Here is a 56,629-nt window from a genome sequence, read left to right as displayed (position 1 = left end):
AGACAAGAGGGTTCTGCTCGAAGTCTCCGATGCAGCGCGCAGCTGGCTGGCGGAAGGCGGATACGACGCGCAGATGGGCGCTCGTCCGATGGCGCGTCTGATCCAGGATAAGATCAAGCGTCCACTGGCCGAGGAGATTCTCTTTGGTGATCTCTCCGAACATGGCGGTGTGGTTCACATCGGCCTGAAGGATGGCGAGATCACGTTCGACTACGAGACCACGGCTGAGATGGCCTGACGTTTCGTTGCAGCACAGCAGAAAGGCGCCGATGCGGGCGCCTTTTTGCTGTCTGCGAAATACATGGTCTCTGTAGGAGCGCGCTTGCCCGCGCTCGCGTCGCGTCAGCCAGTTGATGTGGTTCGGCCAAGCGCTATCACGGGTAAGCGCGCTCTTGCAGCGGACAAATCTTGCGCCAACAAAAACGCCCGGTATGAACCGGGCGTTTCTGTTAAGACCTGTTAGCGGGCGCGGTAGGTGATGCGTCCTTTGCTCAAGTCGTAGGGCGTCAGCTCAACGCGGACCTTATCGCCGGTAAGAATACGAATGTAGTTCTTGCGCATCTTGCCGGAGATGTGCGCGGTTACGACGTGCCCATTTTCCAACTCCACACGGAACATGGTGTTGGGCAGGGTGTCGACGACAGTGCCTTCCATTTCGAAGCTGTCTTCTTTCGACATGCAGTAAAGCCCTCGGTATCCAATGAATGGCCCGGTGCAAACGGCAGCCAGGCAAAAGCGGGCTGCATTGTGCCCGAAAAGTGGGGTTCAAGCCAAGGAATTCAGTAAAGAGTGACCCATCTTTGATTGGTCAGCAGTTCGATGGGGCGATATTGGGTCTTGTAGTTCATCTTTTTGCAGTTCTTGATCCAGTAGCCGAGATACACCGCATGCAACTGCAGACGAGCGGCTTCGGCGATTTGCCAGAGGATGGCATAGCGTCCCAGGCTGCGACGCTCCTCAGCCGGCTCATAAAATGTGTACACAGCCGACAGCCCGTTTGGCAACAGGTCGGTCACCGCAACGGCCAGCAGGCGCCCGTCGAGACGGAACTCATAGAAACGGGAAAATGGCAGGTCGCGGACCAGGAACGTCGAAAACTGATCACGACTGGGCGGGTACATGTCGCCGTCGGCGTGACGCTGTTCGATGTATCGCTGATACAGGTCGAAATATTCTTCGCTGAAATGCGGCTTGGTACCGGTGACCTCGATGTCGGCGTTTTTCTTGAAAATACGTTTCTGCTGACGATCGGGTACGAAAAGTCCCACCGGAATACGGGCAGGTACGCAAGCACTGCAGTTCTGGCAGTGCGGACGGTAGAGATGATCGCCACTGCGGCGAAACCCCATGTCGGAAAGGTCAGCATAGACCTGAACATCCATCGGCTGGCTGGGATCGAGGAACAGCGTGGTGGCTTGCTCTTCGGGCAGGTAGCTGCAGGAGTGGGGTTGAGTGGCATAAAACTTAAGCCGCGCCAGCTCGGTCATGATCAACCCTCGAGAAAAACTATAGGTAAGAGTGTATGCCAGGCGAATCAAACTCGCCTAGGTAACCAGTCGGCGGAATTTGTCAGATCCAGGTGTTTGTGCAGGTAGTCGGCGAAGGTTTGTCGGGGGATCGAACGAGCGCCAAGGCTTTGCAGGTGTTGTGTCGGCATCTGGCAATCGATCAGAACGAAGCCCCACGCCTTGAGATGTTCGACCAGCGTTGCAAAACCGACCTTGGAGGCATTGTCGGCCCGGCTGAACATCGACTCGCCAAAAAACAGCTGTCCCATGGCCAGGCCGTACAGGCCGCCCACCAGTTCGCCATCTTCCCGGACCTCGACGCTGTGGGCATGTCCACGCGCGTGCAGCTCGATATACGCCGCCTGCATGGAGCCGGTGATCCAGGTGCCTTCGGCGTAAGCACGAGGCTCGGCGCAGGCTCGGATCACGGCCGGGAAATCCTGATCGAAGGTCACCTCATAACGCTGTTGGCGCAGGACCTTGGCCAAGCTGCGGGAAACGTGCAGCTCCTCAGGAAACAGCACCGTGCGCGGGTCTGGAGACCACCAGAGAATCGGCTGGCCCTGTTGATACCACGGAAAACAGCCATGCCGGTAAGCCTGGATCAGTCGATCGGCAGACAGATCGCCGCCGCCCGCCAGCAATCCATTGGGTTCACGCATGGCTTTTTCCAGCGGCGGAAAATCGAGGGTGTCGCGTTGTAACCAGGTCAGCATGGCGTTCCGACTTTGCGAGAGGGGAGGGGAGTGCAGCCCGGATTGCAACTACGGCCCGCGAATGCGGTCACAGGCGGTTGACCGTTACTGCAACGGGGAGTGCGGGGCAGATTTGTACGTATAACTTGGATCATGGCCATTGGACAGTTCGGCAGTGCGGTAAAAAGTGCGGCAAAAACAGGCCATAAGCCTTTGTCAGCAAAGAAAATGCATGATCAAATCGCTCGTTGTCATCGATGCTTGAAGATCTGCAAGGTCCGCGCCAGACTATCATGGCGCGCAGCGTGCAAATCCGTACAATGCCCGATGTTGTTTAACCTCATTTCAAGTCACCTGTCGAGCGTGCGTGCAACCTTGTTGGCGTCTGGCGATGGTCAGGAATCGGTCGGCACTATTTCGTTGATGCAGTCGTACATAGTCAACCACCAGTAGATGTTCGCGCTAGCGCGCAGGAATTGAAGCGTTTTGAAGAAATCCACCGCAGCACCCAGCTCCGTACCGCTCTGGCGGCAGCATTTGCACTACCGACTCAAGGAAGGTGCGCTGATCGCATTCGGCTTTTTGTGCCTGTACCTGATGATGTCCTTGTTGACCTACGATCAGGCCGATCCGGGCTGGAGCCACACCAGCAGCTCTGTGCAGGTACAGAACGCCGCAGGCCGCGCCGGTGCGTTCTCCGCCGACATCCTGTTCATGGTATTGGGCTATTTCGCTTACATTTTCCCGATCTTGCTGGGCGTCAAGGCCTATCAGGTGTTCCGTCAGCGGCACGAGCCGTGGCAGTGGAGCGGCTGGCTGTTTTCCTGGCGGATGATCGGCCTGGTGTTCCTGATTCTCGCCGGTGCCGCGCTGGCGCATATCCACTTTCACTCCACCGCAGGCCTGCCGGGCTCGGCCGGTGGCGTACTGGGTGAGGTGCTGGGCGATCTGGCCAAGCGTGCGCTGAACGTTCAGGGCAGCACTTTACTGTTCATCGCCTTGTTCCTGTTCGGCCTGACCGTGTTCACCGATCTCTCGTGGTTCAAGGTCATGGACACCACCGGCAAGATCACGCTGGATCTGTTCGAGCTGTTCCAGGGCGCGATCAACCGCTGGTGGACCGAGCGCAACGAGCGCAAGCAGATGGTTGCCCAGTTGCGCGAAGTCGATATGCGCGTCGATGAAGTCGTTGCCCCTGTGGTGCCCGATCGTCGTGAGCAGGCCAAGGCCAAGGAGCGTCTGATCGAACGCGAGCAGGCCCTGAGTGAGCACATGACCGCCCGTGAGAAGCACATTCCAGCTGTGATCGCGCCCGCTCCGGCCAAACCGCCCGAGCCGAGCAAGCGCGTGCAGAAAGAAAAACAGGTGCCATTGTTCGTCGACAGCGCCGTCGAAGGTACCTTGCCGCCGATCTCCATTCTCGACCCGGCGGAAAAGAAACAGCTCAACTATTCGCCCGAATCTCTGGCCGCGGTGGGGCATCTGCTGGAAATCAAGCTCAAGGAGTTCGGCGTCGAAGTCTCGGTGGACTCGATCCATCCGGGCCCGGTGATCACGCGCTACGAGATCCAACCGGCCGCTGGTGTGAAGGTCAGCCGCATCGCCAACCTGGCCAAGGACCTTGCACGTTCTCTGGCAGTGACCAGCGTGCGGGTGGTCGAGGTGATCCCTGGCAAGACCACGGTGGGTATCGAAATTCCCAACGAAGACCGGCAGATCGTGCGCTTCTCCGAGGTTTTGTCGACGCCGGAATACGACGACGCCAAATCCCCGGTTACCCTGGCCCTGGGCCACGACATCGGCGGCAAGCCGGTGATCACGGACCTGGCCAAGATGCCGCACTTGCTGGTGGCCGGTACTACCGGTTCCGGTAAGTCGGTGGGTGTGAACGCGATGATCCTGTCGATCCTGTTCAAGTCCGGGCCGGATGACGCCAAGCTGATCATGATCGACCCGAAAATGCTCGAGCTGTCGATCTATGAAGGCATTCCGCACCTGCTGTGCCCAGTTGTGACCGACATGAAGGATGCCGCCAACGCCCTGCGCTGGTCGGTGGCCGAGATGGAGCGGCGTTACAAATTGATGGCCAAGATGGGCGTGCGTAACCTCTCGGGCTTCAACCACAAGGTCAAAGAGGCCGAAGACGCCGGCACGCCGCTGTCCGATCCGCTTTACCACCGCGAAAGCATTCACGACGAAGCGCCGCTGCTGACCAAGCTGCCGACCATCGTCGTGGTGGTCGACGAGTTCGCCGACATGATGATGATCGTCGGCAAGAAGGTCGAAGAACTCATCGCGCGGATCGCCCAGAAGGCCCGTGCGGCGGGGATCCACCTGATTCTCGCGACCCAGCGTCCGTCGGTCGACGTGATCACCGGTCTGATCAAGGCCAACATTCCGACGCGCATGGCGTTCCAGGTGTCGAGCAAGATCGACTCACGGACCATCATTGACCAGGGTGGCGCCGAACAATTGCTTGGCCACGGCGACATGCTCTACATGCCGCCGGGCACCAGTCTGCCGATCCGGGTTCATGGCGCGTTCGTCTCCGACGATGAGGTTCACCGCGTAGTCGAGGCCTGGAAGCTGCGCGGCACGCCTAACTACAATGACGACATTCTCGCGGGCGTCGAAGAGGCCGGTAGCGGCTTTGAAGGCGGTGGCGGCGGTGGCGACGGCGAGGACAGCGAAAGCGATGCGTTGTACGACGAAGCGGTCAAGTTCGTGCTGGAAAGCCGCCGCGCCTCGATCTCTGCGGTGCAGCGCAAGCTCAAGATTGGCTACAACCGCGCAGCGCGCATGATCGAAGCCATGGAAATGGCCGGCGTGGTGACTGCAATGAACACCAACGGCTCGCGGGAAGTGATTGCACCGGCCCCCATGCGTGACTGACACTTCATCTATACGAACCAGAGCGTGTAATAACGTCACGAGCGACGGCGAGGCAAGGCAAAAACAGACGGAAAAGCGGAGTCCAGGTGTTCTAAATGAGCATTTTCCGCCTGTTTTTAAAGCAGTATCGCCGAGCATAGTCGTTGCACGCGTTCTGGGGCCGGATGGCGCCTGACAGGCGCCATCCGGCCTTAACCGAACTCATAAGAGGAATCCCATGCGTCTTATCCGCATGTTGTTGGTATCTGCACTGGCTTTTTCCGCTCTCCCGGCCCACGCCGACAGCAAGGACGTTGCGCGCTTGACCCAACTGCTGGAAAGCTCCAAAACCCTGAGTGGCCGGTTTTCCCAGCTGACCCTGGACGGCGGTGGCACACAGCTTCAGGAAACCGCAGGTGACATGGTCCTGCAGCGGCCGGGGCAGTTCTACTGGCACACCGATGCGCCGCAGGAGCAGCTGATGGTGTCCGACGGCAAGAAAGTCTCGCTGTGGGACCCGGACCTGGAGCAGGTCACCATCAAGACCCTCGATCAGCGCCTGACCCAGACACCAGCCCTGCTGCTGTCCGGTGACGTGTCGAAGATCAGCGAAAGCTTCGACATCAGCGCCAAGGAAGCGGGCGGCGTGATCGACTTCGTGCTCAAGCCCAAATCCAAGGACACCCTGTTCGACAATCTGCGCCTGTCTTTCCGCAACGGCATGATCAACGACATGCAGTTGATCGACAGCGTCGGCCAGCGCACCAATATCCTGTTCACCGGCGTCAAGGCCAACGAGCCTGTCGCGGCGAGCAAATTCCAGTTTCAGATCCCGAAAGGCGCTGACGTCATTCAGGAGTAAGAGGTTCGAGAGTCCAGCATGGACCTGTTCAGCAGTGAGCCGATTGCCCAGCCCCTGGCCGCCCGACTGCGCGCGACCAATCTGGATGAGTACGTTGGCCAACAGCACCTGCTCGCCCACGGCAAGCCCTTGCGTGAAGCGCTGGAGCAGGGAGCTCTGCACTCGATGATTTTCTGGGGCCCGCCCGGGGTGGGCAAGACCACGCTGGCGCGGCTGCTGGCGAAGGTCTCGGACGCGCACTTCGAGACCGTTTCGGCGGTACTGGCGGGGGTCAAGGAAATCCGTCAGGCGGTCGAGATCGCCAAACAGCAGGCGGGTCAGTACGGCCGCCGCACCATCCTGTTCGTCGATGAGGTGCATCGTTTCAACAAGTCGCAGCAGGATGCGTTTCTGCCTTACGTCGAGGACGGCACGCTGATCTTTATCGGCGCGACCACCGAAAACCCTTCCTTCGAACTCAACAACGCGCTGCTGTCCCGCGCCCGGGTGTACGTGCTCAAAAGCCTGGATGAGGCGGCACTGCGTCGGTTGGTCGACCGTGCGTTGACAGAAGAACGGGGCCTGGGCAACCGTCATCTGACCTTGGGCGATGAAGCCTTCAAGACTCTGCTGGCCGCAGCCGATGGCGATGGTCGGCGGATGCTCAATCTGCTGGAAAATGCGTCGGATCTGGCCGAGGACGGCAGCGAGATCGAGCCTGAACTGCTGCAGAGCCTTTTAGGTGACAGCCGTCGTCGTTTCGACAAGGGCGGCGAGGCGTTCTACGACCAGATTTCGGCCCTGCACAAATCCATTCGCGGATCGAACCCCGACGCGGCGCTGTACTGGTTCGCGCGCATGATCGATGGCGGCTGCGACCCGCTGTATCTGGCGCGCCGCGTGGTGCGCATGGCCAGTGAGGACATCGGCAACGCTGACCCCCGCGCGCTCCCGTTGTGCATGTCCGCCTGGGATGTGCAGGAACGACTGGGCAGCCCGGAAGGTGAGCTGGCCGTGGCTCAGGCCATCGTCTACCTGGCCTGCGCGCCAAAAAGCAACGCGGTGTACATGGGCTTCAAGATGGCCATGCGCGAAGCGACCGAACACGGCTCGCTTGAGGTGCCCCTGCACCTGCGCAATGCCCCGACCAAACTGATGAAGCAGCTGGGTTACGGCGAAGAATATCGCTACGCCCACGACGAGCCTGACGCATACGCCGCCGGTGAAGACTATTTCCCCGACGAACTCGAACCGCGTCAGTATTACCAGCCGGTTCCTCGCGGGCTTGAGCTGAAGATCGGTGAGAAACTCAAACACTTGGCCGCGCTCGACCGCGCCAGTCCTCGTCAGCGGAGAAAATAGTGATTCAGACGATTCTTGCGGTGTCGATTGCGGGCATCGCTGGTACATTATTGCGTTTTGCGGCAGGCACTTGGGTGTCGGCCAATTGGCCCAGGCATTTCTACACGGCGACGCTGGCCGTCAACCTGGTTGGCTGCCTGATCATCGGACTGCTGTACGGCTGGTTTCTGTTGCGCCCGGAAGTGCCGATCGAAATCCGTGCCGGTCTGATCGTCGGTTTTGTCGGCGGCCTGACGACCTTTTCGTCGTTTTCTCTGGATACGCTGCGCTTGCTTGAAAGCGGGCAGGCGCCCCTGGCCATCGGCTATGCGGCCATCAGTGTGATTGGCGGTCTGCTTGCGACCTGGGCCGGTTTGTCTTTGACCCGAATTTAATAAACCCGATTCAATAACGAGGCAACGATATGCTCGACTCCAAACTGTTACGTACCCAGCTTCAGGACGTAGCGGATCGCCTGGCTTCCCGTGGTTTCACGCTGGACGTGGCCCGCATCGAAGCGCTGGAAAACCAGCGCAAGACTGTGCAGACCCGCACTGAGCAGCTTCAGGCCGAGCGTAACGCCCGTTCCAAATCCATCGGCCAGGCCAAGCAGCGCGGTGAAGACATCGCGCCGTTGATGGCTGATATCGATCGCATGGCCGAAGAGCTGAGCACTGGCAAGAAAGAGTTGGACGGCATTCAGTCCGAGCTCGACGCCATGCTGCTGAGCATGCCGAACCTGCCGCACGAATCGGTGCCGGTCGGCGCAGACGAGGAAGATAACGTTGAAGTGCGTAAATGGGGCACGCCTGCTTCGTTCGGCTTCGAGGTCAAGGACCACGTTGCGCTGGGCGAGAAGTTCGGCTGGCTGGATTTCGAAACCGCCGCCAAGCTTTCCGGCGCCCGTTTTGCGCTGCTGCGTGGCCCGATCGCGCGTCTGCACCGCGCACTGGCGCAGTTCATGATCACCCTGCACATCAACGAACACGGCTACGAAGAGGCCTACACGCCTTATCTGGTCCAGGCGCCTGCGTTGCAAGGCACTGGCCAACTGCCGAAGTTCGAAGAAGATCTGTTCAAGATCGCTCGCGAAGGCGAGGCGGATCTGTACCTGATCCCGACCGCCGAGGTATCGCTGACCAACATCGTCGCCGGCGAAATTCTCGATGCCAAACAGCTGCCGTTGAAGTTCGTCGCTCACACCCCTTGCTTCCGCAGCGAGGCTGGCGCTTCGGGTCGCGATACCCGCGGCATGATCCGTCAGCACCAGTTCGACAAGGTCGAGATGGTACAGATCGTCGAACCGGAAAAATCCCTCGAAGCGCTGGAAAGGCTGACCGGCAATGCCGAACGCGTCCTGCAACTGCTGGAACTGCCGTACCGGGTATTGTCGTTGTGCACAGGCGACATGGGTTTCAGCGCCGTGAAAACCTACGACCTGGAAGTGTGGATTCCAAGCCAGGACAAATACCGCGAGATTTCCTCGTGCTCCAATTGTGGCGACTTCCAGGCGCGCCGCATGCAGGCGCGTTGGCGCAACCCGGAAACCGGCAAGCCTGAGCTGGTTCACACCCTCAACGGTTCTGGCCTGGCAGTCGGTCGTACCCTGGTCGCCGTGCTGGAAAACTACCAGCAGGCCGACGGTTCGATCCGTGTGCCGGAAGTGCTCAAGCCGTGGATGGGTGGCATCGAGGTCATTGGCTAAATGGAATTTTTGCCACTGTTCCACAACCTGCGGGGCGCTCGCGTACTGGTAGTGGGCGGCGGCGAGATTGCCTTGCGCAAATCTCGTCTGCTGGCCGATGCCGGCGCGGTCCTGCGGGTGGTTGCGCCCCAGATCGGAACAGAGCTGCGCGAGCTGATCGACAGCAGCGGTGGCGAACAGATTTTGCGTGGCTACAGCGAAGCGGATTTGAACGGTTGCATGCTGATCATTGCCGCCACCGACGACGAAACGCTGAATGCTCAGGTCTCCGCTGATGCCCGTCAGCGCGGCGTGCCGGTCAATGTGGTGGACGCGCCAGCCTTGTGCAGCGTGATCTTCCCAGCCATTGTCGATCGCTCGCCGTTGGTGATTGCGGTTTCCAGTGGCGGCGACGCGCCGGTGCTGGCGCGGTTGATCCGGGCCAAGCTGGAAAGCTGGATTCCGCCGACTTATGGCCATCTGGCGGGTCTGGCGGCGCGCTTTCGCCATCAGGTGAAGCAGCTGTTTCCCAATGTCCAGCAGCGCCGGGCGTTCTGGGAGGACGTGTTTCAGGGGCCGATCGCCGATCGGCAACTGGCCGGGCAGGGCGCTGAAGCCGAGCGTCTGTTGCAGGCGAAAATCGATGGCGATGCGCCGAACGCGGCGGGTGAGGTGTATCTCGTTGGTGCCGGGCCAGGGGATCCGGACCTGCTGACCTTCAAGGCATTGCGCCTGATGCAGCAAGCCGATGTGGTGCTGTATGACCGCCTGGTTGCACCTGCAATTCTGGAGTTGTGCCGTCGCGACGCTGATCGGATCTACGTCGGTAAGCAACGCGCCGATCATGCGTTGCCGCAGGATCAGATCAACCAGCAACTGGTTGCCCTGGCCAGGCAGGGCAAGCGCGTGGTGCGGCTCAAGGGTGGCGATCCGTTCATCTTCGGCCGCGGCGGCGAAGAGATCGAAGAACTGGCCGCCCACGGGATTCCTTTTCAGGTGGTACCGGGCATCACCGCGGCCAGTGGCTGCGCGGCGTATGCCGGGATTCCCCTGACCCATCGCGATTACGCGCAGTCTGTGCGTTTCGTCACCGGTCATTTGAAGGATGGCACCACCGACCTGCCCTGGAAGGACCTGGTTTCCCCGGCGCAGACTCTAGTGTTCTACATGGGCCTGATTGGCTTGCCGATCATCTGCAGCGAACTGATCAAGCACGGTCGTTCTGCCGATACCCCGGCGGCGCTGATTCAGCAGGGCACCACTTCCCAGCAGCGGGTCTTCACCGGCACCCTGGCGGATCTTCCGCAACTGGTGGCAGAGCATGAAGTGCACGCGCCAACGCTGGTGATCGTGGGGGAAGTCGTGATGCTGCGCGACAAGCTGGCGTGGTTCGAAGGGGCTCAGGCGAGCGTTTGAGGTTTTGCCCCTCTCCCGTGGTAGGCCGCTTGTCGTCCGGCCGCCTCGCTGACGTGCAGCTAGCGCTATACCCTGTGGGGGTGAGCTTGCGCACGAAAAGGGTCTGGCCATCACATCTATAGTGACTGATCGGACACCTTCGTGAGCAAGCTCACCCCCACCGTTGATCGGTGTCCTCACCCGTTCTGCAGAATGCCTTGCCCGTTCAATCGCCCGCGATCGTGCGCGCCACTGAAATCCTGCGCTGGACCTTTGGGCACTACGCCTGTTGGGTTGATGGTGGCGTGACTGGCGTAGTAGTGATGCTTGATGTGCACGAAGTCGACGGTCTCGGCCACACCCGGTAGTTGATACACCTCACGCAGCCAGTTGCTCAGATTCGGGTAGTCCGCGATACGGCGTAGGTTGCACTTGAAGTGACCGTGGTAAACGGCATCGAAGCGTATCAGCGTGGTGAACAGCCGCACATCGGCTTCGGTCAGGTATTCACCCGCCAGGTAGCGGTTCTCACCCAACAGTTTTTCGAGTATGTCCAACTCGCCAAACACATCATCGAAGGCTGCCTCGTACGCACCTTGCGACGTCGCGAAGCCTGCGCGATAGACGCCGTTATTGACCGCAGGGTAAATCGCGTCATTCAGCCGGTTGATCTCGGGACGTAACGCTTCGGGGTACAGATCCAGACGATTGTCGGTCAGTTCGTCGAACGCCGAGTTGAACATGCGGATGATTTCCGAAGACTCGTTGCTGACGATGCGTTGCAGCTTCTTGTCCCACAGCACCGGCACGGTCACACGGCCCGTGTAGTCGGGGGTATCCGCCAGATAACGCTGGTACATAAAGGTGTGTCCGTCCAGCGGATCGCCAGTCGAACCGGTCTGTTTGTCGAACGTCCAGCCGTTCTCGCGCATCAGCCAGCTCACTACCGAGACATCGACCAGATTTTCCAGGCCCTTGAGTTTGCGCACGATCAGCGTGCGATGCGCCCACGGGCAGGCCAGCGAGACGTAGAGGTGATAGCGACCGGCCTCTGCCTTGAAGCCACCTTCGCCGGAAGGACCAGGGCGACCATCGGCGGTCACCCAATTGCGGCGTTGCGCCTGTTCGCGCTGAAAGGCCCCGTCTTTGCTGCTTTCATACCACTGGTCCTGCCAGCGTCCTTCGACCAGAAGGCCCATGTCTGACTCCAAAAGTGTGTACGTTCGTACGTTGGAGATCAGTCTAAAGACAATCGTTCGAACATATAGCGCAAAGACTCGGGGGTAATGATCGACTAGATCGATTTGTCTCGATTGGCCCAGTACTCTTCGGCCCGCTCGAAGGCCTCAGTACGGGGCATTCCCAGGCCGCGCAAGGCCAGCGCGATGGTGGCGATCAATGCCAGTTGCGGGTAACTGTCCTCAATTTCGCCTTTCCAGATGGCGACAAGCTGCTGAGGATCGAGGCTTGTCGGCTTGACGTGGCGGCGCTCGGAGAGGGCCGGCCATTCTTCATCCCAGGGCTGACCATCGGTGGTGCCATACAAATGGCTGATGGTGTCAGGGTTGATCTCCACTTCACCGCCATCGCCCTTGATCACGATGGCGTGGTCGCCCAGCAGACCGCTTGCATCGCGATGCACCGACTGATAACCGGGGTGAAAGATGCTCTGTAAACCGCATCGCGCGTCCAGCGGATTGAGAATTCGCGCCAGTGAGTGAATCGGCGAACGCAAACCCAAGGTGTTGCGCAGGTCGATCATGCGTTGCAGCTGCGGCGCCCAATCCCCCAGCGGAATAAAAGCGATGTTGTGCTGTTCCAGCGCGTCGCCCACCGCCTGCCAGTTGCGGCACAGCGCAATACCCAGTAGCTCAAGCAACTGCTCGCTGTAAAGCCGGCCTGCGGTGTGAGCGCCGCCACCGTGCATCAATATCCGCACGCCATTCTGTGCAAGGCATTTGGCCGCCAGCAGATACCACGGCAAATGGCGTTTTTTCCCGGCATACGTCGGCCAGTCGATATCGACCGCCAGGGGCGGGGCAGTCAGGCGCTCACGCACCGCTTCGGTGAAGCCTGCCAGTTCTTCCGGGCTTTCTTCCTTGTGACGCAGCAGCATCAGGAACGCGCCAAGCTGGGTGTCCTCGACTTTCTCATCGAGCACCATCCCCATGGCTTCGCGGGCTTCTTCGCGGGTCATGTTGCGTGCGCCGCGCTTGCCCTTGCCGAGGATGCGTACGAACTGCGCGAACGGATGCTCGGCAGGAGTTTCGGTAACGAGAGCGGCAAATTCGGTCATAAGCAATTGGTCGGCTTTGGCAGGCCCGCCAGCTTGGCGGCAAGTTTGGCGGGAGTGCCGTTGAACAGGCGATTCAGATGCAGGCTGTTGCCCTTATCGGCGCCCAGCTTCAATGCGGTGTATTTCACCAGCGGGCGGGTTGCGGGAGAGAGCTGGTATTCGGCATAGAACGCCCGAAGCAGTTCGAGAATTTCCCAGTGGTCGGGGGTCAGCGCGATGTCTTCTTCAAGTGCCAGGGCCTGGGCGACCTCGTTGGACCAGTCGTGCAGGTCTTCGAGGTAACCGTCCTTGTCCAGCGCAATGGTGCGCCCGTCGACGATGAGCTGTTTCATAGCCAGGTGTTGACCTTGTCGAACTGCACCGACAGCTCGACGAAACCGGGGTAATCGACGCTGCGGACCCAGTCGGGCGGCGTCAGGTTTCGCGCCTTGACGTCTTCGTCGAGGATGAACAATTGAAGACTGTCGGCTTTAGCGTCCAGGGTCTGGCGTGCTGCCGTGGCGGGCGTCAGCGCATAGACAGCATCGCCGCAGAGCAGGATCGCATCTTCGTGACCCAGCACGCGCAGGCAGCTGCTCAAGCGTGAGTCGGCGAAAGGCGAATGAGATAACACGTGCAGGGTCGACATCAGATCGTGATCACTTGGTCATAACGGTCAATGAGCTCGGCGATTTCATGATCGCGCAGAACCTGTATCGGCTCGACGCTCAGTTCATTGGGCGACATGCCACGCTCGACGAGGCTGGTGTGGCAGGCAAACAGGTCTTCAACGCCAAACATCGACAGCGCCTGCAGGTTGGCCGTGAGGTCTTTCTGCTGCAACTGGGCAGCGCTCTGTAAAGGCAGCAGCTGCAACACACCGTCATCCAGAAACAGCATCCCCAGCGGCAAATCGAACGCGCCCCCGGCCAGGGCGATATCCAGCGCCTCGCGTGCGTTTGGGCCGGACCAAGGCGGCTGGCGGCTGATAATCAGCAGCGAATGCGGCATATCAAGGCCCTCCGAAGCAGATCAAACGGTCTGCCGCTTGCACTGCGTCGTGCAGTTGCCCAAGTCCTGACAGATCCCACGGCGCTGAGAGATTGGCCGAAGGACGTGAGTAGCGCTCGGCTTCCTGTTCGTTCAGTACCCCACGGCGCAGGGCGGCGGCGATGCACACCACGCCGTCGAGTCGATGTGTGTTCACGAAATCCCGCCATTGCGCGGGAATGTCCAGTTCGTCCTGCGCGGTGACGACATTGGCCGAGGCGCTGTGCACTCCATCCTGATAGAAGAACAACCGTACGATTTCATGCCTTGCGGCCAGTACTGCCTGCGCGAACAACAAAGCGCGGCGCGAGGAGGGCGCATGGGCAGGTGAATACAGGGCGATGGCGAACTTCATGGGCGGCTCGTTCAGCGGGATGGCAGGGTGAATGGGGCCAATGATAAAGAATTCAAAGAGCCTACACATTAAGCAGGCGGCAAAAAGCCCGCCGAAGCGGGCTTTTTGTCAAAGCTGCGACCGTTGATCAGTCGTCGCGACCCATGATGCCGAAGATCTGCAACAGGCTGATGAACAGATTGTAGATCGATACATACAGGCTGATGGTTGCCATGATGTAGTTACGCTCGCCGCCTTGGATGATGGCACTGGTCTGGAACAGGATGCACACCGAGGAGAACAGGACGAAGCCCGCGCTGATCGCCAGTTGTAGACCGCTGATCTGGAAGAACATGCTCGCCAGCACCGCCGCCAGCAGGACAAAGAAGCCTGCAGTGATGAAGCCGCCGAGAAAGCTCATGTCCTTGCGGGTGATCAGAACGTAAGCCGACAGACCTCCGAACACCAGCGCTGTCATGGCGAACGCCGAAGAAACGATCTCAGCGCCACCCTGCATGCCCAGATAACGGTTGAGGATCGGACCGAGGATAAAGCCCATGAAACCGGTCAGCGCAAATGCCGAAACCAGGCCCCATGCCGAGTCGCGCAGCTTGTTGGTGAGGAAGAACAGACCGTAGAAACCGATCAGCACCACGAACACGTTCGGATAGCGCACATGCATCTGCTGCGCGACGAACGCCATGATGCCGCTGAAAGCGAGGGTCAGGGCCAGAAGGCCGTAAGTGTTGCGCAGGACGCGGCTAACCTCTAGCTGCTCGACCTGCACGCGGTTGTTGACTGCGTAATCCTGTTCGCGCATGGCGCTACTCCTGATGACTGGAATTGGGGGTTTGAAATCTCAAGTTGCAAAGATCATAACAGAGCGGTGGCAACACGCGAGGGAGAGAGTTTGACAGCTTGTTTCATTACGGTATTATGGCGCCCGCAACGCGATGGGAGGCCGAGTGGTTTGAGGCGGCAGACTTGAAACTGCCGCTCCTGACTGTACAAACACACCTTCACATCAGATGCATCGGGAAATTGGCAGAGTGGTTGAATGCACCGGTCTTGAAAACCGGCGAACGTTAATAGCGTTCCCAGGGTTCGAATCCCTGGTTTCCCGCCAATATATTCGACAAGGCCCTGAGTTCTCAGGGCTTTTTCGTTTCTGGCGTTTAGATTGCTCGATAGTCTAAGAGCTGATGATTTCCGCGTCATTTCAAACGTTTTCCGCAACTCGGCCATATTTCCGGTCAGCGTGTCGGCTTCACAATCTCTCCCACACGACGATAAACCGTCTCCGTGATGCGCTTGTCGGAGTGCCCCAGCAGGCGGCTTGCATCGCTTAAGTCGAGGATCTCGCTTGCCGCCTTGGGGCGAATCTCGCGGAACTGGAATTTGCGAATGCTCACAGCAAGAGTCTCGTCAGGGCGCTCCCGAGCGATACTAATTGCTTTGACTCGAGCATCGTCGAACCGCAGTCGTAGCATCGGCTTGGTCACCTATTTGAAGGATGTTCTCACGCGCCTGCCGACGCAGCGAGCGAGTGAAATCGAGCAACTGCTTCCGCATAACTGGCATCAGGCTTAATCGCGCAAGGTCAACAACGGATGCTTGGTGTAGGCCGTCCATACCAGTGCACCTGAACTTAACACCGATGACGGTATTCACGCGGCGTTATGCCGGTATGACGTCTGAACAATTGAGCGAAATAACTCGGGCTGGCATAGCCAACCTCAAGGGCGACGTTCAGGATGCTGAGGTCGGATTCCAGAAGCAGCTCCCGCGCCGTTTCCATCCGCAGATGAATAAAGTACTGGGATGGGCTCCGCCCAGTTGCTTTCTTGAACAGGCGACTGAAGTGCGAAACGCTCATGCCCGCTTCGGATGCCATTCTGTCCAGGCTGAATGCACTGCCCATCCCTGTTAGCAGGGTCGCAATGGCCTTATGGAGTTTGTAGGCCGGCAAGGCGTTCATACGTTTGGACGGTTCGCTGTCGTCGCCATAGCGTCGGGCCAAATGCACAGCAAGCGCTTGGCCTACGCCTTGTAGGTACAGAGAGCTGGCTTGCGAGTTTGAAGTCACTTCGTGATAAAGGGATCTCATCAGCCCCGTAACTTCGGGATCTCGTTCGCCGGATACCTCTCGTAGCCGCTGGACTCCGTCGGGACACGAAACAATATCCCGCGCGGCAAGATCCAGCAGATGCTGGCTGAGATAGACATGCATCACTTCAAAGCCCCCATCGCTTTCTGTTTACCATCGCATTTCATAAGGGAGGGGCGACGTTGTCAGAAAAAAGTCGCCACCAGCGACAGGGGTGGCCGTCCACTCTTCGTTCCTCATGCGCTCTTCTATGACGGCAGCACCTGAAACGATCAGAACAAGCAGAGGTTCTGCGACAGCAGGAATCATCAGACTCTGCTGGGTGGTTCGATGCCTGAATATCTGTACCTGCACCTGCGAGTTCAAACTTTGGCCAAAAGGCTGATGGGCCGTAGCGGGTAGGTAGTCCGGCATTTTATGGGCGGGAATCCGCTCATGATGATCTGAACGGGATGGTTGGCCAAGCGTTGCCATGGCATGTGTTTCGCGAGTGATGGGTCGACAGAGTAGCGAGTCCAGGCGACTAAAAGCAAAATCCCGACAGCCCGGCAAAAATGCGGCAGATCCGCGCGAAAGAATGGGAGAACGTGTCGTCGTCTACAGCAGCAGTTGTTGCGGCTGGATGCCTTCTCTGGAGAGAACGATGACGGTTGATACGCGTGGTGAATTCGAAGGTCGGGTGGTTCTGGTGACCGGTGCAGCGAGTGGGATTGGCCGGGCTGTCGCCCTGATGCTGCATGAGCGCGGGGCTCAAGTGGTAGCTGAAGACAAAAGCCCGACAGTCGAGCAACTCGCCCGGCCCGGCCTAGTTCCACTGATTGCGGATATCACTGAAGATGGCGCTGCCGAAACAGCAGTGGCGACAGCGATAGCACACTTTGGCCGTCTGGATATATTGATCAATAACGCCGGGATCATCATAAACAAATTGGTCGTGGACATGACTCGCGATGATTGGGAGCGTATCCAGGCCGTCAATGTCACGGCGGCATTTTTACATGCTCGGGAAGCTATAAAGGCGATGATCCCGAATCGAATGGGTGCGATTGTCAACATCGCGTCCTATGCGGCTTACCAGGCGTTCCCTACGATTGCGGCTTATACCGCTTCAAAAGGTGCGCTGGCCCAGCTGACTCGCACGTTGGCCCTGGAGGTCATTGACTACGGTATACGCGTCAATGCAGTCGGCTCCGGAGATGTTGTGACTAATATCCTCAACGATGTTGTTGAAGACGGCCCTAGGTTCCTTGCCCAGCATGGTGAAAAGACGCCGATCAAACGTGCCGCTCAGCCCGAAGAGATCGCTGAGGTCGTCGCGTTTCTAGCCTCAGAGCGGGCATCTTATATTTTGGGCGCCGTCGTCATGGCGGATGGAGGAATGAGTGTCCCCGCTGGCGCCTGATAGGGCCTAATTCTACCACTTACACCGTGTTGACCGACTGGGCCTGCGATCCTGTTCATGTGATTGGTTGATCTGGTCGCATCAACGACAAAAGGGGCCTTGCTCGACGGTTACTGTGCTGGCGCATCATTTCTTCCCGCGTCGGGATGCCCGGCCAGTTCTCGGCGTCGTAATCGATGGTCATGGGTGAGTCTCAATACTGTTTGGATTTGCAGTAATCGAGGCGTAGAGAAAAAATGCCAGCCGGGCTGACGAGTTGCAGTCGGGGGATGGTGTGGCGATCGGCAGAACGCCGGAGAAGGGATTGTGCGAAAGCTGGCTAATAATTGCTGCGGCTATCTTGATCTCACTACCGCAAAGCCTCCCTTTCTCGAGGTTTCTTTTTAGACAGCAAAACCGCACAGGGTTTTTAATCTGCATGCGGGCTGGTTCATACACTACCGCTGCGGTAGAGAGGAATCTATACATTGCCCATAAGGTAGGGCGATATTTCCGCGGGCGGGGAGAACGACACCGAGCGTTATATCAGTCGTTGACTGGCCACACGGTCAGGACGCCCGCCCGCTGGAATTAGCTGTGTGGACGCGAGTCTTTGGTAACTAAGTTTTCAGTAGAGCGTGCATTTAGGGCTTTTGAAGAGTTTGAGGTGTCATCTTGGCGAGGCTTGTTAATTGCTCTGATAACAATGCCTAGTCGTGCGCTAATTCCATCAACGGAAAAGTGACGACAAACTGGCTGCCCCTACCTTCACCTTCACTAGCGGCAATGACCGTACCGTCATGTGCTTCAACTAAGTCCCGAACGACAGTTAGCCCTATCCCCAGGCCCTTGCGGTTAAGCTCCACCGCTCGAGGATCCCGCACGAACAAATTAAAGATGAAAGGAATGGCAGTTGGGGATATGCCGATACCTTCATCCGAAATGCAGATGTTGAGGTTACTGCCGTCAACAGTGGCCGCTAATGTGACCCTGCTTTCCGGGTGACTGTATTTAGTAGCATTGGTCAGCAGGTTATTCAAAATCTGGAAAATGCGCACAGCATCGCCGTTCACCCACAAAGGGCCAGGAGGAACATGGGCTGCGAAGCTGAGATTTTTCTCGGACATGAGTGGGATGCATGCCTCGGCCGATCTGTTGATGACCTCCACGACATCGGTTGTCACTTGGTTGATTCGTAGTTTTCCGGTGCTAGAGATGTCTACCAGATCCTCGATCAGACGGGACATTTGCTGCACCTGCCCTTTGATTAGGTCGCATACACGGGGCAGCTCTTCAGGCGGCATATCCGCCAGCTGCTCTACCAGCATGCCGATGGGGGTCAACGGGTCGCGCAACTCGTGAGCTGCGGTGGCCAGGGTACTTTTTTGTCGTATTAACGCTTCCTCAGCCAAGTCCTGAAGGTCCTGTGCATGGAGTGCGGATATGACCAGTTGTTCGTTCGCTGCCCGCATCTTCTGATTGGTGTTGACCAATTCGGCCAGATCAGCGTTTTCAGTACTGCCCTGTTTCGACAGCAAGGTCAATAAAAGACGCTGGTTCGCCTCTACCAGTCGAGATGCCTGCAGGCTATCGCCCATCGCGAGGAGCTCGCGCTGCAGGAACGCCAAGTGGGTTAGCGCCTGTTGTTTTTCCTGACCGAGCAGAAGCCGCCGTTGCTCGTTCATGTCATCAGACCTACTCACTAAACCCACTCACTGGATGTCTCCTCCTGAAGTGTCGATTTCAGGTGGCCGCCTGGAGGGATGACCGCTTAGCAGCCCTTCGCGGTCATGGATCATTCCGCCGATCTGCAAGCCATCCTTATCGATCTGGTAAGAACGCAACTCGTCCGAATGATCACTTGCCCGAACCTTGACGACCGCTAGAATACGCTGGATGCGGCTGTTCATTTCGACGTAGCGCTGAACGATGATGGCATCCGTCAGAAACGCCGTGCCGTACGGACTGAAGCGTAGATCCGTGTACCGGTCCTCCAGCTCGGAGGTCATCAATACCGTGACGCCGGTGCTGGTGAGGGCGTTTACCATCCGCGACAGCGATTCACGGAAATCCTCGCGAAAGGCTGGCGCTACGGCCAGCTCGAAGCCGGAAAGCGAGTCGATGACCACTCGAGTCGCCTTGAGCCGGTGGATCTCGCTAAGCAACTGCTGGACGATTTCGTCCAATGAGAGATCAGCAGCGCGTCGATCCACCACGCCGATCCGATCACTTTTGATCAATTCAGTGAGCTTGGAGCTGCGCAGGTGACTGGTGCGCTGTTCAAATACCGCGATGACGCCGGTTTCTCCATTACGCGCACCTTCCTCAAGAAAGCTCGCTGCGAGGATGCTTTTCCCCGAACCGGATGGCCCCGCTACGAGTAGAGAGTAGCCCATGGGCAGACCACCACCGAGCATTTCGTCCAGATCGGGCACACCCATTTTAAGACGCACTTGCGAGAGGCCGTCCAGCGGCTCGAGATGAGTATGGGACGTCGCTGCGGCAGGCGGAAAGATGGTTACCCCTGATGAGGCAATCCGAAATGTATGAAGACCTGGCAGCGTAGGCTGGCCGCGCATCTTCATGATTTCCATCTTGCGTACCATTGAGTTTCTTTGCACGCTCTGGCGCAACCAGATCAGCCCGTCTGCGACCGTGAACACCGGATTGCTGTCCAGTTCGTTAAAGTATTCGCCCAGTAGAAAAGTAGTCGCATGCCACGTCGTCATCAGCATGCCCAGTTGCTGGACGAATTGAGGAAGATCGTTATTTGGATTGCCCTGAGTCTGACTTGCGAGCACGACCGACCGGAATGAATCCACGAATACCAGCGCCGGGGAGTGGGTTTCTACCTCGAGGACGATCCGCCGTAAAACCTCCTCCAGATCCCCGGCGAGCGTATCGTCCGCCAGATTGACGTAGCGAATCGAGCGATTAACCGCTTCGTCATCAAAAAAATCGAATTGCTGCTGATAACGCAGCATTTTTAGGGGAGGCTCGCCGAGCACGGTGAAGAAAATGGCTGGACGCTCGGGCGTGGCAAGGGCGAACATCATCTGATGGGCCAGCGTGGTTTTTCCGCAACCAGGAGGACCAGCGATCAGATTGAATGAAAATTCTGGTAAGCCTCCGCCCAGTATCTCGTCCAGACCGGGTACGCCTGTGGCCAGGCGATTGATTTTTACCTTGGTACTCATCTTGAAATTTCCTGCGGATTAGCGCCGCTCAAAGAATTTGCCCAAACGTCAAGCAGCAGCCGTGCGGCAAGCGACCGGCCGATTAGTGTCGCAAGTAACTCATAAAACGATTTTAAATATTCTTCGCCAAAAAAAACGGCATCTTCTTTAGTTTGGTTGGCCAGCAAGCCTCTGAGTTCTACCAGATTCATGGCCACCCCTAGGCTTTCGTAGGTGGTGGCGAACTGCGGGTGTTTCGCGGTGCACAGAAAATAGCTGCGACGGTATAGCGCGGCGACGCCTTTGGGCCCGAGGATCGGTACGAGTGACGCTTGCGCATCTTCGAACAAGGAGGCAATCGCATTGGCGACTTTCGAAAGGTCAAAGACTCCTTCAATCCGCTGCGCTAGCGACGCTACGATCCTGCGGTCCGCTTCGTTTTCAGCATGCATGGCTATCATTTTCTGGGACAAAACGGATGGATAGTACACATTTGCAAATTTAGCGGACGATCTTTCTTAAAGAAGCCGATAGGCGAGCACCCCAGCTACAAGCGGCCTGTAAGTTGGGTGCCAGCTCCATATCAGTCTGGCTGGGTTGCAGATCGACTCGGGACAATAAACATTGTAGGTGCGTGCCTTATCATTCTGGGCATGGTGGTTACCGAATATGATACTGACGCGGTGGCAACGAAACGCTCAGCCGCCACCGACGCGTAGTGGTTCATACCGTTAATTCCCCGTGAAAATGGAAGTGCGCCACCGGTTAGCCGCGCGACCGTTGCGCTTTCCGCCAGAACTGGTCATTGGGGGGAACCTCTCAACACGCCTGGCGGTCACCTGCATGTCGCCGACAACCCGAGAAGGAGCCCATCTATGCGTTTTTTGCATTACACCAGCCTGACCTGCGGCGCTCTGCTTTTGACGGCGTGCTCCGCACAGCCACCGGTCATGTGGGGGGCCAATGATGCGGCTGTCCGCCAGGCATTGCCACCTGACCAAGCCTACCCGGAGCTCTTCGAAGCCGTGCAGCGCGACCAGGTGTTCACCGATCAGAAGCACTTCGTGGATGCCTTGCCCAAACGCGCTCCGGCGCAAATTCGCGCCGATTATCTGGCCCAAAGCAAAGGCTCGGGCTTCGACCTCAAGAACTTTGTCAGCGACAACTTCATCGAGTCAGGCGAGGCCGAAAGTCCGGCACCTAAACCCGGGGCTCCGATCAAAGAGCATATTGAAAAGTTGTGGCCGGTACTCAGCCGCAGCTACAGCGAAGTCCCCCAGTACAGCAGCCTGCTGCCCCTGCCACAGCCTTACGTGGTGCCGGGCGGGCGTTTTCGCGAGATGTACTATTGGGATTCGTATTTCACCATGCTTGGCTTGGAGCAGAGCGGCGACAAGGCGCAGGTACGGCAGATGGTCGACAACTTCGCTTACATGATCGATATCTACGGCCACATCCCCAACGGCAACCGGACCTACTACCTCACGCGTTCGCAGCCGCCGTTCTTTGCTTATATGGTGGACCTTGAAGCGCGCATCGAAGGGGATCAGGCGTACGGCCGCTATCTGCCGCAATTGCAAAAGGAATATGCCTATTGGATGGAAGGTTCGCAGACTCTCAAACCCGGAGAAGCGGCCCAGCACGTGGTCAAACTGGCCGATGGCAGTCTGTTCAACCGATATTGGGATGCAAGCGCCACGCCGCGTCAGGAGTCCTGGCTGCAGGATGTAAAAACTGCCGAACAGGTTCCGGAACGCCCGAAAGAGCAGGTGTGGCGTGACTTGCGCGCTGGCGCCGAAAGCGGATGGGACTTCAGTTCGCGGTGGCTGGGCGACGGCAAAAACCTGACCACCATCCGTACCACCTCGATCGTCCCGGTGGACCTCAACAGCCTGATGTATCACTTGGAAAAAACCATCGTCAAGGCCTGCCAAACCACGGCCAATACCGCCTGTATCCAGGCGTACGACAAACGCGCCCAACAGCGTCAGGTAGCGATCGAGACCCATTTGTGGAATAGCGCGGGCGGCCATTACGTGGACTACGACTGGCAACTGAATCAGCAGCGCCCGGCGCTGTCCGCCGCAGCGGTGTTTCCTCTGTACACGGGCCTGGCCTCTACGGCTCACGCCAAGGCCACAGCGCACGCCCTGCAGAACGGTCTACTGCGCGCCGGCGGCCTGGCCACTACTCAGATCAGCAATGGTCAGCAATGGGACGAACCTAATGGCTGGGCGCCGCTGCAATGGGTGGCCGTGGTGGGTCTGAGCCGCTATCAGGAAAACGGGCTGGCAGCACAGATAGGCACGCGTTTCCTGCATCAGGTGCAGGATCTTTATGGCGCACAGGACAAGTTGGTCGAGAAATATGACCTGTCGGGCCTGGGGCAGGGAGGTGGCGGCGGGGAGTATGAATTACAGGATGGGTTTGGCTGGACCAACGGGGTGACGCTCAAATTGCTGCAAAAGTACGATACTTCCTACGTGACTGGGCAATAGGCGGAAGGCTGTGGTACCGAGCTTTGCTTGGTACCTGCCACAAGTCAGGCGGGGGGCCCAGAGAAGAGGGTCTGCGTCTCTAAAAGCGCAACAAGATTCTTCATAGGGTCCGGCCGCGCGCCTGAACAACCTTATATCTGCGTTTAAAGGATACGGAGTCATTCATGACAATACGTTCGCTGCATACTGGCCTGGGATTGGTCCTGATGATGTCTAGCGTCACGGCCATCGCTGCCGGCCTTACCCATCAGAAGAGCCCCTTCGGCGCCCTTGCCGACGGCACGCCCATCGAGAAGTACACACTGAGCAACAGTCACGGCATGCAAGTCAGCGTGATCACCTATGGAGCGGTGCTGCAATCGGTAATCGTTCCCGATAAAAACGGTAAAAGAGACGACGTATTGCTCGGGTTCGACGACCCGCAGAGTTATCAGAAAAATGCCGATCCGCATTTCGGCGCGACCATCGGACGCTACGGTAACCGCATCGCCGACGGCACGTTCGAGCTGAACGACACCCGCTACAAGATTCCGTTGAACGCAGGACCAAACGCCATGCACGGGGGGCCAAAAGGCTTCGACACCCATGTCTGGAAGGCTGTCCCGATCAAGCAGAAGGACTCGGTAGGCGTCACGCTCAGCTATACCAGCCCGGATGGCGAAATGGGCTTCCCCGGTGCGCTGGACACCCAGGTGACCTACAGCCTGAACGAGCGTAACGAGTTGCAGATCCAGTTCCACGCCACGACCAGCAAACCCACGGTCGTGAACCTCACCAATCATGGCTACTACAACCTGGCGGGGGCGGGCAACGGCACCATCCTCGATCAGGTCGCCACCCTTCACGCCAGCCACTACACACCGGTGTCGGCCAAGCTGATCCCGACCGGTGAGATTGCCCCGGTAGCGGGCACGCCTATGGACTTCCTCAAGCCCACCGCATTTGGGACACACATTAAAGATGATCACCCGCAGCTCAGGTTTGCCGAGCCCGCGCAGGGTGGCTTCGACTTCAATTACGTTCTGGACACCCACGGTGACGTGAGCAAGCCAGCTGCTGAAATCAGCGACCCTCAATCAGGCCGTCGCTTGCAATTGTTCACCACTCAACCGGCGTTGCAGCTCTACACGTCGAATTCGCTTGATGGGACGATTACTGGCAAGGCCGGGAAGGTCTATCAGCACTGGGGCGCTTTTGCCCTTGAGGCCGAGCATTACCCCGACTCACCCAATCAGCCAGCATTTCCCAGTACCCGCCTGAATCCCGGGCAGGTGTATTCACAAACAACAGTGCTCAAGTTCACTCACGACTGACAGCGCAGCGGTGCAAATGGAGAGGGTTTTGGTTATTAGAGGAACACGAATCCAGGAGATCCATAGGCTACTAACTCTTATGCCGGAGGTCGGCCTGAGCGACGCCGGTTTACACGCTACAGCCGAAGAGCTGTGCACGCTGATCGACTGCAATACGAACTTCATAGTGGGTGCGAATCCCTGCCAACGACTTTGTAAGACGACAGCTTCGCGTTTTGGCTTCCCTGCTGATGATAAAGCGCGATTAGAGCTGATCCGACGGTTTGACATTGATATCCCGCCGTCGTCCGCGTCACTTCCCAGGCTGCCTGTGCCTCACGTACATCACCGCCGTGCCCCCCGAAGTGTTTCTGGCCTGGAGTTCGAAGGCTTGCGGATAGCCCTTGATGAGGTCGCTCAGTTTCTTGTAGCCGTGGGTACGGGGATCGAACTCCGGTCGCAGCTTGGTGATGTTCGTCCCTAAAGCACCAAGCTGTACCCAACCATCCTCGTCGGCGATGTCGTCCAGGATTTTCGCAATGAATCCGATGGGAGCCTTTGGTCTTTTGGGTGGTTCGGCAGCTGTGGGTTTCGCCATGTCCGCAGGTACGGCCGGGTCGGCAGCTGGCTCTCCGGCGGCCACCGGTATGGCGTCTTCGCGCAGCAGTTCGATGTAGATGAATTTGTCGCAGGCGGCCACAAACGGTTTGGGCGTTTTTTCCTCGCCAAAGCCGTACACCGTCAGACCTTCTTCGCGCAGTCGGGATGCCAGGCGCGTGAAGTCGCTGTCGCTGGACACCAGACAAAATCCGTCGAAGCGTCGTGTATACAGCAAGTCCATCGCGTCGATGATGAGCGAGCTGTCCGTGGCATTCTTGCCCTTGGTGTAGGCGAATTGCTGGATGGGCTGGATGGAGTGGTCGAGCAGGACTTTCTTCCAGCCGCCCAGTTGCGGGCCAGTCCAGTCGCCATAAATGCGCTTTACGCTGGCGACGCCGTACTTGGCGATCTCTTCGAATAGACCTTCCACGATGGCGGCAGGGGCGTTGTCGGCGTCGATCAGTACCGCGAGGTGCTTTTGCGCATGGTTGGAGGTGTGAGTGGCCATGAGTCGTCCTTGGTCAAAGCATCACCATACCTGCAAATGGGCTGGCGTGGGTTTGATGGCAACAACCCGCTCAGGCGGGTTGTTCATGCCGTCCTGCACTCGGTTTCGGGAGCACGATTAGCACTTGAAGCGTCCGACCAGCCCTCTGAGTTGACCAGAGATGTCCGTCAGGCGTCCTGAGCCGGACTGTGCCGAATGGGCGAACTCTTCCACCAGTTGGGCATCGGCATGGATCTGCGCAATGTGCCGATTGATCTCTTCGGCCACCTGATGTTGTTCTTCGGCTGCCGTTGCGATCTGCGTGTTCTGGTCGCGGATCGAATCCACGGAAGTCCGGATTTTGTCAAAGCTGTCGCGTGCTTGCTGAATGCGTTCGACGCTGTTCTGCGAGACCTGCAAGCTCCCCTGCATCTGCTGCGTGACCTCTTGGGTGCGCCGCGCAAGGTTGCCCAACAGACCATCGATTTCTCCGGTGGAGTCGGCGGTACGCCGCGCCAGTGCCCGTACTTCATCGGCGACAACGGCGAATCCCCGGCCCTGGTCACCGGCGCGAGCCGCTTCAATGGCTGCGTTGAGGGCCAGCAAGTTGGTTTGTTCGGCGATCGATCGAATGGTATCGAGGATGCTGTTGATGTTCTTGCTGTCCTGTTCGAGCATCTGCATGGTTTCGGTCGACTGCTGCAGGTCCTTGCTCAGTTTCGATACGCTGCCAGTGGCTTCGCTGATGTGCTGCTGTCCGTCATGCACATCGCGGTAACCGTTATCCGCGCTGGTCGCAGCCTGGCTGCAGGAGCGCGCCACCTCGTTGGCTGTCGCCACCATTTCATTGAACGCAGTGCTGACCAGTTCGACTGCTTCGCGCTGACGTCCGGCAACCTCATCCATGTTTCTGGCTACCTCGCTGGTGTCAGCAGCCGCGACTTGCAGGTCGGAAGACGCGGTGCCGATACGCTGCACCAATTGGGAGATCATACCGAGGAACTGGTTGAACCATCCCGCCAGGGTCGCCGTTTCGTCCTTGCCTTGCACGTTGAGCTGACGCGTCAGATCGCCTTCGCCCTCGGCAATCTCCTGCAAACCGTCGGCAACCCCTCGAATCGGCCGCACGATTACCCGGGCGAAGCTCGCTCCGACGATGGCGAAAATCACCGCGAGTGCAGCGGCAATGGCTGCTATCAGCCAGGTCAGACTCGACGCCTTGGCCATCACTTCTTCGCGCTCGATCAGGCCAATGAATCGCCATCCCAGACCTTGGGAGCTGATGATATTGACCATGTAGACCTTGCCGTCGATCTCGACCTGGGTCGGGCCATCTGCGCGCTTGGCAAGCTCCGCATAGTTGGCGCCCAGGTCTGCCAACGGCTTGAAGTTATGGTTGGCATCGCTGGGATCCACGAGCACGTTGCCGTTGGCTTCGACCAGCATCAGGTAGCCACTGTTGCCAAGTTTGATGTTCTTGACGAGCTCGGTCAGTTGTTTGAGCGATACGTCCAGACCGACCACACCCACCAGCTTGCCAGCCGCGTCGGTTACGGTGTGTACCGTACCGATCAACGAGACGTCATCCGGTGCCCAGTAGTAAGCGCCTGTGCGGACCGTGGTGCCCGGAGCGGCGATCGCGGCCTTATACCAGGGCCGCTGGCGCGGATCGTAATTGACGATCTTTGGATCGTCCGGCCAGCTTGCGTAACCACCGTCGCTCAGGCCAATGGACAGGTAAGCCGTGCTCGGGTGGCTTTTGGCGAAGCCTTCGAATAGCTCAAGGAATTTATGGTTGTTTTCCGTCAGCGGAATCTGCGGAGCGTCGGCTCCCGAGTAATTCTTCAGATCCTTGGCGGCGACGCTTCGAGGGTCTTTGGCCAAATACTCGACGTTCTGGCTGATGCCATCGAAAAACTGCTTCATCCCGTTATCGATCTGGCGGATCTCACGGCCACTGCTGTCAACGAAATCGTCTTTCGCTGCCTCTCGTACGTTGAACACGACGAGCACCGCGACCACAATTACCGGAAGGCATGCGATGGCTGCAAACGCCCAGGTCAGCTTCTGTTTGATGTTCATGATGATTCCGCAGGTTTTATAAGTGTTGGTCGGCAGAAAGAAAACGGTGTGGTTGTGGCATTTACAGGAGGCGTTTTTCGCATTCTTTTCAAGCTATCGGCTACGAGCAGATGAACCTTAGGTACAGTCGCTAGTTGCAGACGGCCGGTGGTGTGCGTTGGGGAGGGGAGACGGCCGGACGCATCGCGGGTCAGGCGCAACGCCCTTTTGAATCGCTAAACCAGGAGTGCGGGCGATGAAAGCCACGCAACAGTGCATGCCAGCTGCGAGCTTCGGCTTTACGACCGGCGGCATCATAGGCAGTATTCGGCGCTTTGGATGGTTTCAGGAGACCGTTGTGATGTCCGAGATCAGCATCGATCGTTACGCGCCAGGTGACGAGAAAGGTATTGTGGAACTGATCGTGCCCATTCAGCGCGAGGAGTTCGGGATTGCCATCGCGGCCGAAGACCAGCCCGACCTGGTGCAAATCCAGTCCTTCTACCAGACCGGCACCGGTGATTTCTGGGTGGCGCGAAAGGATGACGTTGTCATCGGCACGATCGGCCTCAAGGACATCGGCAACGGCCAAGCGGCGCTGCGCAAGATGTTCGTGGCGGCTGCCTGGCGCGGCCGGGAATTCGGCGTGGCGAGGAAACTGCTTGAGTGTCTGATCGAGGCTTCGAAAGCTCGCGGCTTGCGCAGGATTTACTTGGGGACCACCGCGAAGTTTCTCGCTGCACACCGTTTCTACGAAAAGCATGGCTTCGAGCTGATCGATCAGCAGGATCTGCCAGCCAGCTTTCCTCTGATGGCGGTCGACACCCGGTTTTATGCCTTGGCCTTGTGAAAGCGTGGATGCTTGATTGGGGTGAATCCCCTCTTGAGCGGGTAGTCTCTAGCTTAGGGCGCTCATCAATTCCTCCGTTCGACCGCCCTCGGAGGAGACCATGCTCAGCTATCTGTTCATCGGCGCGAATGATATCGCCGCCTCAGCGCGTTTCTATGATGCGATCCTGCTGCCCCTGGGTTACGAGAAAGAATCGGCCGAGGATCAGCACAGCTACTCCCTGCCAGGGACCGAAGACAAGTCCAACGGACCGGGCACGGTTCATGTCGCCAAGCCCTTCGATGGGCAACGCGCCACTGTCGGAAACGGAATGATGCCAGCGTTCCGCGCCGACTCCAGAGCCCAGGTCGATCAGGTGCATGCAGCCGGTGTAGCCAATGGCGGGGCGGATGAGGGCAGTCCAGGCACACGCGCCGCGTACACGGCAGGATTTTATGTTGCCTACCTGCGTGACCCGATCGGAAACAAAGTGGCCATTTTCTTCAACAGTTGATGGAGGCGATGCGCGCCAAAGAACACCTGCGTCCACAGGGTATAGAGTGCGATCGGCCGCCCGAGGAGTGGATGCTCATCACGCGGACGAGTCGCTGCAGGTTTCAGCCACGCACATTTATATAGACGCTGTAGTCGATCTGCCGCCCGTGGGCATGGGAACTGAACTGTGACGCGGCATCGCGGCCTTATCCTTACATCCCGCACTGGAGCGACCCTGATGAACAACGATCAATTCAATCAGTACGATGCGCAGCGCCTCCATCAGCGAGTTGCGCAGGAGCTGGGGATTACCGCCGACGAGTTGCAAACCTGGATGGTCAACGACATCGAGCGGGTTACCGAGGGCGGCAAGGAGGTGGGCCACATGGTGGTCTTTCGCGAATCGACGCCGCCGGAAATCCTCGACAAGCTGCAGCACCGGCAAAGCCAGTTCACCGCGATGACCGGTGTGATCGATCACGAATGACCGCGTTCGCGGTTGCCTCGCCCGGCAGCTTCTATGATTGTCCTGGCGCTATGCCGCGGGTTCGATAGTGGGCCGCTTTCCGATGGGCAGTTTTGCCATCATGATCAGCACCTGCTCTCCGACATGCTCGACGGTCCAGGGCTTGTCCAGGCACATGACATTGCTCTCGACGAGACCGTCGTAATGATCGGCAACCACAATAGGAAGAGTGGGGTAGGCCCGCGACAGTGTGGTTGTCAGGTCAGCGGCGTTCAACACGCCGGGAAGGGTGCCGCTGGCGACTACGATGCTGATCGAGGTTTCGGGATGCTGGACGTAGGCCATGGCTTCGTCGACGTCAACGAATCCCACGGCGTCCAATCCCAGGTCACGAACGGCTCGCATCAGTTGGTGCAGCATGCTGGAGTCAAACACGATCACAGCCATGCCTGCAGCTTCGGAACTATCGGATGACCGTGCCATATCGCTTCCTGCCAGTGCATAACTGTGTTGAGCATGGCACGGATTGGCAAAGCAGCCTGTTTAAATTTTTGCTATCAGACGCGTAAGCAGCAGGCGGCGTTTTAACGCCCTCGTTAGGCAAGGCGCGAGTAACGGCGTCGATTGGCGTGAACTGCATGGGGGCAACGGTGCCCAACCCGATACACACATCGCAGGACACCGCCATGAGCGAAGAGAAGAAAGCACCACCCAAAGAGGACGTTCCCGCTCACTCGACCGAGGAAGAAAAGGAACGCCTTAAGGACTTCAACAAGGACGGAATCCCGCCGGGGTCGAGCTGATCGCTTCAGCGATAACGTTCAAGCCAGTGCGCGTACGGCGCGGGCAGGGTCCAGGATGCTTTGTCGACGCCCAATTCCTTGGCCGCAAAGTACGCCCAGTGTGGATCGGCCAAGTGAGCACGGCCCACCGACACCAGGTCCAGCTGGCCGGCTTCGAGTGCGGCCTGCGCCAGTTGCGGCGTACCGAAACCCCAGGCGGAGGTCACTGGCAGACCCGCTTCGCGGCGCACGCGTTCGGCGACAGGCCCCATGAACGCCGGACCCCACGGGATATTGGTTTCCGGGATGGTAAAGCCGACGCTGACACTCAACAGATCCAGGCCACCGTCCTTGAAGCGCCGGGCCAGTTCGATCGATTCAACCAGGGTTTGCTCATCCCGACCGTCATATTCGATGACACCAAAGCGCGCGGTCAGTGGCAGGTTCTCTGGCCACACCTCGCGAACGGCTGCCAGGGTTTCCAGCAGGAAACGGCTGCGGTTTTCAAAGCTGCCACCGTATTGATCGGTACGCTGGTTGGAATGTTCGGAGAAGAAGCTCTGGCCCAGGTAACCGTGAGCAAAGTGCAATTCGATCCATTCAAACCCTGCTTCGCGAGCGCGGCGCGCAGCGTTGACGAAGTCCTGACGCACGCGTGCGATATCAGCCTGGGACATTTCCTCTGGCACTTTCGGCAGGTTGGCGCCGAACGCGATCGCAGAGGGACCTATGGTTTTCCAGCCGCGAGGGTCGTTTTCGGCAATGTGATCATCGCCTTCCCAAGGACGATTGGCGCTCGCCTTGCGGCCTGCGTGGGCGATCTGAATGCCAGGCACCGCGCCGGCAGCCTTGATGGCTTTCACTGCAGGGACAAACGCCTGGGCATGCTCATCGCTCCAGATGCCTGCGCAGCCAGGGGTGATACGGCCTTCGGGGGAAACAGCCGTGGCTTCGACCACCACCAGACCGGCGCCGCCGCGCGCCATACTGGCAAGGTGTACCTGATGCCAGTCATTGATCACGCCATTGTCGGCCATGTATTGGCACATCGGTGGGATGGCGATGCGGTTTCGCAGGGTGACGTCCTTCAAAGAGAACGGCTCGAACAGTGCTGACATGGGTAAACTCCAGAATATGAGTGTTTCGCTTGTTCGATAGTATTCGAAATATAGCGTTCGTTGGAACCCCCGGCTATCATGTACCCATGCGTGCCTTCAAACATCCCATTCCATCCGACTTTGCCCTCGAGCGCCTGCTTTACGCGTTGAGTGACCCCGTTCGCCTGGAGATCGTTCGTTGTCTGGCGGGCGTCGACGAGGCGTCATGCGGTGAGTTGGACGGCGGTCGGCCGAAGTCGACCATGTCTCATCACTTTCGGGTATTGCGCGATGCGGGACTGGTTCACACGCGCAATGTCGGCACCACACACATGAATTCGTTGCGGGCCGAAGAACTCGATCTGCGCTTCCCTGGGCTGCTGCGCAGTATTCTTGCGCAAGCCTGAACACGTTCTGCGCTCAATCCTCCCGTTACTCCGGTGGCAACCCCTGCAGGCTCCGCGTCGGCGTTGCGCAGCGTGTAATCGAAAACTTCCGTCCTGCGGGCCATGTCCTCTTCCTTTTTGCGGAAGGTTTGGTAGCAATACCTGAATCTGCAACTGCAAATACCGTGCTGTCGTCTCAGCGAGTTTTCTCTGATCGGCGGTTTGACTGTCAGTCGGGACAAGCGTGTCAGGTCCTCTGAAAAATCGCCCTGAACGCATAAAATTGCGCCCCTTTTCAGCACCCCCAGACAGACCAGGCAGTATATGGCGCTCGATCCCATCACCCTATTGACCCTCTCTATTGCCCTCGCTGCCGCGGCGGCGCTGTACCTGGCGGCAGAGTGGCGCCATGTACGGGAGGCTTCGCTGCTGTTCTGGAGTGCGGGGTTTGCGACAATCACGGTGAAGTCGGTACTGGCACTGCTGCGCAGCAGCGGGGTGCTGCTGATCGGGATCTGGTTCGCCAACGGATCGCTGGTGACCGCGCACTTTCTGTTTCTGCTGGGCGTGGCGCGATTTACCGAGGCGCGGCTGTCGCGGGGCTGGTACCTGATTTTCGTCTTGTGGGCGGCAATGTTGCTGCTGCCAGAGGCGCCCTGGTGGTCTGATCGATATCGACCACTTCAAGTCGGTCAATGACCTTTACGGGCACACGGTGGGCGACCGGCTGCTGGTCGTGCTCAGCGAAATGATTCGTTCGGTCCTGCCCGATGGCGCGGTGGCAGCCAGGCTTGGCGGCGATGAATTCGTGATCCTGTTGAGCAATACTTCGCGCGAGCGAATCGTTGAGGTGGGCAGCATCCTGCGTCAGCGTTTTCACGAAGCGGCTTCCCAGGCATTCGCCACGCCTGATGCGGTGACCCTGAGCATTGGCGGCACCTCGTTCGACCAGCGTCCGGCCAGCCTGGGCGCCTTGATAGAGCAGGGGGATGCTGCGCTCTACGACTCCAAGCGCGGCGGTCGCGACAGTATCTGTCTGGTCGACCGAACCCACGCGAGCGAAGCGGCGCTGCAGACGCCGTAGCCAGCCATTTTCGATTCAATGTACTTGGTCTGAATCTCCCGGCAGGCGGGCGCTTGTGGTCTGAACATTGCTATGACCTTGGCGCAGGGGCCGCAACATCCGAAATTTGACGTTAAGGCACGCCTGCCCATCCCGCCGATAATGTATCGATGCGCTCCCAGACGAGCGTGTCATGGAGCCAGCCTTGAGTACCCTCTCGGAAATTGCAGCAAATCTTTTGAAGCGTGAACGTATGTCTGAGGGTTCCAGCGCGCAAGTCACGGCGCAGGACGCGATGGGTTGGGAGCAATTGATGACGCTGTCCAGGGAAAAAGACGTGCACAAGTGGCAGGCGGCGCTCAACGAGTTGATCAGCAAAACGCCGGGAAAGCGTCGCGTGACGGTTCTGCGAGTGATTGAGGGCGGGTTGTCCTGATTGACGCTGTCCGTTAGCCGCTACTCTTCGGCTTGTTGCCGTTAGCCGGCACTTGACCAAGGGCGTACAGTAGCAACACTGTCCTTGCCATGACCGGATTTCATTGATGAGCCGTCCTCGCTTCTTACCCGATAATTTCACTCTGACCCTGGTCGCAGTGGTCATCGTTGCCAGTTTTCTGCCAGCCAGCGGCCAGGTGGCAGTGGGTTTCGGCTGGTTGACCAACAGCGCGATCGCGCTGCTGTTTTTCCTGCACGGCGCCAAGCTGTCACGTGAATCGATCATCGCCGGTGCAGGCCACTGGCGGCTGCATTTGCTGGTGTTCAGCCTGACCTTCGTGGTGTTTCCGCTCCTGGGCCTGGCGCTCAAGCCTGTGCTGTCGCCGTTGATCGGCAATGACCTGTACATGGGCATCCTGTACCTCTGCGCGCTGCCTGCGACCGTGCAATCGGCGATCGCCTTTACCTCCCTGGCTCGTGGCAATATTCCGGCGGCGATCTGCAGCGCGGCGGCGTCAAGCCTGTTCGGGATTTTCCTTACGCCGCTGCTGGTGACCCTGTTGTTGAACGTGCACGGCGAAGGCGGCTCGACCCTCGACGCCATCGTGAAAATCAGCGTGCAGCTACTGTTGCCGTTCGTGGTGGGGCAGATTGCCCGTCGCTGGATCGGCGCTTGGGTCGGGCGCAACAAGAACTGGCTGAAATACGTCGATCAGGGCTCGATTCTGCTGGTGGTATACGGAGCGTTCAGCGAAGCGGTGAATGAGGGCATCTGGCACAAGATTCCGTTGTGGGATCTGGCGGGGCTAGTCGTCGTATGTTGCGTGGTGCTGGCGCTGGTGCTGTTGATCTCGACGCTGCTGGGCAAGCTGTTTGGCTTCAACCTTGAAGACCGCATCACCATCCTGTTCTGCGGCTCGAAGAAGAGTCTGGCCACGGGCGTGCCGATGGCTCAGGTGTTGTTTGTCGGCAGTACCATCGGGGTTTTGATCCTGCCGCTGATGTTGTTCCACCAGATTCAGCTGATGGTCTGCGCCGTGCTGGCCCAGCGTTACGCCAGACGCAACGAGTCGGTGTCGGAGCTGATGGCGCAGGTCGATCCTTGACCCCGAACCGATTCCCTGAAATGACAAAGCCCCGATGATTCGGGGCTTTGTCATTTCATAACTCACGCTTCCGCTAACTGCTCCTCATATTCCTTCACATATTCTCCTGCCAGCTTTTCCTTCTGCTTCTCGTCCAGCAGCTTCCCGGCCATCTGAAAGAACTTATGCTCCTCTTCCTTGAGATGGTGATGCACCTTTTCCGACAGCTTTTTGGCTGTCGCCAGCCAGGCCGGGCTGGACATCTCGGTTTCATCCAGCTCCTCCATCATCTCGTCCATCTCATGATGTTCAGAAATGGCGTGGCGGCTGAGGTCGACGCCGTTGTCGTATTGCATCAACGGTATATAGAAGAAACGCTCCTCGGCGGTTTCGTGCGCCTGAAGCTCGGCCTTGAGCTGTTGATAGGCCTCTACGCGCTCCTTGCTGTCCCCGTGGGTCTGAATCAGCGCATCGGCATAGCCGCGCTGGCGGTCATGGCTTTCTCTCAGGGCTTCGAAGATGTTCACAATGTCTTCCTCAATCGGGGCGAGTTCGCTGCTTATTCCTAGACCTCGCCAGACAAGCGGTCGTTCAGTCGGCGTGGCGGCATAAGCTTAGATCCATACGTTTCTTTCATAATTCTTTGCAGTTTTTATAATAAAAACGACTTTAACGCCTTGCGCTCATGCTTTTCGGTACTGAGTGTTCTACCCATCGCCTTCATACGGCTTACCCTCGTCACCCAAGGATCGCCATGTCCCTACGTAAACTCATCGTCGCTTGCGCCCTGCTCCTGGCGACTGTCACGGCACACGCCGAACAGGTCATCAACATCGGATACCAGCGCTCTTCGACGCTGTGGATCCTGCTCAAGAATGACGGTCAGCTGGAACAACGTCTCAAGCCATTGGGTTTCACCATCAACTGGCATGAGTTCAGCAGTGGCTTGTTGAGTGCAATGAACGCGGGGAGTGTCGATCTGCACGCTGATGTTGCCGACGCTTTCGCGCTGTTCACTCAAGCGGCCAATACGCCGTTGACCTACTACGCACGGGAAAACCCGTCGCCGACCGCGCAAGCCATCATCGTTCAGGACAATTCGCCAATCCGCAGTGTCGCTGATCTGAAAGGCAAGAGCGTGGCGGTGTCGAAGGGCTCGGGCAGCAATTTCCTGCTCATCTCGGCACTCAAGAAAGCTGGCTTGACCCTGGCCGACATCACGCCGGTTTACCTGGAAGCACCGGACGGCGTGGCGGCATTCTCCAGCGGCAATGTCGACGCGTGGGCCATCTGGGATCCGTTCCTGGCGACCCAGCAACGTGAGCACCATGTGCGCGTGTTGGCCGACGGTACCGATGGCGTCGCCAACTACAACCGTTTCTATGTTGCCAACACCAGCTTCGCCAAAGCTCATCCAGAAGTGCTGCAAGTGGTGTTCGACACCCTTCGTCAGGCCGGGCAGTGGGTCAAAGGGCATCCGCAGGAAGCTGCGAAGAACCTGGCGCCGCTGTGGGGCAACATTCCGCCGGAAACCGTGGAGCTGGCCAACCAGCGCCGCAGCTACGACATCGTCCCGGTCAGGATCGATGAGTTGGCCGAGCAGCAACGCATCGCCGATTTCTACTACGAGGCGAAGTTGATTCCAAAACCTCTGAAGATTTCCGACATTTCGGTTTGGGTCCCACAAACCAAAGCCAAATCCGAATAAGACAGGAGAACGTTCATGAGCCGTCAAATTCACCTGTCAGCCTTTCTGCTGACCGGGCCGGTCATTCACAGTCACGCGGCCTGGCGTCACCCGGAAACAGTGGGTAATTACCTTGATCCCGAGTACTACGCCCGTACCGCAAAGGTAGTGGAAGAGGGGCTATTCGATTTTCTTTTCTTCGCCGATCGCCTGGCCGTCGGCGACCAGATGGGCGGTTCGCGAGACCTGGCGCTGCGTTACGGCGCGCAGGATGCGACGCGGCTGGACCCGCTGCCGATCCTCTCGTATCTGGTTGGGCAGACCAGCAAACTGGGGTTGGGCGCGACCCGCTCGACTACTTACTACGAACCCGCGCACATCGCCCGGGAGTTCGCCACCCTCGATCACCTGTCCAGGGGGCGGGCGGCCTGGAACATTGTGACGTCGATGAACGACAGCGAAGGCCGTCTATTCGGTAAGGACAAGCATCTGGAGCATGACCTGCGCTACGACCGCGCTGACGAATTCGTCGAAGTCGCGTTGAAGCTATGGCGCAGTTGGGGGCCGGGCGCATTGAAGCTGGACCGCGAGAGTGGCGTGCTGGCCGATCCTGACAAGATTACCTCGGTGCAGCATCACGGCGAGTGGTTCAAGGTCGAAGGCCCATTGAACATCCCGCGCACGCCGCAGGGCAGGCCGGTGTTGATTCAGGCAGGATCTTCCGGGCGCGGTCGACGGTTCGGGGCGCGCTGGGCTGAGGCAATTTTCACCATTCACCCGCATTTGAAGGCAATGCACGCGTTTCGCGAGGACGTGCGGGGACAGGTCGTGCAGCAGGGGCGCAATGCCGACAGTTGCAAAGTGCTGACTGCGGTCATGCCGTTCATCGGTGGCAGCGAGGCTGAAGCTCGTGCCAAGCGCGACAAGCACAATGCCTTGGCGCGTCCGGAGCTGGGGTTGGTGACACTGGCCTCGCAGCTGAACGTCGATCTGTCACCGTTTGCGCTGTCGTCGACCCTGGCGGAAATCGCCCGTGCGCCGTCGATCCACCCGGCTGCGGCGGAAAAGCTGTTGATGCAAGGCGCAGACACAACGCTGGAAGAACTTGGCCGGATCTTTGCCAGCAGCGTGCGCGTGCCGCAACTGGTAGGCACCGGCGCGCAGATCGCCGATCAACTGGCCGAGCTGTTCACCCAGGGCGGCTGTGACGGTTTCGTGATTTCCCCGGCATATCTGCCGGGGTCTTTCAGCGAATTCGTCGAGAGCGTGATTCCGCACTTGCAACGCAAGGGGCTGTTCCGCACGGCGTATGAAGGTTCGACGTTGCGCGAGCATCTGGGACTTTCTGCCCTGGAAGATTGAGCGTGCGGTGTTGAACCTCTGTTCATAACCGCGGTGGGAGTGAGCTCGCTGACCAACAGTGGCTGTCAGGCGCTGGAGGTGCGGTGCCTGTACCGGCCGGTTCGTGAGCAAGCTCACTCCCACGTTTCTGCGCGAGAGCGCGGCATTTGGACCAGGGGCCCGTCACGGGACATGCCCGGCTGTTATGTCCCCCGCCTGGCAGCAGGGTCGCCACGTGGTCCGAGAGAATGTGCATCCCGTACAGCAACCCGACAGCATCCCCCGATCGATGAAGGGCTGACATCCGAAACATGCTGCGTATGATGGGCCCGACGTTTTTCTGAAAGGGCCCGTTCTCCATGATGAAGTTTTTCGCCGCGCTGCTCTGTGTGTTCACAGGTTTCGCCCACGCCGAACCTGCACTGCTCACGGATCTGGCCTTGCCGTATATCGCTGCGGCCCCCGCAGATTCCAAAGACAAACCCCTGATCATCTTCCTGCACGGCTACGGCAGCGATGAGCGCGACCTGTTAGGCATCAAGGGCGAGCTGTCGCCGGATTACACCTATCTGTCGGTACGTGCGCCCGGGGAAGTCGATGGCGGTGGCTACAAGTGGTTCACCCAGGACACTGATCAGGCGGAATACGAAGGCGTGACCCGCGATGTGGATAAAAGCACCGACCTGCTCAGAACCTTCATCGAGCAAGCCACTGAAAAATACGCTACGCAGCCCGACAAGGTGATTCTGGTGGGCTTCAGCCAGGGCGCGATGATGAGTTATCAGATCGGCCTGCAGCATCCTGAATTGGTGCGAGGCATCGCGCCGCTGAGCGGCAAGATTCTTGCGGCGCTCAAGGGGCGGTTGAAGCCGGATGATCGGCTGCAAGCGCTGAAGGTGTTCATTGGTCATGGCTCGGCAGACAACCGCGTGCCGTTCTCGGGTGCCACCGAGGCGCAGAGGGTTTTGGAAACGCTGCTGGTCACGCCGGAGTTTCATTCCTACGCGGGGGCAGGGCATACCATCACCTCGGCGGAAGTGGCGGATCTGAAAGCGTGGATTGAGAGTGTGCTGGCGCCGCACTGACGATTCCGTAGCCATCCGGCTGAGCGGCAGGGCCGATCTTACGGACAACACCGATCACCCAGATCTGGCGCAAACACTGTGGGAGTGAACTTGCTCACGAAGGGGTCAGCACATCCACAGCAGATGTGATGTCTGGAAATCAGCCTTCGTGAGCAAGCTCACTCCCACTGACGATTCCGTAGCAATCCGGCTGACCGGCAGGACCGATCTTACGGACAACACCGATCACCCAGACCTGGCGCAAACACTGTGGGAGTGAGCTTGCTCACGAAAGGGGCAGCACATCCACAGCAGACGTGGTGTCTGGAAGTCAGCCTTCGTGAGCAAGCTCACTCTCACTGACGACTGTCCGTAGCCATCCGGCTGACCGGCAGTGGGGATCTTACGGACGTCACCGATCTCCCAGACCTGGCGCAAACACTGTGGGAGTGAGCTTGCTCACGAAGGGGGCAGCACATCCACAGCTGACGTGGTGTCTGGAAATCAGCCTTCGTGAGCAATCCGGCTGACCGGCAGGGCCGATCTTACGGACATCACCGATCACCCAGACCTGGCGCAAACACTGTGGGAGTGAGCTTGCTCACGAAGGGGTCAGCACATCCACAGCAGATGTGGTGTCTGGAAATCAGCCTTCGTGAGCAAGCTCTCCCACAGTCGATCTGCGTTCAGTCCATCAATCATGCGACTCATCACAACCCCTGACTCCCCCGAATCAACTCATACGCCCGGCGCGCCAGGGGGTTGACCGTGTTCGGCCGAATCCACAGGTGATAGGTCACATCAGGCATCCGCGGCAGGCCATCGGCTTCGCCCAGCACGCGCATGTCCGGCCCGAGCATTTCCATGCTGCGCGCCGTCACGCCCAGGCCTGCACGGGTCGCGGCCTTGATGCCGATCAGGTTCGACGCCAGATAGGCCTGGCGCCAGGCAATGTTCGCCCGCTCCAGCGCCTCGAGGGCATAGCGGCGATAAATACTCGGCTCGTCCACCAGAATCAGCGGGATCGGCTCGGTTGGCACGTGCTGATACTGCGCCGAACAGATCCACCACACCGGCGAGGTGCGCAGCGCGAAGCCCTCCAGGTTCGGATCCTCACGCGTGGAAATCACCATATCGACCTTGCCGCGATGCAGGTCGTCCATCAGAAACGGGCTGCGCCCGACGTCGATTTCCAGCCGCAGCTTCGGTGCAGAACGAGCGATGTGGCTGAGGATCGGCGGCAGGATAGTGTCGGCGATGTCGTGTGGCGAACCGATGCGCAGCACGCCGCTGAGGCTGCTTTCCCTGAGTGAATTGAGCGCGTCGTCATTGAGCGACAGCATCTGCCGGGCGTGACGCAAGAGCTGGCGGCCGGGCTCGGTGAGTTGCTTCTGGCGGCCCTGTTTCTGAAACAGGCTGACGCCGATCTGCTGTTCCAGGCGCTGCATGTGCTGAGTCACCGACGATTGCGTGCGCGACAACTGCGCGCCGGCACCGGCGAAGGTGTGATAATCGACAACGGCGACAAAGGTGCGCAGCAGTTCGAGGTCGAGGGTGGTGGACATAGGGCTTACTCAGCAGTCGGGTCGAAGTGCAATTCACCGTAGGAGCGCGCTTGCCCGCGAACGCATTTGCACATTCAGCAGCACAGGCGCTGACACAACCCCGTCGCGGGCAAGCCTGCTCCTAAGGAATCGTGTTACATCAAATGGAGTGAGTAATACATTACGTATTTTTATGATTTATAAAAGCTCGTTTTTCAAACGTTGCGGTCAGGCTCAACAAATACGCGCTTATGCTGATTTTTCTTAAAGCATGAAACCATAAAGTTATAACCATATTTGATATTTGCATTTCCGTTGTCTCATTTCCCTCCCTAGGATGCGGGTCATTACAAGGCGCTGACGCGACGACGTCACAAGTGCCGAGCCGATGATCATTCCAGGGGAAGTCCATGCCGTATACACGCTCGCCCGTTGCCCGTTTTCTACCGTTGCTGATGGGGGCTGCGGTCGCCCTCGGCGCCAGCTTCGCTGCCCAGGCTGATGCCACGCTGGACAAGATCGCGGAGCGGCACCGGCTGGTGGTCGGCGTGTTGCTGTCCGGCGGGCCTTTCGGTTCCATCGACCCGAGCAATCAGAAACCCAAGGGCCTGAACGTGGATATGGCCGAAGACATCGGTCGGCAGCTGGGTGCCGAGGTCGAGCTGGTCCCCGTATTGCCCGCCAACCGCGTGCAATTCCTGCAACAGGGCAAGGTCGATCTGTTGATCGCCAATATGGAGTGGACGGCGGAACGCGGCCAGCAACTGGGTTTCGTGCCGACGCCGTTCTATCGCGTGGGTGGTACGGCGGCCGTGCTCAAGGACAGCAAGATCACCCGCTGGGAGGACCTCAAGGGCCAGCCAGTCTGCACCTCCCAGGGCAGCAGCTACGTCAAGCCGCTGACCGAGTTCGGCGCTGAACTCAAAGCCTTCAAGAGTTCGTCCGAATCCCTGCTGGCCTTGCGCGGCAACAACTGTGTCGCCGCCGTACACGACGCCACGCTGATCAACCCGCTGATCGCCGACAGCGCCGAATGGAAGGACTACCGCGCGATCACCCCCGAACTCAATCCCGCGCCATCGGTGATCTGGACCCGCCCCGGCGAGACTGACACCCAGGCCCGACTCGACACCATCGTCAAGGGCTGGCACCGCACCGGCTGGCTGATCGAGGGCGAAAAACGCCACCACATCACCCCGGCATCGCCAGCGCTGGTGGAGCTGCACGACAAATTCCAGGCCACCGGCGCGTAAGTCATTTTCCCCTTCCAGGCACCTTACAAGGCAATCGTTCATGAGCAGTTTTTCCTTCGGCAAGACCCTTTCCGCGATTGGCATTTCGATCGGTCTTGCCATGGGCGCGACCCTGGCCCACGCCGACGCCACGCTGGACAAGATTCAACAGCGCCACAAGATCAGCATCGGCGTGATCCTCAGCGGTCCGCCGTTCGGCACCATCGACCCCAAGACCGGCGAACATCTGGGCTACAACGTTGAGCTGGCCAAGGGCATCGCGCAGAAACTGGGCGTGGATCTGGAGACCGTGTCGGTGCTGGCGCCCAATCGCGTACAGTTCCTGCAACAGGGCAAGGTCGACATCCTGATCGCCAACATGCAGTACACCGACGAGCGCGCCGGGATTCTCGATTACGCGCCGACCCCGTATGAAGAGGTCGGCGGCGCTGCGCTGATCCGCAAGGGCGCGGGTATCAGCAAGTGGGAGGACCTCAAGGGCAAGCCGGTTTGCGTGTCCCAGGGCAGTAACTTCATCAAGCCGCTGCAGGAAACCTACGGCGCCGAAATCAAGGCCTTCCGCAGTCAGTCCGAGTCACTGCTGTCCCTGCGTGGCAACGGCTGCGTGGCAGCGGTTCACGTCAGCCCTACCATGCATGCGCTGCTCGATGAGCCGGAATGGGCCGACTACAACATCCCGCTGCCCAGCGACCTGATCCCGTCGAAATCGGTGATCTGGGTGCGCAAGGGCGAGCACGACACCCAGGCGAAAATCGACGCAATCATTCGCGACTGGCATCGCAGCGGCTGGCTGATCGAAGTCGGCGAGCGTACGGGCATGGCGCCTTCACAAGCGTTGCGTGACATGCACGAGCAGTTCCGCAATGCGCCGCCCCTTGCTGCTCAATAACGGAGGCGTGCGATGAGCAGCGATCTGTTTCAGACCTTGCAACGCTTGCTTGGCGCTAACCATGTGTTGCCGGGTGTCGAGTCCATCACGCAACTGACCGACAAGCAGGGCACCTACGTCGGCAAGGCGCTGGCAGTGGTGCGGCCGGCCAATACCGAAGAGGTTGCGGCGGTGGTGCGGGCCTGCGTCGCGCACAGGGCGCCGATCGTGGTGCAGGGTGGGAACACCGGGTTGATGGGCGCAGCCACGCCGGACGCCAGTGGCCGTTCGGTGCTGCTGATCCTGGATCGCCTGAATCGCGTGCGTCAGATCGACACCGACAACGACACCCTGACCGTCGAGGCCGGCTGCATCCTGCAGAGCGTGCAAGACATCGCCCGCGAGGCGGGGCGCCTGTTCCCGCTGAGCCTGGGTGCGGAGGGCAGTTGCACCATCGGCGGCAATCTGGGCACCAATGCCGGGGGCACCGCGGTGCTACGTTACGGCAACATCCGCGAGCTGACCCTGGGCCTGGAAGTGGTCACCGCCGAGGGCGAAATCTGGAATGGCCTGCGCGGCCTGCGCAAGGACAACACCGGCTACGACCTGCGTGACCTGTACATCGGCAGCGAAGGCACGCTGGGGATCATCACCGCCGCGACCTTGAAGCTGTTCCCGCTGCCAAAAGCCCAGAGCACCGCCTTTCTAGCCTTTGATTCGCTGGCCCAGGCAGTGCGTTTCCTGTCCCACGCCCGCGCCGGTTTTGGCGCAAGCCTCACGGCCTTCGAGTTGCTGACCGCCGATTGCCTTGCTTTGCTGCGCGAGCAGTTCCCAGAAGGGCCGCAGCCGTTTGCCGATGCGCCACAACCCTGGTTCGCGTTGCTCGAACTGTCGGATAACCACAGCGACGCCCACGCGCGTCAGGCGTTCGAAGACGTTCTGGGCAGCGCTTTCGAGGAGGGTCTGCTGGGCGACGCGCTGATCGCCGAAAGCCTGGCCCAGAGCGAAGCGCTGTGGCTGCTGCGCGAGAACATGAGTGATGCGCAGAAGCGTGCCGGTCGCAACATGAAGCACGACATCTCGATTCCGATCTCGCGCATCGTCGAATTCGTCGAGCACACCGACGCCTTGCTGCAGCAGCACTTTCCCGGCGTACGCAATTTCACCTTCGGCCATCTGGGCGACGGCAACCTGCATTACAACGTCGCCCATCCGCTGAATTCGACGGTCGAGGCGCACATGGCGCGTTACGCCGAACTCAGCGAACTGGTGCATGACAGCGCCCATGCATTCGGCGGTTCGATCAGCGCCGAGCACGGCATCGGTCAGCGCAAGCGGGCGATGCTGCCGCGCTACAAGAGCGCTGTCGAACTGGACCTCATGCGCCGCGTGAAACAGGCGCTGGACCCTCTCAATCTGCTCAATCCAGGCAAGGTCCTGGCGAGCGTCGAAAGCCGGAGCACCGCCCCATGAGCATTCGTCTGTCCAAGCGCATCCAACGCGTTTCCCTGTCCGCCAACGCCGCTGCCAAATCCCAGGCCACGGCCCTGCGTGAAGCCGGTCGCGACATCCTCGACCTGACCACCGGCGAGCCGGATTTCGATACTCCCGAGCACATCAAGCAAGCGGCCTATAAAGCCATCGACGGCGGCGCGACCAAATACACGCCGACGCCTGGGGTGAAAAAATTGCGTGAAGCGATCCAGCGCAAATTGCAGCGGGAAAATCGGCTCGACTATTCACTGGCGTCGATCGTCGTCGGCAACGGCGCCAAGCAGATCATCTTCAACGCCTTCGCCTCGACCCTGGATGAAGGTGACGAAGTGCTGGTGCCGGTGCCTTACTGGCCGTCGTTTCCGGACATCGTGCGAGTCAACGGCGGTGAACCGGTGTTCATCGAGTGCGGCCTGGAGCAAGGCTGCAAGCTGACCTCGAGCCAACTGCAAAAACATATCAACGAACGCACCCGCTGGCTGATCCTCAACGGCCCCGGCAACCCCAGCGGCGCGGTGTACAGCGAAGCGGAACTGTTGGCGTTGGCCGAAGTGTTGCGTCGCCATCCTCAGGTGCTGGTGCTGCTGGACGAGCTGTACGAACACATTCGTTTCGACGGCAATCCGCCGCTGAGCCTGCTCAACGTGGCACCGGATCTGCAATCCCGCGCGTTGCTGGTGGGCGGCGTTTCCAAGACCTACGCCATGACCGGCTGGCGCATCGGTTTCGGCGCAGGCCCTCAGGAACTGACCAGCGCGATGACCGTCATGCAATCGCAATCGACGTCCGGCGCGTCATCGGTTGGCCAGGCCGCAGCGCTGGCGGCGTTCGAAGGTGGTCTGGATTTTCTGCCGGAACAGGTACAGGCCTATCAGCAACGTCGCGATCTACTGGTCGCGGCATTGAGTGAGGTAAACGGCCTGGACGTGCTCACCCCCCGAGGCGGTTTCTTCGTCTTCGTGCGCTGCGCCGGGTTGTTGGGACGCGTTCGTCCTGATGGCCAGCGTCTCAATGATGACGGTGACGTGGTGGACTATCTGCTGGATCAGGGCGTGGCGGGTGTGGCAGGCAGCGCTTACGGACTGTCGCCGTGGTTTCGCCTGTCCATCGCCACCGCCACCAGCAGCGTGATCGAGGCCGGACGCCGCATTGCCGACGCCTGCGCACAGCTGCGGGTCGAGGCGCTGGCATGAGTCACTGGCTGGAATGGTTCGTACAGTGGACCGCGAAGTTCGGGCTGAACTACAGCTTTCTGCTGGATGCCTACCAACGGGGTTCGATGGTCAACGGCGCGCTGACCACGATCCTGCTGTGCCTGTTTACCATCATCGGCAGCCTGCTGGCCGGTGTAGCGCTGGCGGCGATGCTGACCAGTGGCAAGGCGTATCTGGCCAAGCCTGCGCGAGTGTTCATCGAGGTCACGCGCAACACACCGACGCTGGTGCAGCTTTATTGCGCGTTCCTGGTGTTGAACATGCTGCTGACCCAGGCCGTTGGCACGGCGAATCCGCTGACACCGTTCGCCTGGGTGGTGATCGTGATCTCGCTGCACAAGGGCGCGTTTCATGCCGAAGCCTTGCGTGCAGGTATCGAAGCAGTGCCTGTTGTGACCCTGGAAGCCGCCAGTTCGCTGGCCTTCAGCAGCCGTCAGTTGCTGTGGAATGTGCAACTGCCGCTGGCCATGCGTTTCGCGCTGCCGTCGCTGATCAACAACCTGATCGATCTGGTGAAGATGACCGCCGTGGCTTCGGCGATTGCAGTGGGCGACATCACCTACGCCTCGATCATGATCTGGACCCAGAGCGATAACGTGCTGGAGCTGATGATTGTGCTGCTGGCGTTTTTCGGCCTGCTCAGTTTTGTCGTCAACTGCGTGGGCCGTGCCCTCGAAGCAAAACTGAGGATGCCCGGTTATGGCCATTGATTCGTCCGCCAGCCTGCCACTGTCCTGGCCCCGGCGGCATCCGGGCAAGCTGGTTTTGCTGGCGGCTCTTGCGCTGTTGCTGATCTTTGGCGCCCCGAAAAGCCCCGTGTTCGCGGCCCTGTATGAATGGTCGCCCGCCCTGGCGGTAGGGTTTGGGCAGAACATTCTGATCAGCCTGCTGGCCATCGCGATTGGCTCGTTGCTCGGACTGCTGATCGGTGCGCTGGCGGTCTCGCCGTTGTGGATCACTCGTCTGCCGGCGCGCATCTGGGTGCAGGTGTTTCGCAACGCGCCGTGGCTGGTGCTGATCTACTTCACCACTTATGTATTTCCGTTCGAACTGCATATCGGCAAGTCCTGGATCGCTTTTCCAGACTGGGTGAAAGTCACCATTGGCCTGGCATTGCCCGCCAGCGCCAACGTCGCGGAAATCTTTCGTGGGGCCATCGGTTCGATCCCCAGCACTCAGTGGGAAGCCTCGCGTTCGCTGGCTTTCACCCGCGGGCAGATCTTCCGATCGATCATCCTGCCGCAGTGCTTCAAACGCATGTTGCCGCCGTGGATGAACCTCTACGCGGTCATCACCATGGGCACCGCGCTGGCCTCGCTGGTGGGCGTACATGACCTGATCGACACCGCGCAAATCGCCAGCAATACGGTCAACCTGACCGGTTTCACGGTGCTGATTTACTTCAGCGTGTTGGCGTTGTTCTTCGCCTATTGCTATCCGATTTCCCGAATCACTCAATTTTTGGAGCGACGTTATGCCTTCTCCTGAAACGCGCGCCGAACAACCCCTGATCAGCCTGCGCGACATTCATCTGTCGTTCGGCAGCAACCGCGTGCTCAGGGGCATCGACCTTGATGTGCAACGCGGGCAGGCGGTGTCGATCATCGGCCCTTCCGGGTCGGGCAAGTCGACCATCCTGCGTTGCATCACCGGGCTGTTGCAGCCTCAGCGCGGCAACATTCGCGTGGGCGAGACCGAGGTGCACAAGCTCAAAAGCGAGGCTCAGCGCATCGAACTGCGCAAGCGCGTCGGCTTCGTGTTCCAGCAGTACAACCTGTTCCCGCATCTGTCGGTACTGGAAAATCTGGTGATCGCCCCACGCAAAGTCCTCGGCCGGAATTCGGCGCAGGCCGAACAGGAAGCTCGGGCGCTGCTGGCCAAGGTGCGTATGGAGCACAAGGCCGATGCTTATCCGGGCCAGTTGTCCGGTGGTCAGCAGCAGCGTGTGGCGATTGCCCGTGCGTTAGCGATGCGTCCTGAGCTGATTCTGTTTGACGAAGTGACTTCGGCCCTTGACCCGGAAACTGTGGGCGAGGTGCTGACAGTGATTCGCGAGCTGACCGAAGAGGGCATGACCTGCGTGCTGGTCACCCACGAAATGCGCTTCGCCGAGGACATCAGCGACGTGGTGTATTTCACCGAAAACGGCCTGATCGTCGAACACGGCAGCGCCGAGCAGATTTTCCAGCGCCCGGTGAGCGAGCGTACTCAGGCGTTTCTGCGTCATGCCCTGGGCGATGCCGGACGCCGTCCCGCAGCCGCCGGCGACCCGTATTTGTTGAGCAATATCAGCCGTTACGGCTTGTCGGTTTGAGCTCGACGCGAGGGTTGGACAGTCGGACTCGCCATCCTGTGGGAGTGAGCAAGCCCAATCCCACAGGATGACGTTGATTGGCAATGAGTGATTGCAAGCCCTGACTACTTATAAAAGGAGCACCTGATGAGCATCGAAAACCGCAGCCAAGTGATCGAAGATTTCCTGCAGCAGATCCGCACCATCCACCAGCGCGGCGTCGACCGCGAGGCGCTGAAAGAGATCGTCAGCCTGCTCGAAGGCCTGGCCGAGCGCCGTGATCTGTTCAATTTCGACACCTTCCCCGCGCCTGTACCCGGCGAGGGCGACACGGCGTTTCGTTATCGCCTGAACGACGACGGCGAAACCCCGACGCTGTACATGAACTCCCTGCTCCCTGGCAAAAGCACGCTGCCGCACAACCACGAAACCTGGGCGGTGATCGTTGCCGTGCAAGGCCAGGAGATCAACTACGTCTGGGCGCGCACCGACGATGGCAGCGACCCGACGCTCGCCAGGCTTGCGCTGGAAAAAGAAGTGGTGGTGCAGCCTGGCACCTCGATCAGCTTCCTCGGTGAAGACCTGCACGGCATCAAGGTCGATGGCGAAACCCCGACCCTGCATTTCCATCTCTACGGCCGCCCGCTGGAGTCGTTGAACGGGCGCTACGGCGTCAATGCCGAAGGCAAAATCCTCAACTACAACGCCTCGCAAATGGCCCCTTCCATCAAGGCTTACGCATGATCGACCTCTACTACTGGCCTACGGGCAACGGCCTGAAAGTCGGCATCCTGCTGGAAGAACTCGAGCAGGAATACCGCGTGTTGCCGATCAACATCCGCACCGGCGAGCAAAAGCAGGAATGGTTCCAGGCGATCAGCGCCAACGGACGGATTCCGGCGATCGTCGATCATGCGCCCGAGGGGCTGAACGGGCCCCTGAGCCTGTTCGAATCCGGGGCTATCCTCAATTATCTGGCGAACAAGGCAGGGCGCTTTTTGCCGCCCGAAGGCACGGTCGAACGTCAGCGGGTGCAGGAGTGGCTGTTCTGGCAGGTCGGGCATGTCACGCCATACCTGAGCCAGTTGCAGGTGTTCAAGGAGAAGGCGCCGGAGCCGATTCCTTTCGCCCTCGACCTGCTCGGCGCCGAGGCCCCGCGACTGTATGGCGTGCTGGAAAGACGCCTGGGCGAAGTGCCGTTCGTGGCGGGTGAATACTCGATTGCGGACATGGCGATCTTCCCGTGGATTCAGCCGCTGCGCCAGGGACAGGACCTGGCGAACTACCCGAACATCCATGCCTGGCGCGAACGCATCAAGGCCCGCCCGGCCGTGCAACGCGCCTATGAAAAGGGCAGGGAAGTGGCGGCGGGCGAGAAGTCGTTGGCGTTGCAATGAACCTGTAACGCGTTGCGCGAAATCTGCACCTGGCGCTGTGGGAGTGAGCTTGCTCATGAAGACTGAAGCTCACAGACAAAGAATCTTTTGAACGTACCGACCTCTTCGTGAGCCAGCTCACTCCCACAGGTCGCCCGCAAGCCATTGAATCGAGCTTCACATCAGAACCACGAGAAATCCATGAGCCAAAAAGTCACCCCGCAACACCTGCAAACCTGGCTGTTCGACGGGCAGGAAATTGCCCTGTTCGACGTGCGCGAGCATGGTCAGTATGGCGAAGCGCATCTGTTTCACGGGGTGAATCTGCCCTACAGCCGTCTGGAACTGGAAGCCCGTCGTCTGGCGCCCAATCCGGGCGTGCGCCTGGTGATCTACGACCAGACCGGTGGCGACGTTTCGATCAAGGCCGCGCAACGGCTGAGTGAACTGGGCTACACCCGCGTTCATGTGCTCGAAGGCGGCGCTGACGGCTGGCAGACAGCGGGCTTGCAGCTGTTCGCCGGCGTGCACGTGCCGTCTAAGGCCTTTGGTGAGTTGGTTGAAGAGGCCAGCCACACGCCGCACATCAGTGCTGTCGAGCTGGCCGAAAGGCAGGCCAGAGGCGAGCCGCTGGTGCTGCTCGACGGCCGCCCTTTCGACGAATACCGCAAGATGACCATCCCAGGTTCCGTGTGCTGCCCCAACGGCGAACTGGGCTATCGCCTGAATGATCTGGTGCCGGATGAGACCACGCCCATCGTGATCAACTGCGCTGGTCGCACCCGTAGCATCATCGGTGCGCAGACCCTGATCGATCTGGGTGTGAAGAACCCGGTGTACGCGCTGGAGAACGGCACCCAGGGCTGGTACCTGGCCGATCTGCCGCTGGAACATGGCAGCAGCCGACGTTATCCGGATGTCTCGTCTGGCGCGGCGCTGACCGAACGACGTGAGGCGGCGCAACGTTTGGCGCAGCGTGCGGGCGTACACACCGTCAATGCGCAAAGGGTTGCCGCCTGGGCGAACGACGCTTCCCGCAGTTTGTTCCTGTGCGATGTGCGCACTCCGGAAGAATTCGCCCTCGGCAGCCTGCCCGGCGCGCAGCACACACCGGGCGGGCAACTGATTCAATCCACCGACCTCTACATCGGCGTGCGTCAGGCGCGGCTGGTGCTGTTCGACAACGACGGCGTGCGTGCCCCCGTGGTCGCCAGTTGGTTGCGCCAGTTGGGGCACGAAGCCTATGTGTTGGATGGGGGCCTGCACAGCGGCCTGGCGTTGCCGGTCAGCACGTCTTGCGGTGTAACGACGCTGCCGGAAATCAGCGCCGCAAAGCTTGCGGATTCGCTGCGTGACGACGCCGTTGCGCTGATCGATCTGCGCGGCAGCATGGCCTATCGCAAGGCGCATATCACCGGGTCGCGCTGGTCGATTCGTTCGCGTCTGGCGGGTGATCTGGCGGGCCAAGCCAAACCGATCGTGCTGGTCGCCGATCATCCCCACGTCGCGGCGATTGCCGCAGGGGAATTGCCCGAAACGCAGCGTCAGCAGGTGCGTTGGCTGGACTTCCAGGCATGGCAGGCCGCCGGATTTGCGCTCGGTGCAGACGCCAACCACCCCTCGAACGAGCAGTGTATCGATTTTCTGTTTTTCACCCATGACCGGCATTCCGGCAACAAGGACGCGGCCCGCCAGTACCTGGCGTGGGAAATCGGCCTGTTGGGGCAGATGACACAACAGGAGATCGCCAGCCTTAAACCGCTTGCCAGTCAGGCCAATGAAAATCGGGTGCGCACGCGTCTGGTGCATGCCGCCCGCGGGGAGAAGGGCAGTGGCGTGCGCGGGGTCAATCCGCCGGTGTCGCGCATGAGCACGGTGCTGTTCGATAGCCTCGGCCAGATGCGTGATGCCCGCAAACGCCGCGATACCGAGCGTGTACTGAGCTACGGTGCGCGTGGTAATCCGACGGCGTTCGAGCTGGAAGATCTGGTGACCGAGCTGGAAGGCGGCTACCGCACACGTCTGTTCGGCACCGGCCTGGCAGCAGTAGCGCAGACGTTTCTGGCGTACCTGCGCCCCGGCGATCACGTGCTGATTACCGATGCGGTGTATTCCCCGGTGCGTCAGGTGGCCGAGGAATTCCTCAAGCCGTTCGGCATTCAATACAGCTACTTCAACGCCGATGGCAGCGGGTTGGAAGACAAGCTGCAGATCAACACCAAAATGGTCTACGCCGAGGTGCCCGGTTCGTTGCTGTACGAACTGGCCGACCTGCCGGCCATCGCCGCGTTGTGCAAGCCTCGGGGGATTCTGTTGGCGGTCGACAACACCTACGGCTCGGGTTACCAGTACCGCCCGCTGACGCTGGGCGCGGATATTTCCATCATGGCCCTGACCAAATACCTGTCCGGTCACAGCGATGTGGTGATGGGTAGCGTGTGCACCACTGAATCGGTGTGGCAGCCGCTGGCAGTGATGACCGACACCTTCGGTAGCACCGTCAGCCCGGACGATGCTTATCTGGTGCTGCGCGGCGCCCGAACCCTTGCCACCCGGCTGGACGTCCACCAGCGCCAGGCCCTGCAAGTCGCCCATTGGCTGCAGCAACACCCGCAGGTCAAACGCGTATTCCACCCGGCGCTGGCCGATCATCCGAATCACGCATTATGGAAACGTGATTTCAACGGCAGCAACGGCCTGCTGACCTTCGAACTGGCCGACAACGATCCCAAACACCTGGAGCAATTCATCGATGCCCTGCACCTGTTCGGCCTTGGCGCATCCTGGGGCGGCTTCGAAAGCCTGGTCATCGCCGCCAACGTTCGCGATCGCGAGAACGCAGACGACAAGACGCTCAACCCGCTGCTGCGTCTGCATATCGGTCTGGAAGACGTCAACGCGTTGATCGAGGACCTGGAGAGGGGTTTTGCGGCGATTCGGTGAGGCCAAAAGGACAGGTGGCCGGTTTACCGCCTCCTTGCGGGTATCGCATGGACACCCTGTGGGAGTGAATTTGCTCACGAAGACTGTCTGTCAGGCGCAGACATCTCGCATGGATGAACTGACGCATTCGTGAGCAAGCTCACTCCCAGGGTCAGTATCCGTCGCGCTAATCCGGCGTTCAGGAGGACCGCGCCTCAGACCTCGACTGCTTCAAAAACACCAGCAACGCCAATAGTGGGAAGGCACTGCCGGCGATCACGATCCAGGTCCAGCCGCTGTGGTCGTACAGGGCACTGGCGATAACCGACCCGATGGCGCCGCCGAGGAAAATACTGGTCATGTACAGTGCATTCAGGCGACTGCGGCTCTTGGCATCCAGGGCGTAAACCGCACGCTGGCCTACCACCATGTTCATCTGTACACAAAAATCCAGGACCACCCCGTTCACCGCCATGCCGATCACAGCGTAGGCGGGCTGGATCAGGCTCGGCAGGAAACTCAATGCTGCGAACAGCATTGCGCACAGGCTGGCGATGCGGGTATGACCGGCGTCGGCCAGCCTGCCGGCGATCGGCGCAGCAACCGCGCCAATGGCGCCGACCAGCGCAAACAGCGCGATCTGGCTCTGCGACAAACCATGATTGCGCGCCAACTCCAGCGGCACAGCCGTCCAGAACAGGCTAAAGGTGGCGAACATGCAAGCCTGATAGAACGCTCTCTGACGCAGCACGGGTTGTTTGGACAGCAAAGTCCACAATGATTTCAGCAGTTGACCGTAGCTGGCGTTGTGGGCCGGTTGATGCCTGGGAATGGTGGTCGCCAGCACAACGCTGATCAGCAGCATCAACACCGCCGCCGTGCCAAACACCGCGCGCCAGCCGAAGTGGTCGGCAATCAGACTGGACGCCGGCCGGGCCAGCAAAATACCCAGTAGCAAACCACCCATGATGCTACCGACTACACGTCCGCGGGTTTCCTCCGGCGCCAGATGCGCGGCCAGCGGAATGAGAATCTGCACCGCCACCGAACTGAACCCCACCAGCAGCGATGCCAGCAGGAACAGATTCGGCGTCTGGGCGAATGCCGCGCTCAGCAGACTCAGGATCGCCACCGCCGTGGTCACCATCATCAGCCGGCGGTTTTCCAGCAAGTCTCCCAGCGGCACCAGAAAAAACAACCCAAACGCGTACCCGATCTGCGTCAGCGACACGATGAAACCGGCCAGCGTGCTCGACAGCCCGATATCCGGGGCGATCAGGCCGATGATAGGTTGCGCGTAATAGATATTGGCAACGATCGCGCCGCAGCAAAACGCGAACAGCATTGCCAGCCCCCTGGTCATGGTGGCACCCGGATTGGCGTGGGATATTGAAGTCATGAGTCACTCGACTGTGCGGTGCTGCATCGGCAGACGGCTCTGCGACGGCACGGGAAATAGGATGGCGACGAGGCTAACGCCTTTCCGTGGGGTTAAGAAGTGCTATCAAATCGATATGAGTTATGCATGAAAGGAATGGTTGAATGCTCGTCACCGAGTGCACCCGTCATCCGGCCGAAACTTTTAGTCGCTCGCCCCGGTCACTGCTACACACACCCCTTGGGAATTAATGTGATGGCTCGGGCAATCTGGAAGGGCGCGATCAGCTTCGGGCTGGTGCATATTCCTGTGGCGCTGGTGTCTGCGACTTCGCAGCAGGGCGTCGACTTCGACTGGCTGGACAAGCGCAGCATGGACCCGGTCGGCTATAAGCGGATCAACAAGGTCACCGGCAAGGAGATGACCAAGGAAAACATCGTCAAGGGCGTGCAGTACGAGAAGGGACGCTACGTGGTGATCAGCGAGGAGGAAATTCGCTCTGCCCATCCCAAGTCCACGCAGACGATCGATATTTTCGGTTTCGTCGACAGTGCGCAGATTCCGCTGCAGAACATCGACACGCCTTACTTCCTCGCGCCCGACAAGCGCGGCGAGAAAGTCTATGCGCTGTTACGGCAGACGCTGGTGGACACCGGCAAGGTCGCACTGGCGCACGTGGTGATCCGAACCAGCCAGCACTTGGCGGCGGTGATGCCGCTGGATTCCGCGATCATCCTGGTGTTGTTGCGCTGGCCTGCCGAGGTCCGTGGCATCGACAGCCTGGACCTGCCCAAGGAAGCCACTGATGTGAAGCTCAGCAAGAGCGAGCTGGACATGGCCAAGCGGCTGGTCAAGGACATGAGCACCGAGTGGTCGCCAGACGACGAAGAGTATCGCGACACGTTCCAGGACCAGATCATGGCGCTGGTCGAGACCAAGGCCCGGGAAGGCAAAATCGAAGATGTGGAAACCGACGCCGGCGAGACCGAGCGCAAATCCGCTGATGTCATCGATTTGACTGAATTGCTCAAACGCAGCCTGGGTAGCCGTGGCGGTTCGACCAAGGAACCGGTGAAGGCCAAATCTGCCAGCAAGAGTAAAACCGCAGCGGCTGATGATGCAGCTCCGACCAAACGGCGGGCTCCTGCAAGGAAAAAGACGACCAAGGCGTCCTGAAAAAACGCGCCTTGTTCAGAGCCGTTCCGTTGAGAAGAAGGCGCAGAGGTTGAATCGATCATGGCAAAACCTGTGAGTGAGTACACCCGCAAGCGCAATTTCGACATCACATCCGAGCCCGCTGAAACCCCGAACCGGGCGCGCACCAGCAAGGACAAGGCGCTGAGCTTCGTGATTCACAAGCATGATGCGCGCAATCTGCATTACGACTTTCGACTTGAGCTGGACGGCACCCTGAAGAGCTGGGCGGTACCCAAGGGCCCGAGCCTGGACCCGAAAAACAAGCGTCTGGCGGTGCATGTCGAAGATCATCCGCTAGGCTACGGCACCTTCGAGGGCAGCATTCCGGAGGGGCAGTACGGCGCCGGGGATGTCATTGTCTGGGATCGGGGCATTTGGCAACCCCATGGTGATCCGCAAGCCACTTATAAGGCGGGCAAGCTCAAATTCACACTGATCGGCGAAAAACTCACCGGAGATTGGGCCTTGGTGCGCACACACCTGAAGGGCAGTGGCGACAAGGAACAATGGTTGCTGATCAAGGAAAAGGACGACGCCGTACGTTCGGAAGATGAGTACGACATTGTCGCCGACAAGCCGGAAAGCGTGGTCAGTGGCGCAACGGTGGGCGAGGGTCGAGTTCCTGCCAAAACCGGCAAACGCAAAGCCACGGCCTCTGCACCTGAAGAGCAAAAAAAGCCTGCCAGCAAGACCTCGGCAAAAAAGGCCGCAGTGCCGGAAAAACTCTCGCCGCAACTGGCGACCTTGATGGACACGGCGCCGGATGGCGAGTGGTTGTATGAGATCAAGTTTGACGGTTACCGCCTCTTGACCCGGATCCTCAACGGCGAAGTGCGCCTGATTACCCGCAATGGCCATGACTGGACCGACCGTCTGCCCTTGCAAGCCAAGGCCATCAGCGAACTGAACCTGGGCGATGGCTGGCTCGACGGTGAAGTGGTGGTGCTCAATGACGCCGGTCTGCCGGACTTTCAGGCGTTGCAGAATGCCTTCGAGATCGGTCGTAGCAAGGACATCGTTTATTACCTGTTCGATGTGCCGTTCCTCAATGGCGAGGACATTCGCGAGAAGCCGGTGGAAGAACGGCGGGCGGTCCTGAAGAAACTGCTGGGCAGGCAGAGAAAGGGCCTGTTGCGGTTCTCCGATGCATTTTCGGCGAGCCATCGCGACATCATCGAAAGCGCTTGCTTATTATCACTCGAGGGCGTGATCGGCAAACGCGCCGGAAGCGTTTACCAATCTCGCCGCAGCCCGGACTGGATCAAGCTCAAATGCAAGCTGCGTCAGGAGTTCGTCATCGTCGGTTTCACCAAACCGCAAGGCAGTCGCAGTGGGTTTGGCGCGTTGCTGCTGGCGGTGAACGAGGAGGGCGCAGGGTTGGTCTACGCCGGTAGGGTGGGCACCGGTTTCAACCAGAAAATGCTCGGCGAGATGTTCGAGCAGCTCAAGCCGCTGGAGCAGGACGCATCGCCTCTTGGGAAAAAACTTACCAGCACCCAGGCTCGCGGCGTGCACTGGATCAAGCCGACACTGGTCGGTGAAGTGGAGTTCGGCGAGTGGACCCGCGAAGGCATCATTCGCCATGCGGCGTTTGTCGCGCTGCGCAGTGACAAACCGGCCAGTGAAGTGGTCCATGAATACCCAAGAACCCCGAACGAAATCAAAGCTCCGTTCAAGCCCAAAGCCTCCAAGGCCAGCGCGAGAAAGGCCGATACACCGGCTGAAAAACCCAAGCCTGCCAGCAAAAAAGCAGCCAAGGACAAAGTCGACGTGGCGGGGGTATTGATCAGCCATCCCGAACGAGTGATCGATTCCCAGAGCGGTCTGCATAAAGTCGATCTGGCGCATTTCTACGAGTCGATCTCTGACTGGATCCTGCCCCACCTCGATCATCGTGCTGTTGCGCTGTTGCGTTGTCCGGAAGGCGTCGAAGGGGAGCAGTTTTTCCAGAAACACTCTGAACGTCTGGCGATTCCCCACATCAAGCAGCTCGATCCCGAACTCGACCCGGGCCACGCGCGGCTGATGGAAATCGACAGCGTGCAGGCGCTGGTCGGCGCGGCACAGATGGGCACTATCGAACTGCACACCTGGGGTTCGACCTATGATCAGATTGAGCTGCCAGACCACTTCGTCCTCGATCTCGACCCGGATCCGAATCTGCCGTGGCGCAGCATGATCGAAGCCACGCAGATGACCCTGGCGGTGCTCGACGAACTGGGGCTGGACGCCTATATCAAAACCAGCGGCGGCAAAGGCATGCACATCATCGTGCCGCTGGCGCGCAAGGCGGACTGGGACACCGTGAAAGCCTTCGCCAAAGCCCTGGCGCAGTTCATCACCGAGCAACTGCCAGAGCGCTTCACCGCGACATCCGGACCAAAAAACCGGGTCGGCAAGATCTTCATCGACTACTTGCGTAACACCCGTGGCGCCAGCACCGTCGCCGCCTATTCAGCCCGCGCGCGGCCTGGCCTGCCGGTTTCAGTACCCATCGCTCGCGACGAACTGAGCGGCCTCAAGTCCTCGGCTCAGTGGAACATCGGCAACCTGCTCAAACGCCTGCGCAAGTTAAAGGCCGATCCATGGGCGGGATATAAGAATAGCCAGCGCATTACCAAGCCGATGTGGAAGCGATTGGGGGTGAAGGCACCGGCATGAAGCCTGTTGCGGTGGAGGGCTAAATGTTCGGCCAGCAGCCGAGCTGCGGGAGTGAGCTTGCTCACGAAGGCTGAGTTTCAGGCGCAAAGATACGTCGAATGTA

Annotated in this window: 52 protein-coding genes, 1 tRNA gene and 4 pseudogenes (1 of these 57 running past the window's edge); 34 read left to right on the top strand and 23 right to left on the bottom strand. The window is 59.4% G+C overall.

Annotated features, from left to right (window positions below; translation table 11 throughout):
- A protein-coding gene (gene clpA / locus CE491_RS22565; protein ID WP_110950554.1) for an ATP-dependent Clp protease ATP-binding subunit ClpA crosses the window boundary here: on the top strand, positions 1–238 show its end. The gene continues 2,033 nt to the left of window position 1, outside the view; the window shows 238 of its 2,271 coding nt (coding positions 2,034–2,271); its start codon lies beyond the left edge, outside the window; its stop codon occupies positions 236–238.
- Positions 239–459: 221 nt separating this feature from the next.
- On the opposite strand, the gene infA is transcribed toward clpA, so the two are convergent.
- From infA to aat, 3 genes are all read right to left on the bottom strand, one after another.
- Positions 460–678 carry a translation initiation factor IF-1 gene (gene infA / locus CE491_RS22560; RefSeq protein WP_002553999.1) on the bottom strand — a complete coding sequence of 73 codons (219 nt, stop codon included), beginning with the start codon at positions 676–678 and terminating at the stop codon, positions 460–462.
- A gap of 101 nt (positions 679–779) precedes the next feature.
- A complete protein-coding gene (locus CE491_RS22555; RefSeq protein WP_110950553.1) occupies positions 780–1,487 on the bottom strand; it encodes an arginyltransferase in 708 nt (235 codons plus the stop codon).
- Between the two features lie 47 nt (positions 1,488–1,534).
- A complete protein-coding gene (gene aat, locus CE491_RS22550; RefSeq protein ID WP_110950552.1) occupies positions 1,535–2,224 on the bottom strand; it encodes a leucyl/phenylalanyl-tRNA--protein transferase in 690 nt (229 codons plus the stop codon).
- 465 nt (positions 2,225–2,689) lie between these two features.
- Here aat and ftsK point away from each other — a divergent pair, with 465 nt between their 5' ends.
- From ftsK to cysG, 6 genes are all read left to right on the top strand, one after another.
- Positions 2,690–5,095: a DNA translocase FtsK gene (gene ftsK, locus CE491_RS22545; protein ID WP_110950551.1), complete on the top strand. Its 2,406-nt coding sequence runs from the start codon at positions 2,690–2,692 to the stop codon at positions 5,093–5,095.
- Positions 5,096–5,312: 217 nt separating this feature from the next.
- Complete coding sequence (lolA, locus tag CE491_RS22540) at positions 5,313–5,936, top strand: outer membrane lipoprotein chaperone LolA (protein ID WP_110950550.1); 624 nt, start codon at positions 5,313–5,315, stop codon at positions 5,934–5,936.
- An 18-nt stretch (positions 5,937–5,954) separates the two neighbouring features.
- On the top strand, positions 5,955–7,277 hold the full coding sequence (locus CE491_RS22535) for a replication-associated recombination protein A (protein WP_110950549.1): 1,323 nt from the start codon (positions 5,955–5,957) through the stop codon (positions 7,275–7,277).
- A complete protein-coding gene (gene crcB / locus CE491_RS22530) occupies positions 7,277–7,651 on the top strand; it encodes a fluoride efflux transporter CrcB (protein ID WP_110950548.1) in 375 nt (124 codons plus the stop codon). The genes CE491_RS22535 and crcB overlap by 1 nt, the downstream gene beginning before the upstream one ends.
- A gap of 29 nt (positions 7,652–7,680) precedes the next feature.
- Complete coding sequence (gene serS, locus CE491_RS22525) at positions 7,681–8,961, top strand: serine--tRNA ligase (RefSeq protein ID WP_110950547.1); 1,281 nt, start codon at positions 7,681–7,683, stop codon at positions 8,959–8,961.
- Complete coding sequence (gene cysG, locus CE491_RS22520) at positions 8,962–10,356, top strand: siroheme synthase CysG (protein WP_110950546.1); 1,395 nt, start codon at positions 8,962–8,964, stop codon at positions 10,354–10,356. It abuts the gene before it with no gap.
- A gap of 176 nt (positions 10,357–10,532) precedes the next feature.
- Here the strand turns inward: cysG and CE491_RS22515 are convergent, their stop codons facing one another.
- The 7 genes from CE491_RS22515 to CE491_RS22485 form a co-directional block, all read right to left on the bottom strand.
- Positions 10,533–11,534, bottom strand: coding sequence for a glutathione S-transferase family protein (locus tag CE491_RS22515; protein ID WP_110950545.1), 1,002 nt, complete (start codon positions 11,532–11,534; stop codon positions 10,533–10,535).
- A 95-nt stretch (positions 11,535–11,629) separates the two neighbouring features.
- Positions 11,630–12,631, bottom strand: a complete 1,002-nt coding sequence (locus tag CE491_RS22510; RefSeq protein WP_110950544.1) for a glycosyl transferase family protein — start codon at positions 12,629–12,631, stop codon at positions 11,630–11,632.
- The gene (locus tag CE491_RS22505) at positions 12,628–12,963 is read right to left on the bottom strand and encodes a TusE/DsrC/DsvC family sulfur relay protein (RefSeq protein ID WP_110950543.1); all 336 of its coding nucleotides are present in this window, start codon (positions 12,961–12,963) and stop codon (positions 12,628–12,630) included. Before CE491_RS22505 ends, CE491_RS22510 begins: the two co-directional genes overlap by 4 nt.
- On the bottom strand, positions 12,960–13,259 hold the full coding sequence (gene tusB, locus CE491_RS22500) for a sulfurtransferase complex subunit TusB (RefSeq protein ID WP_110950542.1): 300 nt from the start codon (positions 13,257–13,259) through the stop codon (positions 12,960–12,962). The genes CE491_RS22505 and tusB overlap by 4 nt, the downstream gene beginning before the upstream one ends.
- A complete protein-coding gene (gene tusC / locus CE491_RS22495) occupies positions 13,259–13,621 on the bottom strand; it encodes a sulfurtransferase complex subunit TusC (RefSeq protein WP_110950541.1) in 363 nt (120 codons plus the stop codon). The genes tusB and tusC overlap by 1 nt, the downstream gene beginning before the upstream one ends.
- 1 nt (position 13,622) lies before the next feature.
- Entirely contained in the window at positions 13,623–14,015 is a 393-nt protein-coding gene (gene tusD, locus CE491_RS22490; RefSeq protein WP_110950540.1) for a sulfurtransferase complex subunit TusD, read from the bottom strand.
- A 127-nt stretch (positions 14,016–14,142) separates the two neighbouring features.
- Positions 14,143–14,814 carry a Bax inhibitor-1/YccA family protein gene (locus CE491_RS22485; RefSeq protein WP_110950539.1) on the bottom strand — a complete coding sequence of 224 codons (672 nt, stop codon included), beginning with the start codon at positions 14,812–14,814 and terminating at the stop codon, positions 14,143–14,145.
- 215 nt (positions 14,815–15,029) lie between these two features.
- On the opposite strand from CE491_RS22485, the gene CE491_RS22480 reads away from it, so the two are divergent.
- A tRNA-Ser gene (locus CE491_RS22480) sits at positions 15,030–15,120 on the top strand.
- Between the two features lie 127 nt (positions 15,121–15,247).
- On the opposite strand, the pseudogene CE491_RS31320 reads toward CE491_RS22480, so the two are convergent.
- A pseudogene (locus tag CE491_RS31320) lies at positions 15,248–15,496 on the bottom strand (integrase); the annotation flags it as partial.
- Here CE491_RS31320 and CE491_RS30400 point away from each other — a divergent pair.
- Positions 15,495–15,584 (top strand): annotated as a pseudogene (locus CE491_RS30400) (transposase domain-containing protein); the annotation flags it as partial. The pseudogenes CE491_RS31320 and CE491_RS30400 sit on opposite strands and share 2 nt — an antisense overlap.
- A 58-nt stretch (positions 15,585–15,642) precedes the next feature.
- On the opposite strand, the gene CE491_RS22470 reads toward CE491_RS30400, so the two are convergent.
- Positions 15,643–16,224 carry a helix-turn-helix domain-containing protein gene (locus tag CE491_RS22470; RefSeq protein ID WP_234407659.1) on the bottom strand — a complete coding sequence of 194 codons (582 nt, stop codon included), beginning with the start codon at positions 16,222–16,224 and terminating at the stop codon, positions 15,643–15,645.
- Positions 16,225–16,744: 520 nt separating this feature from the next.
- Here CE491_RS22470 and CE491_RS22465 point away from each other — a divergent pair.
- On the top strand, positions 16,745–17,503 hold the full coding sequence (locus CE491_RS22465; RefSeq protein WP_110950537.1) for an SDR family NAD(P)-dependent oxidoreductase: 759 nt from the start codon (positions 16,745–16,747) through the stop codon (positions 17,501–17,503).
- A 689-nt stretch (positions 17,504–18,192) separates the two neighbouring features.
- Here CE491_RS22465 and CE491_RS22460 read toward each other — a convergent pair.
- The 3 genes from CE491_RS22460 to CE491_RS22450 are packed head-to-tail and all read right to left on the bottom strand — an operon-like array spanning position 18,193 to position 21,110.
- On the bottom strand, positions 18,193–19,167 hold the full coding sequence (locus tag CE491_RS22460) for a sensor histidine kinase (RefSeq protein ID WP_110950636.1): 975 nt from the start codon (positions 19,165–19,167) through the stop codon (positions 18,193–18,195).
- Between the two features lie 27 nt (positions 19,168–19,194).
- Complete coding sequence (locus CE491_RS22455) at positions 19,195–20,679, bottom strand: ATPase domain-containing protein (RefSeq protein WP_110950536.1); 1,485 nt, start codon at positions 20,677–20,679, stop codon at positions 19,195–19,197.
- Entirely contained in the window at positions 20,676–21,110 is a 435-nt protein-coding gene (locus tag CE491_RS22450; RefSeq protein WP_234407655.1) for a hypothetical protein, read from the bottom strand. The genes CE491_RS22455 and CE491_RS22450 overlap by 4 nt, the downstream gene beginning before the upstream one ends.
- A gap of 423 nt (positions 21,111–21,533) precedes the next feature.
- On the opposite strand from CE491_RS22450, the gene treA reads away from it, so the two are divergent.
- Both treA and CE491_RS22440 read left to right on the top strand, forming a co-directional pair.
- Positions 21,534–23,156, top strand: a complete 1,623-nt coding sequence (treA, locus tag CE491_RS22445; RefSeq protein ID WP_110950535.1) for an alpha,alpha-trehalase TreA — start codon at positions 21,534–21,536, stop codon at positions 23,154–23,156.
- A gap of 164 nt (positions 23,157–23,320) precedes the next feature.
- Complete coding sequence (locus CE491_RS22440) at positions 23,321–24,469, top strand: aldose epimerase family protein (protein ID WP_110950534.1); 1,149 nt, start codon at positions 23,321–23,323, stop codon at positions 24,467–24,469.
- 292 nt (positions 24,470–24,761) lie between these two features.
- Here the strand turns inward: CE491_RS22440 and CE491_RS22435 are convergent, their stop codons facing one another.
- The 3 genes and pseudogenes from CE491_RS22435 to CE491_RS31310 form a co-directional block, all read right to left on the bottom strand.
- A complete protein-coding gene (locus CE491_RS22435) occupies positions 24,762–25,556 on the bottom strand; it encodes an NYN domain-containing protein (RefSeq protein WP_110950533.1) in 795 nt (264 codons plus the stop codon).
- 117 nt (positions 25,557–25,673) lie between these two features.
- Positions 25,674–26,441 (bottom strand): methyl-accepting chemotaxis protein, encoded by a 768-nt coding sequence (locus tag CE491_RS31315; RefSeq protein ID WP_407681361.1) that lies wholly within the window; start codon positions 26,439–26,441, stop codon positions 25,674–25,676.
- 93 nt (positions 26,442–26,534) lie between these two features.
- Positions 26,535–27,617: pseudogene (locus CE491_RS31310) on the bottom strand (HAMP domain-containing protein); the annotation flags it as partial.
- 340 nt (positions 27,618–27,957) lie between these two features.
- On the opposite strand from CE491_RS31310, the gene CE491_RS22425 reads away from it, so the two are divergent.
- From CE491_RS22425 to CE491_RS22415, 3 genes are all read left to right on the top strand, one after another.
- A complete protein-coding gene (locus tag CE491_RS22425; protein ID WP_110950634.1) occupies positions 27,958–28,446 on the top strand; it encodes a GNAT family N-acetyltransferase in 489 nt (162 codons plus the stop codon).
- Between the two features lie 100 nt (positions 28,447–28,546).
- Positions 28,547–28,939 (top strand): VOC family protein, encoded by a 393-nt coding sequence (locus CE491_RS22420; RefSeq protein WP_110950531.1) that lies wholly within the window; start codon positions 28,547–28,549, stop codon positions 28,937–28,939.
- A gap of 219 nt (positions 28,940–29,158) precedes the next feature.
- Entirely contained in the window at positions 29,159–29,407 is a 249-nt protein-coding gene (locus CE491_RS22415; protein ID WP_110950530.1) for a hypothetical protein, read from the top strand.
- 48 nt (positions 29,408–29,455) lie between these two features.
- Here the strand turns inward: CE491_RS22415 and CE491_RS22410 are convergent, their stop codons facing one another.
- Both CE491_RS22410 and CE491_RS22400 read right to left on the bottom strand, forming a co-directional pair.
- A complete protein-coding gene (locus CE491_RS22410) occupies positions 29,456–29,869 on the bottom strand; it encodes a hypothetical protein (protein ID WP_110950529.1) in 414 nt (137 codons plus the stop codon).
- A 325-nt stretch (positions 29,870–30,194) separates the two neighbouring features.
- Positions 30,195–31,286, bottom strand: a complete 1,092-nt coding sequence (locus CE491_RS22400; RefSeq protein ID WP_110950528.1) for an NADH:flavin oxidoreductase/NADH oxidase — start codon at positions 31,284–31,286, stop codon at positions 30,195–30,197.
- Between the two features lie 86 nt (positions 31,287–31,372).
- Here CE491_RS22400 and CE491_RS22395 point away from each other — a divergent pair, with 86 nt between their 5' ends.
- The 4 genes and pseudogenes from CE491_RS22395 (at position 31,373) to CE491_RS22380 (ending at position 34,255) form a co-directional block, all read left to right on the top strand.
- Positions 31,373–31,672: an ArsR/SmtB family transcription factor gene (locus CE491_RS22395; RefSeq protein WP_110950527.1), complete on the top strand. Its 300-nt coding sequence runs from the start codon at positions 31,373–31,375 to the stop codon at positions 31,670–31,672.
- A 303-nt stretch (positions 31,673–31,975) separates the two neighbouring features.
- A pseudogene (locus CE491_RS22390) lies at positions 31,976–32,735 on the top strand (GGDEF domain-containing protein).
- Positions 32,736–32,967: 232 nt separating this feature from the next.
- Complete coding sequence (locus CE491_RS22385) at positions 32,968–33,150, top strand: hypothetical protein (protein WP_199885217.1); 183 nt, start codon at positions 32,968–32,970, stop codon at positions 33,148–33,150.
- Between the two features lie 106 nt (positions 33,151–33,256).
- Complete coding sequence (locus CE491_RS22380; RefSeq protein ID WP_110950525.1) at positions 33,257–34,255, top strand: bile acid:sodium symporter family protein; 999 nt, start codon at positions 33,257–33,259, stop codon at positions 34,253–34,255.
- 62 nt (positions 34,256–34,317) lie between these two features.
- Here the strand turns inward: CE491_RS22380 and CE491_RS22375 are convergent, their stop codons facing one another.
- On the bottom strand, positions 34,318–34,761 hold the full coding sequence (locus CE491_RS22375; protein ID WP_110950524.1) for a hemerythrin domain-containing protein: 444 nt from the start codon (positions 34,759–34,761) through the stop codon (positions 34,318–34,320).
- A gap of 227 nt (positions 34,762–34,988) precedes the next feature.
- Between CE491_RS22375 and CE491_RS22370 the strand changes: the two genes are divergently transcribed.
- The 3 genes from CE491_RS22370 (at position 34,989) to CE491_RS22360 (ending at position 38,347) form a co-directional block, all read left to right on the top strand.
- Positions 34,989–35,942: an aliphatic sulfonate ABC transporter substrate-binding protein gene (locus CE491_RS22370; RefSeq protein ID WP_110950523.1), complete on the top strand. Its 954-nt coding sequence runs from the start codon at positions 34,989–34,991 to the stop codon at positions 35,940–35,942.
- A gap of 15 nt (positions 35,943–35,957) precedes the next feature.
- Positions 35,958–37,283 (top strand): LLM class flavin-dependent oxidoreductase, encoded by a 1,326-nt coding sequence (locus CE491_RS22365; RefSeq protein ID WP_110950522.1) that lies wholly within the window; start codon positions 35,958–35,960, stop codon positions 37,281–37,283.
- Positions 37,284–37,621: 338 nt separating this feature from the next.
- Positions 37,622–38,347, top strand: coding sequence for an alpha/beta hydrolase (locus tag CE491_RS22360; RefSeq protein ID WP_110950521.1), 726 nt, complete (start codon positions 37,622–37,624; stop codon positions 38,345–38,347).
- A 689-nt stretch (positions 38,348–39,036) separates the two neighbouring features.
- Here the strand turns inward: CE491_RS22360 and CE491_RS22355 are convergent.
- Positions 39,037–39,891 (bottom strand): LysR substrate-binding domain-containing protein, encoded by an 855-nt coding sequence (locus tag CE491_RS22355; protein WP_110950520.1) that lies wholly within the window; start codon positions 39,889–39,891, stop codon positions 39,037–39,039.
- Positions 39,892–40,280: 389 nt separating this feature from the next.
- Here CE491_RS22355 and CE491_RS22350 point away from each other — a divergent pair, with 389 nt between their 5' ends.
- From CE491_RS22350 to metC, 10 genes are all read left to right on the top strand, one after another.
- Positions 40,281–41,123 carry a transporter substrate-binding domain-containing protein gene (locus CE491_RS22350; RefSeq protein ID WP_110950519.1) on the top strand — a complete coding sequence of 281 codons (843 nt, stop codon included), beginning with the start codon at positions 40,281–40,283 and terminating at the stop codon, positions 41,121–41,123.
- A 40-nt stretch (positions 41,124–41,163) separates the two neighbouring features.
- Entirely contained in the window at positions 41,164–42,012 is an 849-nt protein-coding gene (locus CE491_RS22345) for a transporter substrate-binding domain-containing protein (RefSeq protein WP_110950518.1), read from the top strand.
- Positions 42,013–42,024: 12 nt separating this feature from the next.
- Positions 42,025–43,464, top strand: a complete 1,440-nt coding sequence (locus CE491_RS22340) for an FAD-binding oxidoreductase (RefSeq protein WP_110950517.1) — start codon at positions 42,025–42,027, stop codon at positions 43,462–43,464.
- Entirely contained in the window at positions 43,461–44,678 is a 1,218-nt protein-coding gene (locus tag CE491_RS22335; RefSeq protein ID WP_110950516.1) for an aminotransferase class I/II-fold pyridoxal phosphate-dependent enzyme, read from the top strand. Before CE491_RS22340 ends, CE491_RS22335 begins: the two co-directional genes overlap by 4 nt.
- Positions 44,675–45,409, top strand: a complete 735-nt coding sequence (locus CE491_RS22330) for an amino acid ABC transporter permease (RefSeq protein WP_110950515.1) — start codon at positions 44,675–44,677, stop codon at positions 45,407–45,409. The genes CE491_RS22335 and CE491_RS22330 overlap by 4 nt, the downstream gene beginning before the upstream one ends.
- Positions 45,399–46,187: an amino acid ABC transporter permease gene (locus CE491_RS22325; protein WP_110950514.1), complete on the top strand. Its 789-nt coding sequence runs from the start codon at positions 45,399–45,401 to the stop codon at positions 46,185–46,187. The genes CE491_RS22330 and CE491_RS22325 overlap by 11 nt, the downstream gene beginning before the upstream one ends.
- The gene (locus CE491_RS22320; protein WP_110950513.1) at positions 46,174–47,013 is read left to right on the top strand and encodes an amino acid ABC transporter ATP-binding protein; all 840 of its coding nucleotides are present in this window, start codon (positions 46,174–46,176) and stop codon (positions 47,011–47,013) included. Before CE491_RS22325 ends, CE491_RS22320 begins: the two co-directional genes overlap by 14 nt.
- Before the next feature lie 126 nt (positions 47,014–47,139).
- A complete protein-coding gene (locus CE491_RS22315; protein WP_110950512.1) occupies positions 47,140–47,736 on the top strand; it encodes a cysteine dioxygenase family protein in 597 nt (198 codons plus the stop codon).
- Positions 47,733–48,389, top strand: a complete 657-nt coding sequence (locus CE491_RS22310; protein WP_110950511.1) for a glutathione S-transferase family protein — start codon at positions 47,733–47,735, stop codon at positions 48,387–48,389. Before CE491_RS22315 ends, CE491_RS22310 begins: the two co-directional genes overlap by 4 nt.
- A gap of 180 nt (positions 48,390–48,569) precedes the next feature.
- Complete coding sequence (gene metC / locus CE491_RS22305) at positions 48,570–51,311, top strand: cystathionine beta-lyase (protein ID WP_110950510.1); 2,742 nt, start codon at positions 48,570–48,572, stop codon at positions 51,309–51,311.
- A gap of 178 nt (positions 51,312–51,489) precedes the next feature.
- Here metC and CE491_RS22300 read toward each other — a convergent pair whose 3' ends face one another.
- Positions 51,490–52,689, bottom strand: coding sequence for an MFS transporter (locus tag CE491_RS22300; RefSeq protein ID WP_110950509.1), 1,200 nt, complete (start codon positions 52,687–52,689; stop codon positions 51,490–51,492).
- 234 nt (positions 52,690–52,923) lie between these two features.
- On the opposite strand from CE491_RS22300, the gene ku reads away from it, so the two are divergent.
- Positions 52,924–53,844, top strand: a complete 921-nt coding sequence (gene ku, locus CE491_RS22295) for a non-homologous end joining protein Ku (RefSeq protein ID WP_110950508.1) — start codon at positions 52,924–52,926, stop codon at positions 53,842–53,844.
- Between the two features lie 60 nt (positions 53,845–53,904).
- Positions 53,905–56,526, top strand: coding sequence for a DNA ligase D (ligD, locus tag CE491_RS22290; protein WP_110950507.1), 2,622 nt, complete (start codon positions 53,905–53,907; stop codon positions 56,524–56,526).
- The last annotated feature ends 103 nt before the right edge of the window (positions 56,527–56,629 follow it).

Source organism: Pseudomonas bohemica (assembly GCF_002934685.1).
Lineage (GTDB): Bacteria > Pseudomonadota > Gammaproteobacteria > Pseudomonadales > Pseudomonadaceae > Aquipseudomonas > Aquipseudomonas bohemica.
This window is presented reverse-complemented; position numbering and strand designations above follow the sequence as displayed.

Coding starts and splice junctions, on each gene's coding strand:
- infA (WP_002553999.1), bottom strand. CDS start 678: ATGTCGAAAGAAGACAGCTTCGAAATGGAAGGCACTGTCGTCGACACC.
- CE491_RS22555 (WP_110950553.1), bottom strand. CDS start 1,487: ATGACCGAGCTGGCGCGGCTTAAGTTTTATGCCACTCAACCCCACTCC.
- aat (WP_110950552.1), bottom strand. CDS start 2,224: ATGCTGACCTGGTTACAACGCGACACCCTCGATTTTCCGCCGCTGGAA.
- lolA (WP_110950550.1), top strand. CDS start 5,313: ATGCGTCTTATCCGCATGTTGTTGGTATCTGCACTGGCTTTTTCCGCT.
- CE491_RS22535 (WP_110950549.1), top strand. CDS start 5,955: ATGGACCTGTTCAGCAGTGAGCCGATTGCCCAGCCCCTGGCCGCCCGA.
- serS (WP_110950547.1), top strand. CDS start 7,681: ATGCTCGACTCCAAACTGTTACGTACCCAGCTTCAGGACGTAGCGGAT.
- cysG (WP_110950546.1), top strand. CDS start 8,962: ATGGAATTTTTGCCACTGTTCCACAACCTGCGGGGCGCTCGCGTACTG.
- CE491_RS22515 (WP_110950545.1), bottom strand. CDS start 11,534: ATGGGCCTTCTGGTCGAAGGACGCTGGCAGGACCAGTGGTATGAAAGC.
- CE491_RS22510 (WP_110950544.1), bottom strand. CDS start 12,631: ATGACCGAATTTGCCGCTCTCGTTACCGAAACTCCTGCCGAGCATCCG.
- CE491_RS22505 (WP_110950543.1), bottom strand. CDS start 12,963: ATGAAACAGCTCATCGTCGACGGGCGCACCATTGCGCTGGACAAGGAC.
- tusB (WP_110950542.1), bottom strand. CDS start 13,259: ATGTCGACCCTGCACGTGTTATCTCATTCGCCTTTCGCCGACTCACGC.
- tusC (WP_110950541.1), bottom strand. CDS start 13,621: ATGCCGCATTCGCTGCTGATTATCAGCCGCCAGCCGCCTTGGTCCGGC.
- tusD (WP_110950540.1), bottom strand. CDS start 14,015: ATGAAGTTCGCCATCGCCCTGTATTCACCTGCCCATGCGCCCTCCTCG.
- CE491_RS22485 (WP_110950539.1), bottom strand. CDS start 14,814: ATGCGCGAACAGGATTACGCAGTCAACAACCGCGTGCAGGTCGAGCAG.
- CE491_RS22470 (WP_234407659.1), bottom strand. CDS start 16,224: ATGCATGTCTATCTCAGCCAGCATCTGCTGGATCTTGCCGCGCGGGAT.
- CE491_RS22465 (WP_110950537.1), top strand. CDS start 16,745: ATGACGGTTGATACGCGTGGTGAATTCGAAGGTCGGGTGGTTCTGGTG.
- CE491_RS22460 (WP_110950636.1), bottom strand. CDS start 19,167: ATGAACGAGCAACGGCGGCTTCTGCTCGGTCAGGAAAAACAACAGGCG.
- CE491_RS22455 (WP_110950536.1), bottom strand. CDS start 20,679: ATGAGTACCAAGGTAAAAATCAATCGCCTGGCCACAGGCGTACCCGGT.
- CE491_RS22450 (WP_234407655.1), bottom strand. CDS start 21,110: ATGCATGCTGAAAACGAAGCGGACCGCAGGATCGTAGCGTCGCTAGCG.
- treA (WP_110950535.1), top strand. CDS start 21,534: ATGCGTTTTTTGCATTACACCAGCCTGACCTGCGGCGCTCTGCTTTTG.
- CE491_RS22440 (WP_110950534.1), top strand. CDS start 23,321: ATGACAATACGTTCGCTGCATACTGGCCTGGGATTGGTCCTGATGATG.
- CE491_RS22435 (WP_110950533.1), bottom strand. CDS start 25,556: ATGGCCACTCACACCTCCAACCATGCGCAAAAGCACCTCGCGGTACTG.
- CE491_RS31315 (WP_407681361.1), bottom strand. CDS start 26,441: ATGGATGAGGTTGCCGGACGTCAGCGCGAAGCAGTCGAACTGGTCAGC.
- CE491_RS22425 (WP_110950634.1), top strand. CDS start 27,958: ATGTCCGAGATCAGCATCGATCGTTACGCGCCAGGTGACGAGAAAGGT.
- CE491_RS22420 (WP_110950531.1), top strand. CDS start 28,547: ATGCTCAGCTATCTGTTCATCGGCGCGAATGATATCGCCGCCTCAGCG.
- CE491_RS22415 (WP_110950530.1), top strand. CDS start 29,159: ATGAACAACGATCAATTCAATCAGTACGATGCGCAGCGCCTCCATCAG.
- CE491_RS22410 (WP_110950529.1), bottom strand. CDS start 29,869: ATGGCACGGTCATCCGATAGTTCCGAAGCTGCAGGCATGGCTGTGATC.
- CE491_RS22400 (WP_110950528.1), bottom strand. CDS start 31,286: ATGTCAGCACTGTTCGAGCCGTTCTCTTTGAAGGACGTCACCCTGCGA.
- CE491_RS22395 (WP_110950527.1), top strand. CDS start 31,373: ATGCGTGCCTTCAAACATCCCATTCCATCCGACTTTGCCCTCGAGCGC.
- CE491_RS22385 (WP_199885217.1), top strand. CDS start 32,968: ATGTCTGAGGGTTCCAGCGCGCAAGTCACGGCGCAGGACGCGATGGGT.
- CE491_RS22380 (WP_110950525.1), top strand. CDS start 33,257: ATGAGCCGTCCTCGCTTCTTACCCGATAATTTCACTCTGACCCTGGTC.
- CE491_RS22370 (WP_110950523.1), top strand. CDS start 34,989: ATGTCCCTACGTAAACTCATCGTCGCTTGCGCCCTGCTCCTGGCGACT.
- CE491_RS22365 (WP_110950522.1), top strand. CDS start 35,958: ATGAGCCGTCAAATTCACCTGTCAGCCTTTCTGCTGACCGGGCCGGTC.
- CE491_RS22360 (WP_110950521.1), top strand. CDS start 37,622: ATGATGAAGTTTTTCGCCGCGCTGCTCTGTGTGTTCACAGGTTTCGCC.
- CE491_RS22355 (WP_110950520.1), bottom strand. CDS start 39,891: ATGTCCACCACCCTCGACCTCGAACTGCTGCGCACCTTTGTCGCCGTT.
- CE491_RS22350 (WP_110950519.1), top strand. CDS start 40,281: ATGCCGTATACACGCTCGCCCGTTGCCCGTTTTCTACCGTTGCTGATG.
- CE491_RS22345 (WP_110950518.1), top strand. CDS start 41,164: ATGAGCAGTTTTTCCTTCGGCAAGACCCTTTCCGCGATTGGCATTTCG.
- CE491_RS22340 (WP_110950517.1), top strand. CDS start 42,025: ATGAGCAGCGATCTGTTTCAGACCTTGCAACGCTTGCTTGGCGCTAAC.
- CE491_RS22335 (WP_110950516.1), top strand. CDS start 43,461: ATGAGCATTCGTCTGTCCAAGCGCATCCAACGCGTTTCCCTGTCCGCC.
- CE491_RS22330 (WP_110950515.1), top strand. CDS start 44,675: ATGAGTCACTGGCTGGAATGGTTCGTACAGTGGACCGCGAAGTTCGGG.
- CE491_RS22325 (WP_110950514.1), top strand. CDS start 45,399: ATGGCCATTGATTCGTCCGCCAGCCTGCCACTGTCCTGGCCCCGGCGG.
- CE491_RS22320 (WP_110950513.1), top strand. CDS start 46,174: ATGCCTTCTCCTGAAACGCGCGCCGAACAACCCCTGATCAGCCTGCGC.
- CE491_RS22315 (WP_110950512.1), top strand. CDS start 47,140: ATGAGCATCGAAAACCGCAGCCAAGTGATCGAAGATTTCCTGCAGCAG.
- CE491_RS22310 (WP_110950511.1), top strand. CDS start 47,733: ATGATCGACCTCTACTACTGGCCTACGGGCAACGGCCTGAAAGTCGGC.
- metC (WP_110950510.1), top strand. CDS start 48,570: ATGAGCCAAAAAGTCACCCCGCAACACCTGCAAACCTGGCTGTTCGAC.
- CE491_RS22300 (WP_110950509.1), bottom strand. CDS start 52,689: ATGACTTCAATATCCCACGCCAATCCGGGTGCCACCATGACCAGGGGG.
- ku (WP_110950508.1), top strand. CDS start 52,924: ATGGCTCGGGCAATCTGGAAGGGCGCGATCAGCTTCGGGCTGGTGCAT.
- ligD (WP_110950507.1), top strand. CDS start 53,905: ATGGCAAAACCTGTGAGTGAGTACACCCGCAAGCGCAATTTCGACATC.